This is a genomic window from Paraburkholderia solitsugae (assembly GCF_013177695.1).
Lineage (GTDB): Bacteria > Pseudomonadota > Gammaproteobacteria > Burkholderiales > Burkholderiaceae > Paraburkholderia > Paraburkholderia solitsugae.
Genome location: NZ_WOEY01000053.1, coordinates 57672 through 115108 on the forward strand (window position 1 = coordinate 57672; position 57437 = coordinate 115108).

Genomic DNA, 57437 nt, shown 5'->3' on the forward strand with positions numbered 1-57437 from the left:
ACAGGAGCGCGGCGGTGAGCAAGGCGACCATCCCGGCGAGCGCCGCATACTCGGCACTCGATGCCGGCGCCATGGTCGAGAGCCGGCTGGCGAAAATGGTGGCGGTGGCGGAATCGGCCGCTACGATGAGGTGCCGCGATGCGCCAAAGAATGCGAACGCGATAAGCGGCAGAAAGACGGTGTAAAGACCCGTAACGGCCGGCATGCCGGCGATGCGCGCGTAGCCGAGCACCTGCGGAATATCCATCGACGCCAGTTGCACGCCGGCCAGCGCATCGCGCGCCGCCGCGGCACGGCTCAAAGGAAGGACGCCCTTCAGTACGCCAAGGCGTGTGGTGATATTTGCCAGAAAATCTCGCATGCGCGATAGTGCCCCGAACTAAGGTTATCGCGCATCGTGCCGTGACTCGGCACACAAAGGCAAGGATTGCGGCTTTGATCGGCTAAAGAAAATGGTTAAAACCGGCCATGGCGCCGACCCCGCCACTGGAACCGCCCCACTTTGGCTTAACGCTTGAACTGCCCTGTCAGCGGATCCACATGCCGCGCGAAACCGAACAACGCGGCGATGCAGATCGGACAGGCGATGATGAACACGGCCAACATCTCGCACCCCGTAACAAATTGTTACTGCCAAGTTTAAGCGATTGCCGTGCGAATTGAATGAGGGAAAACGCAAAACACTGTTGCGGAGTATTACGACATCGTTACTGCCGCACGGTAAGCGGCTCGTGGAAATGCACCTGAAAACGCGGCAAATAGCGGAGAAAAAAGCGCGCGCAACTCAACGCGCTATGATGCGCAAACCTTTGCTTGCCTACAAACCGGTTACACCATGTACACGTCAACTTTCATCTTCGCGACCAAGCAATTAGACGAACGCTTCTACCGGCTCGACGAGACCATCGCCACCGCCGCCAAGGCCATTCCCGGCTATCTTGGCGAAGAGGCGTGGGAAAACGCGTCGACTGGACTGACGTCGAATGTGTACTACTGGGCGTCGCTCGACGCATTGCAAGCGTTGATGCAGCACCCCGCGCATCTGGAAGCGAAAGCGGCGCAGGCAAACTGGCTCGATGGTTATCAGGTGATCATCTCGGAGGTGCTGCGCACTTACGGCGATGCAGGCTTTGCCCATCCCGCAACGGCCCATCAAACGCAAGATGGACCGCCCGCGCGAGCCGCGTCGCCCGCACCATGAAAGTACAGCCCTATTTCGCTTCCTTGAACAGCACCACGCCGGCGAAACTCGCGAGCCCGCATGCCAGCACATACCACGCCGGCGCGTAAAAACTACCCGACATGCGCCACAACGCGCTGACGATCAACTGCGCAAAGCCGCCGAAAAGCGTCACGCCCAACGCGTAGATGATGCCGAGCGAGGTTGCCCGCACTTCCGGTTTGAACGCTTCGAGAATCAGCACGAACCCCGCAGGGCTCGAAAGCGTCATCAAGCCGCTCAACACGAATACGACCAGCACCACCGTGCAGATCGACGGCCAGGTTTTGATCGCGTGAAACGCCGGCAGCTCCACCACCAGCGACACTAACGACGCCGCGTACAGCAAAGTCTAGCGACGCGGCATGCGATCCGCGAGACGGCCGGCGGAATATTTCGTCCACTGCATCGAGCAGGCGATTGGGCCGCTGTTGAAGAGGCCAGTGGGGCAGGAAGGCGTTTAAGGAGCGTGCTCGCACGAAATGAGTCGCCTCTTTTGTCCAATACTTCAGGCAAAACAGACGTCTTTGCCTGAAGTATTGGACAACCCGCGACAGTTTGGACTCGTCTGTTCTGCCGCTGACACAGGCCGCTTCCCCGTCACCCCTTATAATCCGGCATGATCCGAATTTCGCACCCTATCCCCTCACGTCCGGCCGCACAGCGCCGTTCAGCCGCCCACCGCTCTCCGGCGGCCGCATGAAAACACCCAAACGCCTGCTCCCGCTGGTCGAAGAAGGCCTGATCGACGAAGTCATCTCGCAGTTGATGAGCGGCAAGGAAGCCACCGTCTACGTGGTCCGCAGCGGCGAGTCCACGCGCTGCGCGAAGGTCTATAAGGACGCCAAACAGCGCAGTTTCCGCCAGGCCGCGTCCTATCAGCAGGGTCGCAAGGTCAAGAACAGCCGCCAGCAGCGCGCCATGGAAAAAGGCAGCCGCTATGGCCGCGAAGTGCAGGAACAGGCGTGGCAGAACGCGGAAGTCGATGCGCTGTTCCAACTCGCCAACGCAGGCGTGCGCGTGCCGCAGCCCTTTATCTGCACGGACGGCGTCTTGCTGATGGAATTGGTGACTGATGCGGACGGCAACGTCGCGCCGCGTCTGAACGACGTCGAGATGACCGAAGCACGCGCGCTCGAATTGCACGCGCTGCTGCTCAACCAGGTGGTGCGCATGCTGTGCGCCGGCATGATTCACGGCGACCTGTCCGAATACAACATCCTGCTCGCTGCAGACGGCCCGGTGATCATCGACCTGCCGCAAGCCGTGGATGCCGCCGGCAATCTGGAAGCGCCGGCCATGCTGGAGCGCGACGTGAACAACCTCGCCACGTATTTCGGCCGCTTCGCGCCCGCTCTGCTCGATACGAGCTACGGCAAGGAGATCTGGTCACTGTACGAAGCGGGCGCGTTGCACGTGGATGCCAAGTTGACCGGCCGTGTCGAACTGGACACCACGCCGATCGATCTCGAAGGCGTGCTCCAGGAACTCGAAGACACACGGCTCGACGAAGAAGCGCGTCTGCGCTACGAACAGTCGCTGCGCAGCGGGACCTGAGTGGGAGATAAGCAGCGCCGCCCGCGCAATGCGTAAACGGTCAGTAAGCAAGACCTTGTGCACCCACGCGCCGCTTCGAGAAGAGGCTACGATGCGCTGCTGTAACTGACCGTCTTGACCTTGATCGACGAAGCCGCCACGCCCGGTGCCGGCCCCACCGACTCCCGCATCGTCACACTCACCGGAAACTCGCGAAAGATCTCCCACGAGGTCCGGTAGCACTGATTGACCAGCCAGCGCACCGCGTTCTGCGTCAACTCCGCCGTCGGGATATGCACCGAGGTGAGTCCAGGCGCGGCATAGGCGGCCGAATAGTCATCGTCATACCCGATCACGGAGACTTCGTCCGGTACGGCAATGCCCACCTGATGGAAGCGAGCCAGCGCGCTCACCGCCATCGTGTCGTTCGCGCAAAAGAGGCCTGTAAAGCGCTGTTTCGAATCGAGCAGCTTTTGCGTGGCCGCGTAGCCGCCTTCCGGCGAGAAGTCCGATTCGATCAGTGTGACGTCCTCGCGCGCGATGCCTTCGCGCAACAATTCGGCAAAGAACCCTTCGAGCCGGGCCTGATTGTCCGAAGCGCTGAATGGCCCAGAAATCACCGCGATGTCCCGATGCCCATGATCGAGCAGCGTGCGTGCCGCCAGCTCGCCCCCGCGCCGATGATCCGCGCAAAACGACGCCTCCGGCAACTGATCGAACGCACGATTCAGAAACACCATCTTCGGATGCATGCGATGCAGCATGTCCAGATCTTCGTCGTGCAGATCGTGGCTGATCACCACCACGCCGTCGCAATCGCGGCCAATCAGAAAGCGCACCGCCTCGATAGCCTGTTCGCGCGGCGACACTTCCCCACAGCCGGTCGCCACCACCACGTGGCGGCGCACCGCGCGCAGTTCGGTGTCGGTCTGCTTGAGAATCGTGCCGTAGTAGGAGCCGAAGAAGGTCGGCACGAAAATGCCGATCATGCCGAGCGATTGCGTCGCCATCGCCCGGCCGATGGACGACGGCCGGAAATTCAGCGCTTCGATAGCCGCTTTCACGCGCGCGGCGGCATCGGCTGAAATGGGTCCCTTACCGGAAATGGCTCGTGAGGCAGTCGACATGCCGACACCGGCCAATGCCGCGACATCTTTGAGTGTTGCCACGCGGTTCTCCGTCAAGCCTGTTGTACTCCATGACGCTGCATCCGATCACTATAGACGCGCGCCGCCTTCTTCCTCGAACAGCGAAATATGCGCGCCATCGAACGAGAACGCCGCGGCACCCCCTATCGCCACCGGCGTCTTCGTCTGGTCAATCGACGCGATTTGCACTCCATGATAGTCGAGCCAGATGACACGGTGGTTGCCCATCGGCTCGATCAGTGAAATGTTCGCGTGCTCGCTCATTTTTGTGCTTGAACGCTCACCCACGTGCACGTCTTCGGCCCGTACGCCGAGTACGCAAGGTAGACGATCCGCCGGCAGGTTTTTGAAAGGATAGTGCGACACATCGAGCCGCAAATGCGCTGTGCAAAAGTTTAGCGAGCCGTCGCGCACCACAAGTGTGCCCTTGAGCAGATTCATCGCGGGCGAGCCCAGAAACGTCGCGACGAACAGATTGTTCGGCCGCGCGTAGACTTCGGCGGGTGTGCCGAACTGCTGAATCACGCCGCCGCGCATCACCGCCATGCGCGTGGCGAGCGTCATGGCTTCGACCTGATCGTGGGTCACGTAGATCATCGTCGCGCCCAGACGCTGGTGCAGTTGCTTGAGTTCGCGGCGCAATTCGGTGCGCAACTTGGCGTCGAGATTCGACAGCGGCTCGTCGAACAGGAACACGTCGGCCTCGCGCACGATCGCTCGGCCGATCGCCACGCGTTGCCGTTGCCCGCCCGAGAGTTGCGCCGGCTTGCGCTTGAGCAACGGACCGAGTTGCAGCATGTCGGACGCCCGCGTGACGCGCCGCTCGATTTCCGCCTTCGGCGTGCCGTTGATGCGCAACGCGAACGACAGATTGCGCTCGACGCTCATGGTCGGATACAACGCGTACGACTGAAACACCAGTGCAATGCGGCGATCTTTCGGATCGGCCCATGTCATGTCAACGCCCGCGATCTCGATGCTGCCGTCGGTCACGTCGATCAAGCCCGCGATGCTGTGCAGCAAGGTGGATTTGCCGCAACCCGATGGACCGAGCAGCACGACGAACTCGCCCGCTCGCACGTCGAGATCGAGATTCTCGATCACCGTATTCGCGCCGAGCTGGATCGTCAGATTACGCACCGATACGTTGGCCGGATTCGAAAGCCCCGCCGTGTCCGCCACTTTGCCGAGGTCCGCCACGTCTGACGCGTCCGTCAACGCATTGGGTACCGCATTTGCCATCGCGTTTGCCACCTCATTAGCCAGGTTTGCCATGCCCTATTCCTAGACCTATCCCTTGACGGCGCCAGACGCAATGCCGCGCACAAACCAGCGGCCCGAAATGAAGTAGACCGCCAGCGGCACCATGGAGGTCAGAATGGTCGCCGCCATATTGACGTTATAGAGCCTCTCGCCGGTCGTCGTGTTGATGATGTTGTTCAATTGCACCGTCATTGGCAGGTTCTTCGTGCCGGCGAACACCAGGCCGAGAATGAAATCGTTCCAGATGCCCGTCACCTGCATGATGACCGCGACGACAATGATCGGTGTGGACATCGGCAGCATCAGTTGCAAAAAGATGCGCCAGAAGCCGCCGCCGTCAATACGAGCCGCGTTGAACAGTTCCTGCGGAATCGACGCGTAGTAGTTGCGAAACAGCAGCGTCATCACCGGCATGCCGAAGATGGTGTGAATCACCACGATACCCGGCAGCGAACTGAACAGATGCACGCTCGCGAGCACGTGCACGAGCGGATAGACCATCACCTGCACGGGAATGAAGGCGCCCATCAGCAATACGCCAAACAGCAGCCCGGCCCCGCGCGGCCGCCAGAACGACAGCGCATAGCCGTTCACCGCGCCAACCATGATCGACAACACCGTGCTGGGCACGACGATACGCACTGAATTCCAGAAACCGACCTGAATGCCGTTGCAATCGAGCCCCGTACAGGCGGACTGCCACGCGGCGCTCCATGCGTCGAGTGTGAAATGCGTGGGAAAAGCGAGCAGATTGCCGAGGCGGATCTCGCTCATCGGCTTAACCGATGTGACGAGCATCACGTACAACGGCAGCAGGAAGAACAACGCGGCGGTGAGCAGAAACGCATAGACACCGAGGCGTGCGGGTGTAAAAGCACGGCGGCGGCGGCGCGTACGGCTCGGCGTACCGCCCTTCAGTGGAGGACTGAGCGTGTTCATCACACCTCCTTGCGCAACGCAGCGCGGCTGCGTGCATAGAAGAACGGCGCGAGAATCGCCAACACCGTTGCCAGTAGCACGATCGATGCGGCTGACGCCAAGCCGATATTCGCGCGGCCGAACAGGTAATCCATGATGAATTTCGCCGGCACTTCGCTCGCTGTGCCGGGCCCGCCTTGCGTCATCGCAACCACGGCGTCGTAGAGCTTGACGACCATCACGAAGAGCAGCACGAAGGCGGTGGACATCGAAGGTCCGAGCATCGGCACAACAATGCTCGCATAGACGCGCCAACGCGGAATGCCGTCGATACACGCGGCCTTCCACAGTTCGTCGTCGATACCGCGCAAGCCGGCCAGCAGCAACGCCATCACGAGACCGGATGCCTGCCACACCGTCGCGATGACGATGGTGTAGATCACCCAGTCCTGATCGACAATCCAGTCGAAACGCGCATGCACGAAACCGAGCTTGTGCAATACGGCCTGCGCGCCCAGTTCCGGATTGAGAATCCACTGCCAGACCAAACCCGTTGCGACGAACGACATCGCATACGGATAGAGAAACACCGTGCGCAACGCGCCTTCGGCCACCACGCGCTGATCGATGAAAATCGCCAGCAGCAAGCCAATCACCATGCACGCGACGATAAAGCACGCACCGTAGATCACGATGTTTTGCAGCGACAGCAGCCAACGATCGTTGTTGAAAAGCCGCGTGTATTGCGTGAGGCCCGCGAAGTCGCCGGAAGGAAACGTGCGCGAGTTGCTGAGGGACACGCGCGCGGTCCAGACCATCGTGCCGAGATACGCGAACACGACGGTCAGGACCATCGGCAGCAACGCCACCCATGCCGCTATCGGCAAACGCTTCTTTAGCGGCTTTTTCAGCGGCCCTTTGCCATGCCTCGAATCAGTGGCTGGCAGCTTGAGCGCGTGCATGGTGAGCGCCTAGCCCTTCAACGCACTGGCAAACGCCTTCTGCGCATCGTCGACCGACTGGTTCTTGTTCCAGAAGTTCGTGATGACGTCGATCAATGCGCCCTGTGTGTCAGGCGAGAGCAGCATTTCCGGATTCGGCAACTGACGCGACTTGTCCTTCATGATCGCAATGCCCTCCTTCGCGCAGATGTCGAGACTGCTGGCGTCCACATCGGGACGAATCGGAATCGAGCCTTTCTTCGCGCTGAATGCGACTTGCGCGGCCGGCGAGGTCATCACCGTGGCAAGCAGGTTCTGCGCCTTGATCGCGTTGGCATTGTCGGTTTTCGGGAACACGAATACGTCGCCCGCGACCAGATACGGCGAGTGCGGACCGAAACCCGGGAAGCAGCCGAAATCCTTGCCCGCAATCTGGTTGGCCGCCGAGAATTCGCCCTTGGCCCAGTCGCCCATGATCTGCACACCGGCCTTGCCGGAAATCACCAGCGCGGTGGCATCGTTCCAGTTGCGGCCAGGCGAGCCCGGATCGACGAAATCATGCAAGCGCTTGAACTGCGCGAGCACCCTCTTGAACGCATCCGACTTGACCGCGTTCATGTCGCGGTCGCGGTACACCTTCAGATAAAGATCGGGACCGCCGACGTCGGCGAAGACCGCGTCGAACGTGATCTTTTCCTGCCACGGCTGACCACCAAGCGCGAGCGGGATCACGCCCACAGCCTTCAGCTTGCCGAGATCGGCGAGGAATTCGTCATAGCTCTTCGGCTCGGCTGCAATGCCGGCCTTCTGGAACACCGGCTTCGAGTAGAAAAACCAGGCCGGCATGTGAATATCGACCGGCGCGGCATAGTAGTGACCCTTGACCCGGATGCTGTCGATGATCGATTGCGGGAACACGCCGTTCCAGTTTTCTTTCGCGGCAACGTCGTCGACGTTGTTCAGCAGGCCCTGGTCAATCAGGTCGTGAAACTGTTTGGACGTATTGAACTGCGCGGCGGTGGGTGGATCGCCGCCGACGATCCGGTTGATCGCGGTGGAGCGCGCCTGATCAGCGCCGGCCACCGCGTTGTCGACCCACAGGCCACCTGCCTTGTTATACGCATCGGCGAACTGGCGGATCGCGGCCGATTCGCCGCCCGAGGTCCACCAGTGAATCACGTTGGCCTTCAAGGGTTCAGCGGCATGCGCGACGGCGCCAACCAACGCCAGTGCCGCAACCACGCCTCGTAAGGCCATTTTTCTGCTGTTCATTCCGTCTCCTGTCGATTGGAGTTAGTGCTTCAGCACTTACTCCAGTCCCATGCAACATAGTTGCACAAGGCTTTGCGCCTGTGTTTCAAGTCGACATACAAACCAGCTTCACCTGCCGTTAAACCCGTGCTTTACGCTCCTTCAAAAATTTCGCCACTAATTCCGCACTCCGTTTGACTGTGCGCTTCTGCGTACTGTAGTCGATGTGTACGACACCAAAGCGGCGCTCATACCCGAACGCCCACTCGAAGTTATCCATCAGCGACCACAGAAAATAGCCGCGAATATCCACGCCGGCCTTGATCGCCTGATCGACCGCCGCAAGATGGCGCTTGAGAAACGAGATGCGCTGCGTATCGTCGACGTGGCCGTCGATCACCTTATCGTCCGAGGCCATGCCGTTTTCGGTGATGTAGATCGGCGGCAGGTTGTGATACGTGCGCTTGAAACCGGTCAGCAGATCGCGCAAGCCGTCGGGATACACCTCCCAGCCCATCTGCGTGCGCTCGACGCCTTCGAGCTGCACGTCCCGGAATCCATGCGCGCCGTCGCTCGCGACGTTTGTGCGGAAATAATAGTTGATGCCAAGGAAATCGAGCGGCGCGGAAATGGTCTGCATGTCGCCGTCGAGCACCAGCGGCTCGGTGCCCGGCCACAACTCGAACAGGTCCTGCGGATACGCGCCCTTGAGCAAGGGATCGAGAATCCATGCGTTGTGCTGGACTTCGAACAGATGCGCCGCACGCTGATCCGCAGCGCTGTCGCTATTGGCCGTGCCGCGGCCGATGTTGGCGACGATACCTTTCTGCGAAGTCGGATCGTTGGCGCGCAATACCGGCATCGCGAGGCCGTGCGCGAGCAGCAGATGATGCATCGCCTGCGTCGCAAAGCGTCCATCGGCGAGGCCCGGCGCGTGGTGGCCGTTGCCGTAGCCGAGATACGCCGAGCACCACGGCTCGTTGAGCGTCGCCCATGCGTCGACCGTGCCGGCCAGTTCGCGACTCATCAGGTCGGCGTAGTCGGCGAAACGGTAAGCGGTGTCGCGATTGAGCCAGCCACCGCGATCTTCCAGATGCTGCGGCAAGTCCCAGTGATAGACCGTCACGGAGGTCGTGATGCCTTTCTCTTTCAGGCGGTTCAGGAGCCGCTTGTAGAAATCGAGCCCTTTGCGATTGGGCAGGCCTGCCGCGTCCATGACGCGTGGCCATGCGATCGAGAGCCGATAACCTTCGAGGCCGAGCGAGGCCAGCATCTCGACGTCCGCTTCCCAGCGATGATAGTGATCGCAGGCAACGGCGCCGGTGTCGCCGGCCAGCACCTTGCCGGGCGTTGCCGAGAATGTGTCCCAGATCGACGGCAGGCGGCCGTCTTCATCCACCGCGCCTTCAATCTGATACGAAGCTGTGGCGGCGCCAAGCAGGAAGTTCTTGCGCCATAGCGTAGAGTCCGCGGGCGGGGTGAAGGGGTCGGTGAGTGCGCCGAGGTTGCGGGATATTGCGTCGGATACAGCGGATGCGTCGTTTGCCACGGATTCTCCTGCGCTGAGGTCGTTGAACCGGGTACGGCGGAACGCGATGTGGATGCTGTCTGGAAGGCGCCAGAAAGTTAAAGTGGAAGCGCTTCCACACCTGCCAGCGAACGATAGCAGTGCGCGATTCACCGCAGCAATCAGGGTTTGTCTGGAGAGCTTGCTGGCATGCGCGGCGCCGCGATGCGCCGCGCATGGGGACATGCCTAACAGGCATGTTGAAGCTTGAAGTGCAGGTCGACGTATCTGCAGGACTTATACAGACCTTCCCTGATGGAGGTCATCAAACACCGAGGGTTGTCCATCGCGGAATCGATTCGTACGCCTGCATACACGCCGCCAAAGCGGACAAATTTGCATGGCGTCCGTGCAAAAATATCGCGCTTGAATCATCCGACCGTAGCGAATTCAACCCGCTTTCCTCATGTACGATTTCCCGAATATCCATCCTCTTACGAAATCTCAATGTTTGATCTGACTGGAAAGTCGCAGTTGTGACCGGAGGGAACAACGGCATCGGCTTTGACATTGCGAAAGCATTGATTTGCGTGACGGTCATGTATTGCTTGATGTCAGGCTGGCCCAGCGCAATCAAGTTCGGCCTCACCATCGCCCACCACCACCGCACTTAACCATTCCCCCAACACCACTTCCAACTCCGAAGAAACTGCTGTAAAGCATTGATCTCTTCGCAGTGTCCGTCAGGTCCGGCACGAGGACAGGATAAGGAACACTGCAACTGATCGCTCACCATCAACTCCGTCGTCTCACCCCACCTCGGAAGCCTATCGCTCAGCTCACTATCAAAGAGCTTTCCCGTTAATTTGGCTTTCCACGCCATATAGCATTCAACGCAGATTCCTGAAACCAAAACGTCGGCGTCAGACTGGAGACCTGTGAGGTTAGCGCGTGGCGAAACCGGATCATCACCCAACTCCCAGTTGGCGAGCCACACACCCAGTTCAGCATCGCGGATCGGCTGCGGAATACCGCCATTCGTTGCCACTGTCGCCGTATGCGTCGACACCCTGCCATTCGCAGCATAGCCATATCGGACCACGAGTTTGCGGGCGAGTCCGCCGTTGACCACACCGGCCTTCTCGTCGTACTGAAAAACAGATACGCGCCCGCGCTCGTCGTATGTGATGTCCGCCTGACCGCTATTGCCTGCTATAGCTGTTGCACGATTCGCGGCGTCGCGAGCGAGCGTTTGCAGCGACCAACCCGACACGGCGTCCCGCGTCATCGCGATGTTGCCTCTTGCATCGTACGTATAGGACCAGCCTTCAATCTTCGTGCCATTCTGGGCGATCTCGGCCGACAGAAGACGCCCCGCGTCATCGTAGCGAGCGCCGACTGTCAGTTGGCTGCCCGTGCCGACCGCCTGCAGCCCCTGTTCGCCGGTCAGGTCAGTCGTTTCCCGCTCTGCGTAACCCATGACGTTGCCGCGCGAGTCATAAACGAAGGCGCGGATCTTGCCCGCTGTAGCGACCAGATGCGGAAGCAACGAACTGGCATCGTTATACTCAATCGTTATTACCATCTTTTTTCCGGCGACTGTCGCAATCGCCTTCGTTGGCCGGTTGGCGCTGTCCCACGTGTACTCCGTCTCTCCTTCGGGAGTCGTTCTCTGCGTCAGATTCCCTGCTATATCCCACCTGCGCGATATCGTTCCTTCCGGTGTGCCAATTGAACCTGGGCGCCAGGCGTCTGCAAAACTAAAACTGTACGTGCTCGTGCCGTACATGTCGCTGAGTGTCGTCTTGCCGGAGTCATAGCTAAATGATGTATTACGCGTCGTGTCGGGATGGGCAACAGATATCACGCGTGCTTTGGCATCGTAAGTCCATGTCGCTATTCTCGATCCGGATTCGTCCTTTACTCCTGTCAACGCGTTGGGGAAGCGGGCATCCTCGTACAAATATTGACGCATGAAGCCGTCTGGATAGGTGACCGAAGCAAGATTCCCCTTCACGTCGTACGCATATCGTGTGACTTTACCCAAAGGATTTACCATACCAACGATGCGATTGCTATCGTCATACTCAAGATCGATCTTGAATCCGTTCGATCCTGTTTGATCGACCGGCCACTGGTTGATCTGCACCATCCGCTGTCTGGAGTTAAACATAAACTTGCGGAGCATACCCGTACGGGTTGTCTCGGAAAAAATATTGCCGGTGGTGCTCGTGTAGGCTTCCGTCGTACCGATCAGTTCGTCTTTCAGGTAGTAGTATCCGTCGCCAGCTTTCGTCAGGGAGAGCCCGCGATTTCCAAGCATGGCCCACACCTTGCCGTTCCACTTGAACGTTAGAGGCTGTTGGTTACCTCGATAAGCAACGATTTGCGGCGCGCTCGCATTAACCGCCGTCAGATCAATCCTTCGCTGCCAGTTATTGACCCAGTTGCGGCCCATCGCTGTCTGCGAGGTGTCATAAGGCCTCGAAAGATACGTGCGCCCAAAGACTAGTGGGAGTGCATCGCCGCTCGCAAAGTCAGATTCGAAAAGCGTGACGATGCCCTCTGCCGGCAATATTGGGTCCGCCGCAAGGCAGGAACCTTCTGGCGAAGGGGCGGCCGGTGCGCCACCACAATAGTCCTTTATCCAGTCTGAAACATTAGGACAGTTTCGGTAATCAATGCTGCTGTACGGATCGTCTGCGCCCCTCGACATAGGTGTCGTGCCTGCCACCTGGATAGCGCAGGTCGGGGTCCCGGGCGTCCCGAAAGACTTCTGATATGCCTGCATACATTGCATGTAATCAGCCGCGTTGGCGCCAAACGCGACTATGAGCAGCATGAATGCGGCCAGCAGGCGAGCCGCCATGCCCACTGCCTCGGCAAATCTATTATTTTTCATAGTCATCCTTATTGGTTTTACTTGGCTTAATCACAAGCACCTTATAAGGAGCATTCCATCCCCACTATCCAATAATTCCTAAAATTACAATTTCTAGAATTCCCGTACACGATTCTTTCAGACTTCCTACGTAATCCGTATGAAATTACGCAGGAGCCCGTCAGCCATCAACGCGTCGCAGTAAGAAAACCAGAATGTCAGACGTGAACCAGCTACACACTGTTCCGTTGGACGCGAGATATACCTGCATGAAGATGGACGGAGACCGAGGGTCCGAACTGAGACAGCTAGAAGGAAAAAGACGGGGTGCGGCGGCAGCCGCCCCAAAAGAGCGATACAAGGCGCTGAGCACCGCGTTAAGTGCCCAGCGCGACAAACCGTTAAGACTTACGCGCAGGCAGATCAAACGCCCCGCGATCATACGCCTCGCAATACGCCTTCCAATCAGCCCCCACCTGCGCCTCGCATTGCGTCGCAAGATCGATCAACGGCAATTGCCAATCCTTGCGATTGCCGAACGCGATCAGCTCGTCCGCAATCGACGACTTCTGCCGGCCGCCGCTGCGCAGTTGCCCCCACGCGCTCAGTTCGGCCATGCTGTTGATCACTGCTTCGAGCCGCGGCAGCTTGCCGTCCCAATCGCTCAACGCCACACGGTCTTCTGATGGCTGCAGGCTACGCAGCACATACGAGCGCTGATTGAATTCGATTGCATGCAGGAACGCCTGCGAAACCGCCTGATTGCGCCGCTGAATTTCGACCACCCGCTGCGCCTCGTTCTGCCACTTCGGCTGCGGTGTACGGACATGCGGCGTCACCGAAGAAGGCAGCGCCTCTTTCAGATCGAGCAGATAGTTGCCGTCCGGCGAGCCTTTGCCTTCGACGAGAATCGCATAGCGGTCCACACCCAGGCTGCCGGTGCCGGCAATCCGCCGCGCCACGTCGATGACGCGATAGAAGTCCGGATCGGGTTGACCAGCGGCGAACTGATCCATGAACGCGGTGACTGCGGCGCGCGCCTTGTCACTGACCGCCAGCGCTTTTTTGCCGTCCACTTTGAGCACGCGGGTCTTGCCCTTGAGCGTGGTGCGCCGGTCGAGATACGCGGCGCGCGTGCGGCTCGCCAGTGCGTCGAACAGATCGCGCACCATGCCGGTCGACGTCTCCGCTTCGATCCAGCGCGATTTGCCATAGGCGAGCGCCGCGCTATAAGCATCGACCGCGGTATGGCAGAGCGCGAGTGCCTCCGCGCGGCTCAGTTTGAGATCGCTCGCACCGACCAGCACGCTCGTGAGAAGCCGCACCAGTTCGTAAAGACTCGGCGCGAGGCAGGCTTCGTCGAAATCGTTGTTGTCGAAATAGATGAGATGGTTGTCGCCCCGGTAGCTGCCGAAATTTTCCAAATGCATATCGCCGCAAATCCACACCGGCGGCGCATCGTCGAGCACCTTGTCGCGCGGCAGACCTGCGTAAAACAGATGACAGGTGCCACGCAGAAACACGAACGGCGAGCTGCGCATGAGCTTGTATTTCATCGCGAGCCGTTCAGGATCGCGGCCGGCGTTGAAGCTGGCGATGGTCTGTGCGATATCGGACACGTGTTTCTCCTTCATTCGGTTCAATGCTGATGCAATGCGGGTTCCATACAGGTTCAATGCGGGTTCAGTGCGAACGGATGGAATCCGCGAGCGCATGGATATTGAGCGGCTTCACGCGAATCACGCCGCCGCGCGGGCTGTCGATATCGGCGACCAGCATGAACGAGAGCGACACGATCAGCGGAACGATAAGTAACAATCCGGCTCCCGCTTTCAAACCGCGCGCGCCGTAGCCGACCAGCAGGTTGGCGCACATCCCGATCAGCACCATCAGCGCCCATGCCGCGAAGGGGATGCGATTCCACCACGCCGCCTGAGTGTAACCCTGCGTATTGAGCACGTCGTTCATTCCGGAAACAGCGAGCGCGGCCACCGGCGTGGGCTGCGCGGCAACGGCATTCTTCACCGCAGACCACATTGCGTTCTGCAGCCGCGATGTCTCGGCGTTGACCTCGGCGAGCTCGTCGGCGTCGCGCGTCGTGTAGAACAGCACGCGTTGATCCAGATAGGTTTTGAGCAAGCTGCGTACGGTCGCCGCATCGGCGGCGGGCAACAGATCGGCGCGGACGTATTCCGTGCCAATCGCATTCGCCTCTTCTTCCTCGTAGTTCTTGCGCTGATCGTAGCGGCCTACCGCCATCGAAAAAGTGAAACCGATGATCAGCGCGAGCAGCGTCAGCGTGGCGGCCTGAATCACGCTGAAGTCGTCGCGTGCATCCTCGTCGATCTTTCTGAAGCGCCGCAGCAGCGACGCGCCGATGCGCGCCGACAGCCACATCACAACAAAGCAGATGATGAAGACGAGTGCCGGATAGTCGAGGAGGTTTTGCATGGGCGAGCGTTGTTCTTATCAGGGTTTTGTTAGCGGGAACGTTTTGGACGGCGGTTAAACGTGCACAGCCACTGCATCATAAGAGAGACAGCGCGGGTCGGGAAGCATGCGGGTGAGCGGTGAACAGGCGCGCGGCCTGTGGCAGGCCGACCGTCAGGAGCCTGTCATCAGGTAGTAACGTCCGTCCGCACTGACGTTGAAGCCGAAACCGCATTCCGTCGGTGAGCCATGCGTCTGTACGTCGAGCGTCTCCGGTGCGGAGAGTTTGAACTCGATCAGGCATCTGTCCGCGCGTTTGTCCGCCGGTTTGTCATAAGGCGCGAGGTTGGTGATCCTGGCGGTGGCGTCGAGCGGCGCATCACCGCCGTCTTCGGTCATCGGCACGCGCGCCACGCCGTCGTAAAAGCGCACGTACGCCGACAGGCTGCCCATGTTCGCGCTCGGCTGACCGTCGGCGCCAACGGTCGGATACATAAAGTCGCCATCGATCCGGTAGACGCCGTGACGCCCTTTCACCGGCTTCACTTCGATACTGTTCCAGGCGCCGAAGAACATATAGCTGGCAAAGTGCGCACCGTTCGGCGGCACACCGGCCACCACCGCCTTGCCGTCAATCGCTTCGAGACGCTGACGCGCGGCCGCCACGGCGCGGCCGAGCAGCGCGTCGTTGGGATAGTCGTTGCCACGGCTCACCGCAGTTCGGTAGTACGCGCGCGCATCCGGCAACGCACCCAGCTTCACTTGCACGTCGCCCTGATGGACCAGCGCCATCGCCACGCGGGCCCGCGCTGAACTGGTTGCTTTCGGCGAGTTCTGCTCGTCCGCCTGCATGGCGGTGGCCTCGGCGAGCGCGGCCTCCATCGCGACCAGCGTTTGCGCTTCCTTGATGCGCCCGGCTTCCAGCGCGGCGACGCCCAATGCCGCGCATGACGCGTTCGTGCGGCACGGCACGTCTTTGCCCGCCAGCAGGTTGCGGCGATAGAGATCGGCACGCGAATCGGCAGCTTCCGTTTGCGCCGCGACGAGCGCGGGCATGAACGCCGCAATAGCAGTAGTGACGACAACGGCAGCAGCAGTGACGGCGGTTTTGACGTTCATAAGAAAGAGAGCACGGTGGCAATGACGCGTTTCGACGACGCGCTTCAAGTAGCCGTATGCGCCGCACGTTTGACGTGAGTTGCCACGGACGCTGGCCGTGATGCTGACAGAAAATCCGCGCTTGCGCGAACCCTTGCAGGCCGCCAAAGCGAGCGGCCGATCGTGCGATCCAGCCGCAACGCCCGGCACGCGGTGCTCCGTGACTTTCGAGCAGGCATCGAGGTTTGCATCAAACACATTCGACACGTCATGCGGCACGCATTAAACCGCTTGTCATGCACGAGCCGCGCTGTGATTTTGCACATCGGCAAGCGTTCGTTTGAAACGGTCCACGCATGCGAGCACGGCAAGACGAAAAGCGACGCGCCTCTACCCGATCGTCCGCACCTCGGCCTGCACCCCGAACTTCTTACGATACGCGCCTGGGCTCGTCAATGCGATACGCCGGAAGTGCCGTCGCAGCGATTCTTCGGAACCGAAGCCCGCCAGCGCCGCCACGCGCGCCATCGGCAACGGGGTCGGCGCTTCAAGCAGTTCCCGCGCGATCGCCACGCGTTCGCGCACCAGCCATTCGTAGGGCGCCATGCCGGTGGCGTCGTGAAACTGCCGCTGCAGCGTACGCGGACTCATCGCCGCCCGTTCGGCCAGCGAGCGCAAGGTGTGCGGCAACGCGGGATGGCGGCGCACCCAGTCCATCAGTTTCGCCAGACGCCCGCCTTCGCCTTGCGGCATCGGCCGCGGCACGAACTGCGCCTGACCGCCCTCGCGATGCGGTGGCACCACGAGCCGCTGCGCGACCCGGTTGGCTATCGCGCTGCCGTGATCGCGCCGCACCAGATGCAGCAGCATGTCCAGCCCTGCCGCCGATCCCGCCGAGGTGATGATCTGTCCTTCGTCCACATAGAGCGCATCCGGCTGCACGCGCAATTGCGGATAACGCTGCTGCAATGTGTCGGCGTAGCGCCAATGCGTCGTGACGCTCTTGCCGTCGAGCACCCCCGCGGCGGCCAACACGAAAACGCCGGAGCAGATCGAACAGAGGCGCGTGCCGCGCTGGTAGGCGGCGCGAATCTTTTTCAGCAGCGGCTCGGGCGGCAATTCGCCGGCATCGCGCCAGCCAGGGATGACGATCGTGTCAGCCCGATCCAGCAGCCTGAGCGTATACGGCGCGGCGACGGTGATGCCGCCGGCTGCGCGAATCGGACCGGGTTCGCTCGCGCATACGGCGAAGCGATACCAGTCCACGCCGAGCTCGGGACGTTCGAGCGCGAACAGCTCGGTCACGCAGCCGAATTCGAACGTACAGAGCCGGTCGTAAGCCAGTGCAACGACAAGATGATTGTGCATGGCGTGATGTTACCGGAGATTGACGATTACGCCACTTACCCGACGCGTGCCGCGTCGCGACAATGACGGCTATAGCTGTCCCTGCACAATAGAAGAGAGAAAAAATGCAAAAGACTGGGAAACAATCTGCTGGCGGCTAACAATAAACTCAAAAAAATGAAATGAAAATGTATGCTTTGGCACCAACCCCGGATTGTCCTCCACTCAATCTCAGGTTTGCCATCGGATGTCTTTGCCGACATTTGCCAAGTCTCTACACTGTTCTTCTCCCTCCCCAGTTCGAGCCGCGTGACACTATGATGCCCACCTGCCGCTCAAAAGTCGACTAGACAGAGACACGGCCTTTGCTACTAGCAAGTTGCTTAAACGCAGATACACGATACCGCGTCACGACATGCTATTCGGAAGGTTCAAACCTGCTCGCCTCGCGAATCGTTTAGGAATCGCTACTCGTTGCCAACAGCTAGCTGGAAACCCTCGTCGATCCAACCCGTGATGCCGCCAATCATTACCTTGACCTGGCGGCCAAGCTGGGCAAGTTTCATTGCGGCGCGCGTTGCGCCGTTGCAGTGAGGACCCGCGCAGTAAGTGACGAAGAGCGTACCAGGCGGATACTCAGCGAGCTTAGACGCCACAATCTTGCCGTGCGGGAGGTTCACGGCCCTAGGCAAATGGCCGCGCGCGTAAAGTGCGGAGCTACGCACGTCGAGCAGTACAAAATCGAGGGGAATCGCGCCGTCGCTTGCAAGTGCAGCGTGTACGTCAGCGCAATCGGTTTCGAACGAAAGCAAAGTACCGAAGTGAGCGAGCGCTGCAGCACTGTCTGCAGACGGAACGGCTGAAACGGCGGACATATCAAGCTCCTCGTGCGTGTATCAATGACACATTTTCCCGTTCTACACACACAACTGGCTAGCGGCGCAATTGACAAATTCCGGCAACATCACGCCACGCCGATCGCCCTCGCGCTCTACCGTGTCGTTGGACACGCCAACCACAACTGACCTCGAGTGTTAAGCGTTGTTCGCCTGCTTGTCGTCTTGACCAATGACGATTCTCCACTGGCGTCCAGTTTCCCCAAGTAGGTCCGATCTTTGCCGTTCCTTTACCGGCGATGCGTCCCCACCTGTTGCAGTGCTGTACAAACGTCGCAAGGTCGGCCTTATGGAAAGCTTCACATAAGGCCGAACACGACACCGTCTTCGAGCTCGCCGAGCGGCATCAAATCTCGGGACATGACCTCTTTAAGCTCGCCGCAAAGGTGATGGGCCACTTACGGAACCTTACGGAGCCACAGGGTCTGCGGGCCTACGCAGCCGGTCTTTGACCTGCCCTGTTGGCAGCATTGCCAACGTGCGGAACTTCACCGATTTCGTGTTCGATATAACCGAAATAGACGGCATATCGAACAGCAAATCCGAGCATCGTTACTTCGCGAAAGTCTAAACGGGGGAGTCTCGATGTGAGTGTCCCCCTGATTTCACTGCGAGCCGCCTCGTCCGCCTTCCCCTATTTCTGGCTGGTAAGATGCGCCGAGGTACCTTGCGCAGGAGCGAACACGATGGATCTCGATGCGGCAAGTAGAAACCGCGGCGTCGCCGTACTCTTGACGCTGTCCGGAGGCTTTCTCGACGCGTATACGTACGTTGGCCACGGCGGTGTATTCGCGAACACGATGACGGGAAACGTGGCACTCCTCGGCATCCAGATAGCAGCTGGTGACTGGACCCAGGCGCGGCTGCACATTCCCCCGCTTGTCGCCTTTGTATTCGCGGTATTTATGGTTCACCTGCTGCGCCTCGACGCCGTCGCGAACTCGCTTCCGCGCCCCGCACTTGTCTGCCTTTTGCTTGAAATTCTTTTTCTGGCTGTAGCGGCTAGCGGTGTGTGTGGACGCTCAGAGTTTTGGCTAATCCCGGGTATCACATTCGTCGCTACGCTGCAGACCTTGTCCTTCACGCACATCGAGAATCTCACGTACACGTCTGTGATGACAACCGGAAACCTTCGCCGCGCAGCGAAGAAATTGCTCGAAGGACTGATCCCAAGATACGACAAGTCGGCTCTTCACGACGCGTCGCTGCTTGGAGCGGCAGGATTCAGCTTCTTCGCCGGTGCTGTGTTCGGGGGGCTCGCAACCAGACTGATGCACGATGTGGCGTTATGGTTCGCAGTAGGGCTCCTCTTGGGCGCCCTACTGCGGATGGGGCAACTGGTACGCAGCAGCGCCAGCGCCTGACACTACCCGCGCTCAGCAAGCATAGTCGCCGCAGCCATAGCGATCGAAGTCTCCGTGGACTCGCGGTGTTATATGTCCGACTAACCGTTGCAAGACATCTTTGGCCGAAGAGCGCTGGCCTCTAAGACACGTTCTAAACAAGCCATTCGACTCGAGACAATCTCCGATCAGGGCATACCTGACACCCTCCTAGGTTTGACGCTAGCAGTTGCCGGGTCGCACGTCTTCTAGATTTAATTTGGATTTCTACACATTGTTCATTCGGTGTGCGGTGTCATGGCCAGATTGGCGACCTGATCGCTCTCCTGCTGGAAGACGGGTCTCATCCTGGCCAGCGCCCCAATGTTGGCATCGGCCTTTACATCTCCTGGCACAGGCTCTGTTAGCGGAATTGGCGCACCCAGTAGAAAAATTAGCGAATCTCAACAGCTTCGTTGCGAAGCGCCATATACAAAGGCAGCGCGGGAGACGGTCTTGTCCGGCTGGCCCCCTCTGCAGGGTGCCGCCGCGACTATTTCCCGGACCGAGGGGACGATTAGCACAGCCAGGTTGTGGCCAGCTCCACGACTTCATTGCCCTTCGCATTGAGCACGGCCCGCAGCATATACAGGCTGAAGCCCCTCGCATGCGCCCACTCGATCTTGGGCGGCAAGGCAATTTCGTGCTTTGCAACCACAACGTCGACCAGCACCGGCCATGGCCGCGAAAGTGCATGCGCGAGTGCGCCTTCCAGCTCTTCCGAGTCCTCCACGCGTATCGCCTCGATGCCCGCGCCACGCGCGATCGCGGCGTAGTCGGTCGAAGCGAGCTGCGTATCGTCGTCGAGATAGCCGCCGGCCTTCATTTCCATCGACACGAAGCCAAGCGAGCTGTTGTTGAACACGACGACCGTCAACGGAAACGCCTCCTGGCGTGCCGTGAGCAGATCGCCCATCAGCATCGAAAGGCCGCCATCGCCGCAAAGGGCTACCACCTGACGATCCCGTGCAGCCGCCTGGGCGCCCAGCGCCTGCGGCAAGGCATTCGCCATCGAACCATGGTTGAAGGACCCCAGCAGCCTGCGCTTGCCGTTCATGCGCAGATAGCGCGCGGCCCACAGGGTCGGCGTGCCGACGTCGACGCTAAAGACCGCATCCTCTTCCGCCAGATCGCTTACGAGCTTCGTGAGATATTGCGGGTGGATCGGGCTGCCCGGCGGCGACGGCCTCGCGAATGCATCGAGACCGGCCCGCGCTTCGGCATAGTGCTTGCGCGCCGCTTCGAGGAAGCGCCGGTCTGGCTTGCGCTCGAGGCGGCCCTGGAGCGCGGCCACCGTGGCCTTGACGTCACCCACGAGCCCCAGCTCGAGGGGCACGCGGCGGCCGAGCGCGGCGCCGTTGCGGTCGATCTGGACAACCTTCGCTTCGGAGGGATAGAAGTTCCGGTACGGGAAGTCAGTGCCAAGCATCACGAGCGTATCGCACGCCTTCATCGCGTGATAGCCGGAACTGAAGCCGATCAACCCGGTCATGCCCACATCGAACGGATTGTCCCACTCCACATGTTCCTTGCCGCGCAAGGCGTGAACGATCGGCGCGCCCAGGGCGTCGGCCAGTGCCACCACTTCGTCGTGCGCGCCCTCGCAGCCGCTGCCGCACAGCAGCGTGACAGCCTCGGAGCGATTGAGCAGTTGCGCCAGCCTGTCGAGCTGACCCGCTTCGGGAATCGTTACCGAAGCGTCCAACGAGAGCACGCCGGGCTTGTCGTCAGGCGCGCTTTCGAGCGCAACGTCGCCCGGGAGCACGATGACCGCCACGCCGCGCGATTCCAGCGCCGTGCGGATGGCACGGTCTAGCACGCGCGGAAACTGCTGCGGATTGGTCACCAGTTCGACGAAGTGACTGCATTCGCGAAAGAGTTCCTGTGGATGCGTCTCCTGAAAGTAGCCAAGCCCGATTTCGGAGGTAGGAATATGCGCGGCGATGGCCAGCACGGGCACGTGGTTGCGCTGGCAATCGAACAGCCCGTTGATGAGGTGCAGATTGCCCGGTCCGCAGCTTCCCGCACACACGGCGAGCTTCCCGGTCAGCGCCGCCTCGGCGCCCGCGGCAAAGGCTGCCGACTCTTCGTGGCGCGTATGGGCCCACTCGATCTTGCCGAGCCTCCGCAAGCTGTCCGATAGTCCGTTGAGGCTGTCGCCCGTCACACCCCAGATACGCTCGACACCCGCGGCAGCAAGCGCGTTCGTGAGGTAATCGGCAATGGTTTGTCCTGTCATGATCGTGCTCCTGTGATTAGATCAGATGAAGGGCTTTGGCCTCGTCCGCGAGCGTCGCGCGGAAATCGGGGTGCGCGAGCCCGATCAGCGCCCGTGCCCGCTCCGTCGACGACAACCCCTTGAGATTCGCGACGCCGTACTCGGTCACGACGATGTGCGTGTCCGTGCGCGGCGTGGTCACCGGCCCCGAGAGCTTCGGCACGATCTTCGAAAGCGCGCCGCCCTTCGCCGTGGAATGGAACGCGATGATCGACTTGCCGCCTGCCGACCCGTAGGCACCGCGAACGAAGTCGAGCTGGCCGCCTGTCGCGCTGTACTGATGCCCGTTCACATGCTCGGAATTGCAGGCGCCGGTCAGGTCCATCTCCACAGTCGAATTCACCGAGATCATCTTCGGGTTCTGCGAGATGACCGCCGGATTGTTCACGTAGTCCACCGGGTAGCTCTCGATGGAGGGGTTGTCGTTCATGAAGTCGTACATCGCCTGATCGCCCATGGCGAAGGTAAAGACCGACTTGCCGCGATTCACGGCCTTGTTGCGGTTCGTCACCACGCCGCGCCGGATCAGGTCCACGAGCCCAGGCGTCAGCAGTTCGGTATGCACGCCCAGGTCGCGGTGGCCATACAGCGCGCCGCACACGGCATTGGGCAGCGCGCCAATACCCATCTGCAGGCAGGCGCCGTCGGGAATGAGGTTTGAGATCAGATCCGCGACCACATGATCCTTTTCGCTCGCCGGCTTCGGCAGCAGTTGCGGCAGCGGATGATCCGATTCGACAATGGCGTCGACCTCGGAAATGTGCAGCAGCGAATCGCCGAACACGCGCGGCATGTTCGGATTGACCTCGACCACAAGCCGGCGAGCGGAGCGCGCAACGGCGCTCGTGTAATCGTTGTTGGTACCGAACGTGAAATAGCCGTTGCTATCCATGGGCGACACCATCACCAGCATCGTATCGACCGGTATATGGTCGCTGAAAAGACGCGGCGACTGGCTGAAGGTGTTCGGCACGAAGAATACGACCTTGCGGTCGCCGTCTTCGGCGCCCTGGCGGATCAGCTTGCGCTCAGGCTCGCCGAGGAACATGCAGTGCGGCTGGATGCGCCCCATCAGTTCGTATTGCAGCAGCGTCTTGCTGAGAAACGATTCGGCGTGGAAGTAATAGACCTTCAGCGCATCGACATCGCCCGCGCTCGCTCGCGCCGCCAGCGCAGCCAGCAGCGAAGGCGGCTGGGACATCGCCATGCCCAGCGCCACAGTCGAACCGCTTGCAATCGACGATACTGCTTCCTCAGGTGTACGAAATTTTGAGGAATAGACGGATTCGTTATTCATAGCCATGCTCCTTAGTAGTTGGCTTCCGCTTCCGGCGAATGTCCGCGCCGGTAGATCAGCATCGTGCGCTCGAACGACATCACCAGCTTCCCGTCCTGATTGATGCCGCGCGTGAGAACCGTCACGATGCCTTGCGTGGGACGGCTTTTCGATTCGCGCTTTTCCAGCACCGTCGATTCCGCATAAAGCGTGTCGCCCGCAAAGACCGGATGCGTCGCGCGCACGTTGTTCCAGCCGAGATTGGCCACCACCTTGGCGCTCACGGTGCGAACGCTCATGCCCGTCAGCAGCGCGAGCGTGAAGGTGCTGTCCACCAGCATCTTCTTCCACTCGGTGTGACTCGCGTAGGCCTGATCGAAGTGCACTTGCTGCGTGTTCATGGTGAGCAGGGTCATCCAGATGTTGTCGACGTCCGTGATCGTCCGGCCCGGGCGATGCTCGTAGGTGTTTCCGATCTCGAAGTCTTCGTAGTAAAGGCCGGAGACCTCGCGAAAGCGGTTCTCCGCGATCTTGCGGTAGGCAGCGATGGATTCGCTCATGACATACTCCTGGTTGAAATTGAAAAAAAGCGCTTAGGCACGCGACAGAACGCGCAGCGCCTCACGGGCGATCGCCTCGTCGACCATACGGCCGTCGACCACCGCCGCACCTTCTCGTGCGGCCTCGATCACGCGGTGCGCCCAGTCGATCTTTGCGGCGTCCGGTGTCATGGCCGCGTTGATGGGCCCGATGTGGGAAGGATGGATGGCCGCCTTGCCGTCGAACCCGTTCGCGGCGGCAAACCCGATTTCGTGCTCGAGTGCGGCGCTATTGCCGATCTCGAAGCATGGCGCGTCGATGGCGCGTATGCCGCTCGCCACGCAGGCGGCCGAAATCTGCACGCGTGCGACGGAAAGTGCGAACGACGCAGGCTGCACGCCAACGTCCCCGGCATAGTCCCCCGCGCCGAACATGACCGCCGCGACACGCGAGGCGGTGGCAAGCAGCTCCGGCAACACCACGACGCCCTGGCGCGATTCCACCAGCGGTACCACGCGTGCGTCGCTCGCGACTTCGCGCAGCAGCGCTTCGACCTGCAGGACCGTTTGCGCGGCCTCCACCTTGGGGATCACAATGAAAGCCGGTTGAAATTTCGCGTCGAGCAACGCGGCCAGGTCATCCAGACCGTTGCGCGAGTTCGGCGTATTGATGCGCACCGCGAGCGCGGCGGTAGAACTGAACGGCTGGCTGAGCAGGTTGCCCAGCTGGCGGCGGGCGATGGTCTTTTCTTCGGGACGCACGGCGTCCTCCAGATCCACGATCAGCACATCGGCCCCCGCCGGGCCGGCTTTGGCGAAACGCTCGGGGCGCGTCGCAGGAGTGAACAGCCAGGACCGGGTTTTCGTCTCGACGTCGCGAGCATTCATTGCTTCACCTCCAGAAGTTCGATTGCCAACGGGGTTCATTCTCTGTCCCCATCGGCTCCTGAACAATCGCTGATTGGCGAAGCCAGACTCAACCCGAACCGAAACCGGCGCTTCTTGTGCTTTTTTATCAGCCGGTGGCGGCGCCAAGGCGCACGAGATGTTCGACGAGCCGCCGGGTGGAGGAAGGCAGCCGCTCGAGGTCGTTTACGCAGATCAGGATCTTGCGCACGGCCCACGCGTCGGTGATGCGCAGCAGACGCACCCGCATCGAGCGTCGAAACCGCCGCGCCGCCGACTCAGGGAGTATCGCGACGCCCACACCGTTTTCGACCAGGCGGCAAATCGACGCGAAGTTGCCAAGCTGGATGCGGTGCCGCAAGGTGCGATGCAGCCGCTTCGCCTGACTTTCGAGGAACACCTGAATCGACGAGCCGCGTTCGTGACCAACGAAATCGGCTTCGATAAGATCGGCAAAGGCGATCTCCCGCTGCAGCGCGAAACGTTCGTCGACTGCGGGCACAACCGCGCACAGGCGGTCGGTGGCAAAGGGAAACGTCGTGAGCGCCACGCCCTCGGGCGGCGAAGCGATGATGCCGATATCGGCCACTCCTTCCGCAATGGCCGCGATGATCTCATCGCTCGGACGCTGCTCGATTTCGATGTTGATGTTGGGGTTGTCGTAGAGAAAGCGGCTAAGCGGGCCAGGCAGCGTCTCGACAAGTGCATTCGTGTTCGAGAGGATGCGGATGGTCCCCCGCATCCCTTGGGAGAACTGTGCGAGGTCGTCCGTCATGCGTTGTAGCGCGCCGAGGGTGGCCCGCGCGTGGCGCAGGAAGGTCTGCCCCGCCTCCGTGACGCGTATGCCGTGAGGCCGACGCTCCAGCAGCGGCACACCTACCGCCTCCTCCATCTGCCGGATACGCGCACTGACCGCCGCGAGCGAGAGGTTGACGCGGGTTGCGCCGTGCGTAAGGCTGCCAGCTTCGGCGACGGCAACGAAGGTTTGAAGGTCGACAAGGCCAAAATGCATGGGATAACACACCGGGAAGTGAGTCTGGACTCGAATGGACGGGCCACGAGGCTCGCCTGCGAGAAGCATACCTGGCTTTACGAACGCATGTCCATTGTGTGCCGCGTGCCTCGACGCGACACGCAGATAGCCTTTCCCTCCCTTCACCCATTCTTCTTTTTTGTTCAATTGACCGTAGCTTACAAGCGGCCCGGCACTGCGCCGCCTGGAGGGCACCGGTGCACGCGAAGTTGATCCACACGAGCTGCACGTTGGTGATCTCCAAGTGCTGGAACGTCGTCTCGCGCTAAGTCTTGTGGTGCGCAGCGCCCTCAGGCGGCAACGCCTCCGTGTCCGTCAGCACTTCGCGCAAGCGGTCCCGAAACGGATTCAATACCGCAGTGTTGCGCAATACGCATACGCACAGGTCGCGGCGAGCCCAGGGTTCCGCGAGCTTGAGCACCACGACGTTGCTGCCTGAGTCGCTCTCGATGGCCGAGCGCGCGACGATGCCAATTCCGGCACCAGATGCAACTAGTTTCACGATCGCACCATAGCTCGACACCTGCACGCGCACGTCCAGGCGCCATCATGTCGACTGCGAGATAACGGTGGTCCGACGTAAAGAGGCCGTAGTAGTTGGTGTGCATGCGCTCGCGTTCGACCCGTATGCGTACGACCGCGCTTAAGTCGCTGTCCGCCACGGAGTCGAAGTAGACCAATTGCCAGTACATGATGGCGTCCGTCTCGCGCTCCATGTTGCCTGTGACGGCCCAGCCGATAAGCCCGAGCAACACCATGACCGACAGCGAAAAGATAGCCGCATGGAGAAGCAGCAGCCGGACGGACGTCGAGTGCCAGTGTCGAGCAAACGCGAGGGTTTGCGTGAGCGAAGTGGCCTTTCTCAATTCACGCTCAGGACGTAGCCGACACCGCGAAAAGTCTTGATCAGCGGCGTCGCGTCGTGCGGATCGATCTTTTTGCGCAGATGTCCGATATGAACATCGATGAGCTTCGAACCCGGATCGAAGTGGTAACCCCGATCTGCCTCGAACAACATTGTGCGGGTGATCGTCCTGCCCGCATGCCGCATCATGAACTCCAGCACGCGGTACTCTGTTTGCGACAGCGCAATTTCCTCGTTGCCACGCCTCACCTTGCGGGCGATGAGGTCGAGCTCGAGAGCGCCAACGCGCAGCGTCGTCTCTGTTTGAGCTACCGACGCCTGCTGGCGACGCAGCAGCACCTCCGGACGAGCCGCCATCTCGGCGAGGTTGAACGGCTTCGTCAGGTAATCGTCCCCGCCCGCACGCAAGCCGCGAATGCGTTCATCAACGTCGCCTGGCGCGCTGACCATCAGCGCAGGTGTGTGCACGCCCACGCTGCGAATGGCAGTCACAATGCTCAAGCCGTCCACGCCGGGCAACATGCGGTCGAGCGTGATGATGTCGTACTCATCGCTCATTGCCCGCGCAATTCCTTCGCGTCCGTTGTCGACCCAATCGACGCTGAAACCGCCTTTCCGCAACTCCACTGCGATATCGTTAGCGGTAGTTTCATCGTCTTCGATCGTAAGCACTCTTGACATGCCGCTCTTCCTCAGCCAGCGAAATTCGCCGATACAAATGTCTAAAACACCGAATCTGCCCGCACGCTCGTGCGCCCTTAATCAGAGGCGACTGCGCAGTCCCGCTCAGTCCTGCCGGGGTCTTGGGGAGTCACACGTGGAGTGGCACGTGTCTTTCATGTGCGCCGCAATGGCGGATGCCGTGAGCGCACAAAGCAGCCCAATGGCGCTGCCGACAGCCACGTTCAGCAGGCGTTCGCCTCCAAAAATCCACGGCTTTCCCGCCAATACAAAAGCTATTGCCGCACAGGCGCACCGGACGCCGAATGCGAGCGTGTACGGACGAATGCAGATGAGCGTCAGCATTGCGGCGAACACAACGAGCACACGCATAAATAACGCATGAGGGATCATCAACCCGACGACCACTCCGAAGGAAACGCCGACAACGGCCCCGGTGAGCCGGCTGCGAAACTTCTGCCGGGCGCTTGCTGCATTTCCGGTAACGACGCTGGCGGCCGACCAGATCATCCACTGACCATGATCGACGTGCCGCCATTCGACAAGTGCGGCAGCGCAAGCGACCGCGAGCGCGACGGTGATCACCAACTCGATATATGCGTTGCGCTTGCTGTTTGGGGAGAGGCGAGTCCACTTTGCGAAATGCGCAAGAGTCGGCTGGCCGGTTTCACGCGAGCGGAAGTGCTCGACTGACGCAACGAGCAGGATCGGCAACGCCGCTATCAACAGGAACGGCAGGACCTCAACGCTGCGGGTGATAAGCGCCTGCCGCGTGACCGCTTCCCCACTTTCGCAAGCAAGATACAGCGAAGGAATGAACGTGAAGTTGCCGAGCGAGCGCAAGGCACTGCCGCCCGCGGTCACCAGCACGGATCCCATGCCCAGCAGGACGGTGGCTACGACAAAGAGCAGCGGGTGCGCGAGCGACGCCATCAGGATCAGGAAGCCCGCGCTGATCGCCAAAGCGTGCGCGAAGACGCCGAGCGGCGCAAGCTGCGAGTGGTCGAGCGCGATGAGCATCGCGACCGGCACGATTGCCGCGGTAAGCCACTCGGATTTGCCTGATATGACTGCAAGCAGGAGCAGCGGGACGAGCGCAAACATGGCGCGACCCAACGCCCGCCTGTCGAACACGGTTTCGACGCGGCGCAAGAGCGACGAAGCTCCGGTGTGACGTTCGCTGCTCATCGCCTCTCTCCGGCCACGCTGTGCTTGTCCATCGGGCGTCATCAGCCGGCGAGCGCCTCGAGTACGTCGGCGGATCGCCGCACGAGACCGAGCCTTGGGAAGATGTAATTCAGCGACGCATGATGATGCTCGGGCGCGCCGCAGCTCATTGCGTCCTCGACGAGCACCAGCGAGTACCCGTGCTCGTGCGCGGTGCGAGCCGTCGACTCGACGCCGATGTTCGTCGAAATCCCGCCGAGCACAATGGTTTCGATGCCGCGACGCCGCAATTGCAGGTCGAGCTCGGTGCCGTAGAAAGCGCTCCATTGGCGTTTCGTGATCTTGATGTCGCGCTCCTCCACCGCCAGTTCGGTGGGAAAGTCCCACCAGTTCGAGGGCAGTCCGCCGGGGGGAAGCGCGACGGGCTGATCGACGGGCTGCTTCAGTGCATCGCCGAAGTCGGCGCTCCAGCCCACCCGGACCAGGACGACCGGCGCGTTCACTTCCCGGAAGCGCTTTGCGAGCGTTGCCGAGGTAGCCAGCACGGCTGCGGCTGGGCGGGGCGCTTTCCCGAATCCGAGAATGCCCTCCTGAAGATCGATCAGAACGAGAGCGGTAGTCTTGGGGTCAAGTTTTTGCAACATGATGGTCTTCCGTTGAAAGCGGCGAGCCGCTGGTGTATTGTGAGGGGGTGCTCACAAACAGTATATGAGAATGGCCTCACAAAAGTCAACGCCGAATACGGGCGAAGCGAAGGCGCCGCGCCGCGCCCGCGGACATGCGCGGGTGGCGTCGTTACTGGAAGCCGCAAGTGCGGAATTTGCCGAAAAAGGGTACGAAGCAACGACGATGACAGCGATCGCCGCGCGCGCGGGAGCGTCGATCGGTTCGCTTTATCAGTTCTTTCCGACGAAAGACCAGGTCGCAGGTACGCTGATCGAGCAATACGTGACCGAGCTTGAAGCAGCGTTAGTCCGGCTGAGCGAGGAGGTGCCGCTGCTTGATGTATCGGTCGTTGCGAGCCGGCTGACGACGTTTTTCGTGGCGTTTCGCACGACGCACCCCGCTTTCGTGGTGCTGGTCGACGCGCAAGATGTCGCACTGCCCGGCGCCACCGGAGTGCGCGAAAGATTGCGCAAAGGAATCGCATCCGTGCTGGCCGCCCTCGCGCCGCGACTGTCCGTGGACGAAGCTTTGTTCCGGGCCGTGGTCGTGCAGCATCTTATGAAGGCAGCCGTCACGCTGAGCCACGATGCCAGCGTGGTTGACCGTCACGCGGCGATCCTGGAGTTCCAGCGCGTGGTAGAGCGCTACCTTGAGGACGTGATGGAAGCCGGGCGTGGTGGACGAACCGGCGCAGCGAAACGAGGGGTTTTGTCGCGATAACGATTCCAGCGCGAGCGAAACCCGATATGGATAGGAATGCTTATGCAGCCAAGGAATAGGACTGCTCGGCGGGAGTCTGTCGGGCGCAGTTGTTTTTCATCTGCCCCTTGGCGATCATGTGCATCACCTCGATTCCGCCAAGCAGGATGCGGGCGCAACGAAAATTCTTGAGCCCGAGCATGGGTCTGATACGCCGCTTGATCGCGCGGTGGTCCTGCTCAATGATATTGTTCAAGTACTTCGTCTGGCGTATCTTGATGGGTGTATCTCGCTCGGCGTTGATGGCTTCCAGCGCCGCCAGATTGGCGCCACTTTTGTCGATAGTCACTGTCTCGGGTTCGCCATTCTGGGCGATCGATTCTTCGAAATACCGACGCGCCGCGGTCTTGTCCCGATGGGCCCGTAACAGAAAATCGATGGTGTTACCGGCCTTGTCGACGGCGCGGTACAGGTATTTCCATTGGCCCTTGACCTTAATATAGGTCTCGTCGACACGCCAGCTCTTGCCAACGGGGCGCTTGCGGCCGCGAAACGCTTTCTCCAGCACCGGCAACAGCTTGATGGCCCAGCGATGCACGGTTGAATGATCGACCGCGATGCCTCGTTCAGCCATTGTCTCTTGCGACACAACCCTGCAACGGCGCCGCACGCGGCGCACTGCGTCTCGCGCAATTGGGACGGCCCGTCAAATTGATGGTGGGCGGCGTCACGGGCTGGCTGGATGAAGGGTTCACCCTGGCATAAGCCACAGCCAATCGCGCGATGCTCGACCCCCATGGCTAACATATTGAAAATCAACTCAATAAACGCCACCAACTGTCGATAACAAGTTCAGCCGCTTCCCTTTTGCGGTTGGACTTAACATGCAGAGCTCATACAATTTTTGGCTGGTCGCAATCTCGTTCGCCGTCGCGGTGCTGGCGTCCTACACCGCGCTCGATTTGACCGGCCGCATCTTCCTGCTGGCTTCGGCACGTCTGCGGCACGCGTGGCGCCTGGGCGGCGCCACGGCGCTCGGTGTCGGGATCTGGTCGATGCACTTCGTCGCGATGCTCGCCTTCTCGTTGTCGATTCCGCTCGGCTACGACTTCGCGACGACCGCGTACTCGCTCGGACTCGGGATCGGCGCGTCGTATCTGGCGCTGGTCGCGACAACCCATGCACGACTCACGCCGGCCCGGCTGGTGGCCGGCGGCGTGCTGATGGGCCTCGGCATCGCCGGCATGCACTACACCGGCATGGCAGCGATGCAAATGGACCCGGCCATCCACTATCAGCCGGCCTGGTTCGCCGGCTCGCTCACGATCGCAATTGGCGCGTCGACCGCCGCGCTGTGGATGGCGCGTGCACTCAGCAACGACGATGAACGCCACGTGGTGCGCAAGCGTTTCGGCGCGGCGCTGGTAATGGGCGTCGCGATCAGCGGCATGCATTACGCCGGCATGGCGGCCGCCGAGTTTCCGCTGGGCGCCGTGTGCGGCGCGGCCAAAGGCGTGAACGCCGAGTGGCTCGCCACCTCGGTGATCCTGTTTACGTTTGCCATTCTGATCGTCACGCTGTTGCTGTCGCGGTTCGATGCGCGCACCAGCTTTCTGACCGGCGCGGTGTCGAACCTGAACGGTCAGATCGTGCGGCTCGCCACACTCGACACGCTGACGGGCCTGCCCAACCGCAGCACGCTGACCGAACGCATCGAACGCGCGATCCATAACGCGCGCCGGCAACGCTCACTGTTCGCCATCCTGTTCATGGATCTCGACGGCTTCAAGACCATCAACGATTCGCTCGGCCACTCGGTCGGCGACGAGGTGCTGACCGCGTTCGCCCAGCGCCTTCTGCTGTGCGTGCGTGCGAGCGACACCGTCGCGCGTCTCGGCGGCGACGAATTCGTCGTGCTGTCCGAGAACCTGGCTTCACGCGAAAACGCCGGCGCGATGGCCGAGAACGTACTCGAGCGGATGCGTCAGGGCGTATGGACCGATTCGCAACCGCTGCAGGTGATGCCGAGCATCGGCATCGCGCTCTACCCCTACGACGGCGATACCGTCGACACGCTGTTGAAACATGCCGATGCGGCCATGTATGAAGCCAAGCGCGCGGGCCGCAGCACCTATCGCTTCTTCGAACAAAGCATGAATGAAGCCGCGACGCGCACGCTGCACATTCAAAGTGCGCTGCACGAAGCACTCACCGCCGGCCATTTCTCACTGCACTTCCAACCCAAGTTCCGCGGCCGCGGCGACTCGCTGGCGGGTGCCGAAGCGCTGATCCGTTTGAATCATCCGCTGCTCGGCTCGCTGGCGCCGCTCGAGTTCATTCCGATTGCCGAACGCTCAGGCCAGATTGTAGAGATCGGCTACTGGGTCCTGCGCGAAACATGCCGGCAGATTCGCCGCTGGATCGAGCAAGGCCTGCCGTCGATGAAAGTGGCGATCAATCTGTCGCCGCGCCAATTGTCGCAACCGAACCTTGTCACGGCGATGCTCAAGATCGTGACCGACGAAGGCGTGCAATGCGAGCAGATCATGTTCGAAATCACCGAGGCCGTCGCGATGCAGGACGCCCCGCGAACCATCGAAATGATTCGCGCCTTCCACGCCAGTGGTTTTGAAATCGCCATCGACGATTTCGGCACCGGCTATTCCAGCCTCGCCTACCTGCAACGCTTTCGCGTCAAGCAGTTGAAGATCGACCGCTTCTTCACCAACGGGCTCGACGAGCACGGACCGGAAGGCAGCGCGATCGTTGCCGCGATCATCGCGCTCGCGCACTCGCTGGACATGGACGTGGTGGCGGAAGGCGTCGAAACCGAGTCGCAACGCGATATGCTCAAGTCGATGATGTGCGACGAGATGCAAGGCTTCCTGCTAGGCCAGCCGCTCACCGCCGACGGCTTCGGCGCGATGCTCCGCGGAAGAATGGTGGCCGCATGAGCATCAGGATCTGTTTGAAACGCGTGTTTCTATGCGGCTCAGTGCGTCCATTGATGGCCCGCCCCGCTGCGTGGCCTCGTTTTACCGATAAGCAGGAACAGGCAGATTGGCTGCTGGAGACTTCATGAAGATTGATGTAGCAACGTTCCAAACGGTGTGGCTGATCACGTTTCTGTGCAGCGCCCTGATCACGACAGCACTCTCGCGCATGTTTGCGCAGGTCGCCGCCTTCCGTTTCTGGGCCGTCGGCTTTTACCTGCTTGCAACCGCCACGGCATGCTTCACGTTGCATAAGATCTGGCCCAACGATCTGCTGCTGGTGGCCACCGCGACCCTGGCGTTGCAAAGCCGCATTCTGATCTGGTCGGGTACGCGCGATCTGTTCGGTGCATCGGCGCGCTGGCGCGCCGGCCTCGTCGTCACTGCCGTGTTCTGCCTGCTGTATGGGAGCGCGCTGGCATGGCATGCTCCACTGGCGGTGCGGGCCGGCTTGCTGGCGCTGTTTTTCGCGCCGTGCCGCGCGGCGACGCTCTATGAAGTGTACCGCCGGCGCAGTCCGCAACTCGGACCGGCACGGATGCTGGTAGCGGTGGGGAGTGGTATCGCGACGCTCAACGCCATCGTGCCGCTCGTGCTCGTGCTGCTCGACCGCGCCAACACGACACTGCTGTACGGCAATCCTCGCACTACCTCGGTGGTTTATGCAGTGGTGTTTGCTGGTGATCTGCTGCTGACCATCGGCCTGATCGTGCTGGCCTTGCACCATCTGATCGTCGAACGCGACATGCTCGCCACGCTCGACCGCGGCGCGCTGGAGCGTCTCGCCGAAGCACGGGAAATGCGCGCACTGAGCGAATCGCGGCCGCCGCGCAGCGATGCGCTCGGCCACGACGCGGCCGCACGATGCCAGTCGCTGCCGGGGGCCGGTTTGACGCAGAACGCGGCCGGTTAACCGGCCTTGCGCGCCTCGTGTGCGGGATCGGCCACCGACACGAGAATCGGCGTCGCCGCCTGAGCGGTGTCACGCTTGGTGAGCTTGCCGTCTACCGAGGCGCCGCAATCCATCCGCAATTGCTGGTAGTAGATGTTGCCGGTCACGTGCGCGTTGCTCTGCAACTCGACGAAATGATCGGCGATCACGTCTCCGACGATCCGGCCGTTGACCACCACGTCATAGCCATGCACGTTGCCTTCGATCGAGCCGCGGTCGCTCAATACCAGCAGCGTCTGGGTGCCCGGCTCGCCGCTGACGTTGCCCTTCACGTGGCCGTCCATGCGCAGGCCATCGCTGAACAGAAGGTCGCCTGTGATCCGCACGTCGTGTGCGATGAGGGTGGCGAGCTTGGTCTGCTGGATGCCCGCGTGTTTTTTTTGCTGAACATAAGTATCTCTTTGAAATGAAAATGTTCGCCGCGTGATGCTATCCCGGCGGCTTCGTCTTGCTCTGACCGCGCAGAAACTGCAATTCGGCGTTCAATCGCGCGACGTCGGTGGCGGCGCTGTCCGCGGTTTTCTGCACCGCGGCGCGCGCCGCCGATTCCTGCGCGAGCGCAAGCCGTGTACGGGCGAGTTCAGCCTGATCGGCGGTTTCATCGGCCGGCGCCGCGCTGCATTGATCAGCCGGTGTGCCGGCGCGCTGCGCATGCCAGGCCGCAACGGCCGCCGCGCCGCCTGCCGCGCCGAGCGCGCACACCAGCACCCACATCGTCACGCGAAGGACGAGCGGCCGCGCGGGCTGCAACGTATAGGCGCGGTGCGCCAGACTGCCCGCATCGCGGGAAAACCGTCGCTCAACCATGGGGCGTGGGTGCGAATAGTGCGAGGTAGGCAGCCGGATCGACCGGCGCGCCGTTGACCAGCACTTCGAAATGCAGATGCGGGCCGGTGGAGCGGCCGGTCGAGCCGACATCGGCGACATACTGGCGCGGCAGCACCAGATCCCCGACATGCACGACGATGCGCGACGCGTGGCCGTAGCGGGTCACGAGTCCGTTGCCGTGATCGATTCCACCGCGTTGCCATAGCCCGATTTCTCGCCGGCGAAGATCACCCGGCCGCCCGCCGCCGCAAGAATCGGCGTACCGGTTTTGGCGACCAGGTCGAGACCCGGATGAAAACTCAAATGATGTGTGAACGGATCGGTGCGATTGCCGAACGGCGAGCCAGAACGCGCGCCGTCGACGGGCATGCGGCCGGGAAAAGCGGCGTACGCGATCGCGTGGTCGGCGGTTTGTTGCTCGAGCGCGGATAACGTCGCGGCGATGCAATCCAGCTGTTGCCGGGTGCGCGCGGCATCGGCAAGATTGGCGGGGGGCGGCATGACATCCGTACAGCGGCGCGGCGGTAAGGAAGGGCCGCCCTCGCCTTCGCTGTCGGTGGCGGACATGTCGGGCTCCGAGGCGGCGCCCGGCGTGGCTGGGATGGCCGGTGCGCGCGGCGCCGGCCGCGGTGTATTCAGACGTGCTTCGAAATCGCGCAATGCGCCGACCTGCATCGTCAGGCGCGCGATGCGCGGTTCGATCTGCGCCACGGACGCGTTCAGCTTGCCGAGTTGATCGATCGCATAGTCGTGCTCGACACGATTCGCAGCCTGATCGCCGGCACCGCCGTGCGCCGGCCAATGCATACCGATCGCGATGCCCGCGGCAAGCGCCAGCGCCGCTGCGCCGAACGCCGAGGCAACCGCGATGGTCAGCGCGGTGCGGCGCGTGACGAAGCTGACCGAGCCGCTGGACAGTTGACTGCCGACGCGAAATACGGAGGACATCAGCGGCGCCCGGCGCGTGCCATGCGGCACGTGCAAGGCCACGCACGGGCGGCACAACACACGGTCGACAGGTTCGGCGTGTTGAATGCACCCAGCGCGCTGGGCATGCTGAAGAAGCACAGGAGATCGGCGGACAAGACTAACTGGATGCGGCATCAACCGGACACAAAGCCGGTGGCGATAATGGACAAAGGGCGCCGATTATCGCCTAGCATCACGAACCATCATCTCAAATACCAATGGCGGTGCAAGATGCCGTGTGCCGTGTGCCGTGTGCCGTGTGCCGTGTGCCGTGTGCCGTGTGCCAGACGTCGCCTACCCGATGCGGTTCCGAACGCCGCGCGCTTGCCGTGTGCGTCATGCGACGATGCGCACGGCAAGCGAATCCGTACTCACGCCGACAATGCCGCCGCGTGGGGTTCCATCCGATCAAGCCCTTCCAGTTCCCTGAGCCGCGCGGCCAGCGCATCGCCGGCACACGTCATCGGCATACGCAACTCGTTGCGTATCAGCCCTTGCGCGGCCAACAACGCCTTCACGGGCGCCGGATTCGGTTCGACGAACAGCGCCTGGATCAGCGGCGCGAGCTCATGAAAAATACGCCGCCCTTCATCGAGCCGGCCCGTCGACAGCGCGTGATACAGCGCGACGAACCGTTCCGGCCGCAGATGCGCCGAGGCCGCGATCGCGCCGCTGCCGCCCAGACACAAGGTGTTGAAAATATTGATGTCTTCGCCGGTCAGCACCTGCAAGCGTCCGTCGCGAATCAGCGCGAGCGTGGTGTCGAGCGAACCGGCGCAATCCTTCACCGCCTGAATTCGCGGATGCGCGGCCAGCGTCACGAGCGTATCGAGTTCGAGCCGCACGCCGGTTCGATACGGAATGTCGTACAGCACGACGGGCTTGTCGCTCGCATCGGCAAGCGCCATGAAATGCCCGACGATGCCCGCTTGCGAAGGCCGGATGTAGTACGGCGCGGCCATCAGCACGCCGGCGATCGGCAGTGCGTTCAGTTGCTCGATGCGCGCCTCCATGCTCGCCGTGCGATTGCCCGACACGCCGACCAGCACCGGCAGCGCGGGTGTATGGCGGGCGGCGGCTTGCGCCTCGTCGAGAATCGTCGCCAGCACGGCGTCCTGCTCGGCGTCGTCGAGCGCGGACGGCTCGCCGGTCGTGCCGAGCGCAACCAGCCCGGCAATGCCCGCGTCGGCATAGCGGCGCACCAGCGCGCGCAACGCGGCATGATCGACCTCGCCGTCGGCGAATGGAGTGATGAGCGGAACCCAGATACCCGAAAAAATAGACATGTTTTTACCTCGATGACGACCGTATCGATTCCGATCAGCGGTGCGAGGGAGGAAAAACAGGAAATGCCGCAGAGGGCGTTGACCGGCTGTTCCGTCGCAACATCTGACGGAACAGCGGCTCCGGTCAGATGAGCGGCTGTTTTTTGGCTTTAGCGCTAACGTTCGCGAGATTCGCGCGTGCGGCCACGACGCTCGCAAAAGCGAGACGTGCAGTGGTTGACGGGCGGAGTCGGAGCGTTTGGCCGGAATGCATGCAACGCAGTGTAACCGCGTCCGGCCAAGGTTTGCAAAGCGGGTTGGCCAAACGGTTGGCCAAACGCGCAAAATTGCTTGACTTCTACGACAGGGAAACTAATATACGCACCGCGTACATAGCCGGTACGCAACCCACTCCGACAAGGTGACCGCATGAGCGTTCCACAACAAGCCTTCCTGCGCGATGCGATGCGTCGCATGAACATGACCCGCGAGACGTTCGCGAGCCGCATTGGCGTATCACGCCGCGCGCTCGACACGTGGTTGTTGCCGGACGATTCGCAGGAATCGCGGGCCATGCCGGAGATCGTCGAGCGTTTCGTGTCGGAAATCGTGGTGCACGGCGAACCGGGCGAAAAGTATACGCAAAGCGTAGATTCGCAGTCGCTTGCTAGCCAGATGCTGTTCGAAGGCAAGCCACAGTTGCTGTCGGTCGATCAGTTCTCGCGCGACTCGGTCGAGGCGCTGTTTCGCGTGGCCGACATCATGCAGCCGATCGCGCGGCGCCGGAAAATCTCCCGCGTGCTCGAAGGCGCGGTGCTCGGCAACCTGTTTTTCGAGGCCAGCACGCGGACTCGCGTGAGCTTCGGCGCGGCATTCTGCCGGCTCGGCGGCTCGGTGTGCGATACCACCGGCTTCACGTTCTCGTCGATGGCCAAGGGCGAGTCGATTTACGACACCAGTCGCGTGATGAGCGGCTATGTGGATGCACTGGTGATCCGCCATCCGGAACAAGGCTCGGTGGCCGAATTCGCGCGCGCCACCAACGTGCCGGTGATCAACGGCGGCGACGGCCCGGGCGAGCATCCGAGCCAGGCGCTGCTCGACCTGTACACGATCCAGCGCGAGTTCTCGCGGCTGGGCAAGATCGTCGACGGTGCGCATATCGCGCTGGTCGGCGACCTGAAATATGGCCGCACGGTGCATTCGCTGGTCAAGCTGCTGGCGCTGTATCGCGGCATCAAGTTCACGCTGATCTCGCCGCCCATGCTCGAAATGCCGAGCTACATCATCGAGCAGATTTCGCGCAACGACCACGTGATCGAGCAGACCCACGATCTGACCGCCGGGCTGCGCGGCGCCGATGTGGTGTACGCCACGCGGATCCAGAAAGAGCGCTTCACCGACGAATCGTTCGAAGGCTATACCCCGGATTTCCAGATCAACCAGGCGCTGATGGACAGCGTATGCGGCGCCGATACGCTGATCATGCACCCGCTGCCGCGCGACAGCCGGCCGGGCGCGAACGATCTGAGCGTCGATCTGAATCACGATCCGCGCCTCGCGATTTTCCGGCAAACCGATAACGGCATCCCGGTGCGGATGGCGATTTTCGCGGTGCTGCTGGGGGTGGAAAAGCTGGTCCAGCATTCGATGCGCGATGCCGCGTGGCGCCCGCCTGCTTATCTTGGGCCGGACGATGCGGTGTTTCACGGCATCGATTGATCAGGATTCGACGATCATAAAAAGACGGCCTTGCGGCTCGCCCGCAAGGCCGTTTTGGTCAGCGCAGCACCGAACTTCAGCCCACACCCGATTAAATCCAGACTAGACTGAATTCGTCAGTTCCCTCCTCTACCGCAACACCAACAGTGTCAGTCGCCGTTAAAGCAGTCGCCTTAAACGCAGTCGCTTATTGCAGTGCGTCACGAATCGATGCGATTCCGGATTCACCAACATACGAACTGGACGACTTATCATGGCCGACACGAGTTATATGGCGCGCAAGTCCGTCGCGGATATTGTCGCAAGCGCTGAGGGCGGTGAACGCCATCTGTCGAAGTCGCTGGGCGCGCTCAGCATTACGGCGATGGGTATCGGCGCGATCATCGGCGCCGGCATCTTTGTTCTGACGGGCACGGCCGCAGCCCAATTTGCGGGGCCGGGCATCATTCTTTCGTTTGTCCTCGGCGGGATTGCCTGCGCCTTTGTCGGACTTTGCTACTCCGAACTGGCTGCCATGCTGCCGGTCTGCGGCAGCAGTTATACCTACACCTATGCCACGCTCGGCGAATTATTCGCATGGATCATCGGCTGGGATTTGATCCTCGAGTATGCGATGGGTGCGGCGACCGTTGCGGTCGGCTGGTCGGGCTACATCGTGAGCCTGTTGCACAACGTCGGGATCAGCATTCCGCCCACCCTGGCGGCTGCACCCGGCACCACGGTCACGCGCGCCGATGGCAGCACGGTGGCCGGTATCGTCAATTTGCCGGCGGTCTTCATTATCGCCGTGCTGACCACCATGCTCGTGCTCGGCACCAAGGAGTCGGCGCGGCTCAATAACATCATGGTGGCCATCAAACTGACCGTGGTGGTGGCGTTCATTGCGATCGGCGCCTTCTTTATCCATCCGGCTAACTGGCATCCGTTCATTCCGCAGAATACCGGCCAATTCGGCAATTTCGGCGCGAGCGGCATTCTGCGCGGATCGGCCGTCGTGTTCTTCGCTTTCATTGGCTTCGATGCGGTGTCCACCGCGGCCCAGGAGGCACGCAAGCCGCAAATCGATATGCCGATCGGCATTCTTGGCTCGCTGGTGATCTGCACGGTGCTCTACATTGCGGTCGCGGGCGTGCTGACCGGACTCGTTCCGTATGCCGAGCTCAACGTCCCGGATCCGATCGCGAAAGGCGTCGATGTGATCGGCGTCACCTGGTTTTCCGTGCTCATCAAGATCGGCGCGCTGACCGGCTTGACGACCGTGATACTCGTGCTCCTGTATGGCCAGAGCCGCATCTTCTTCACGATGTCACAGGATGGCCTCCTGCCGCACCTGTTCGCGCAAGTTCATCCGCGTCTGCAAACGCCCCATCTGAGCCAGATGATGATCGGCGCCATCGTCGCGGTTGTGGCGGCGTTCACGCCGATCAACGTGTTAGGCGAGATGGTCAGCATTGGCACCCTGTTCGCGTTCGTGCTCGTCTGCGGTGCCGTGATCTATCTACGCCGCAGCGACGCGGACGCCGCGAGGCCGTTCCGCGCGCCGGGCGTGCCGGTCATCCCGATCCTCGGGATTCTGTTTTGCCTGCTGCTGATGGTCGGGCTGCCACTCATCACGTGGTTACGGCTCTTCGTCTGGCTCGTGATCGGGCTCGCCATCTATGGGATCTACGGTCGCAATCATTCGCGACTTCGACATCCGGAGCGCGCGCCCGACTTATAGCGCAGCGCGTCGCACTCAACCCCACGCCTCGCGGGACTTGCCTTCCACGACCGTGCATTGCAGACCCGACATACGGCCGGCCGCGTCGATTGCCGTCTCCAGTTCAGCAAACGGATACGACTTCAATTCGACGGCCTCGAGAGGAATCTGCCCCGACGCCACCAGAGAAACCAGCGCGAGATAGTCAGCGCGCGTGTACATGAAGTGGCCGATCAATTCCCAGTTGTTCAACAACATCTCCTGGTACGTAATCGGCAAGTCCACTTGCATGCTGCCCATCAGCACGAGCCGCCCGCCGCGGCGCAGGCTGCGCAATGCGGCCAGCGTCGCGTTCGCGTCGGTGGCGTGGCCGACCATGTCGAACCCGAGGTCCACGCCGCCACCGCTTGCGGCACGAATCGCCGCTGTATCTTGCGCGACGTCGCCAGTCAACACGACAGGCACCACCCGCCCACGGCCTTGCTCGACCAGCGCTTGCAGCGGTTCCGGGCGTCGGCCGAGCGCGACGACCTTGCTCGCGCCGAGCGCCAGCGCTGCGATCACAGCCGCCGATCCGAAGTAACCGCTCGCGCCGTTGACCACCACCGTTTCGCCTGCTGACAGACGACCGCGTCGCAAACCACCGAACGGCACCGAGAATTTGCCCAGCACTGCGAGCCGGGCGGCATCGACGTCCTCCAGACCGTCCAGCGCGATTAGCGTCGACGCCGGGAATTCGGCCATTTCGCGCAATGTGCCGTGCGGAAACTCAGCCAGCAGCGCAGCGCTGTCGGCGCTGATGGCGGTGAGCCCTAACAGCCCTTGCGCCGGCTCGCGCACCGTTTCGTCGGCAATCCAGTACGGATTCACGGCGACCCGCTGACCGGCACGAAACGCCACCACGCCCTCGCCGACCGCGACGATCCGGCCAACGCCATTGGTACCAGGCGAAAACGGTCCCGGCGGGCACGCATACCCCAACTTCCCTTCGACATAGTCGCGCGTGTAACTCAACAGCGGCACCGCCTCCATCCGCACCAGCACCGCATTCCGGCGCGGCTGCGGTTGGGTTACGTCGCGCAAGGCCAGCGGCTTGCCGGGTTCATCGAGCATCCAGGCTTTCATGTTGATGTTCCTCAGTTCGTTTCGGTGGTTGAACTATAGAAGCGTGGTACGTATTCTAGAAATCAATTACTCATATGCGACCCATCAACATGATTGATTTACGCGGCATCGATTTGAATCTGCTGGTTTCGCTCGACGCGCTACTCGCCGAGTCGAACGTCACGCGTGCGGCCGAGCGGTTGCATCTGACACAACCGGCCGTCTCCACGCAACTCTCGCGCTTGCGACAGATCTTCGGCGATCCGCTATTGCTGCCCGCCGAAACCGGGCGCGGCATGACGCGCACGGCCCGGGCGCTGGAGTTGATGGCGCCGCTGCATGCAGCGTTGAAGAATCTCGAAGCGGTGGTGCGCCACCAGCCCGCCTTCGATCCTCTGACCGACCTTCGGCGCTTTGTGATCGCCGCGCACGACAACGCCACCGTGGTGCTCGGCATGCGCCTGATGGAGCGCCTGCCGAGTTCTGCGGGGCCGGGTGTGCGCGTCGCGTTCGTGATCGGCGATCAGCCCACCGCCGCGTCGCGGCTCGAAAGCGGTGAGATCGACCTGCTGCTGGGTTCCGACCGGATGATTCCGCCGTCGATGAAAGCCCGCAAGCTCTATGACGAGCACTTCGTGTTCGTCCAGCGCAAGGGCCATCCGCGCGGCACGGCCCCGCTCGACCTCGACAGCTACTGCGCGCTCGATCACGTCCTGGTGTCGACCAGCGGCGGCAGCTTTCACGGCTTCATGGACGAGCATCTCGACGAACTCGGCCGCGAGCGGCGCGTCGCGCTGTCGGTCCAGCACTTCACGCTGGTGCCGGAGTTGCTGTCGAAAACCGACTATGTTTCGACCCTGCCGTCGCGCTTCGCGGCACGCTACATCGATCAACTCGATATCTTTGCGCTGCCGTTCGACGCGCGCGGCTTCACGTTGTACGCGGGATGGCATCCGCGCAACCAGGCCGATCCGGCACTCGTGTGGCTGCGGGAAACGCTGACCGAGTTGGCGGCACAGTAAGAAGTGGGGGCGGACTCAGTCCGCCCTTCGCTCAGCAAAGGCGCATCACGCGCCGCAAGAACCAATCGAGCGACAGGCGCACAGCCCCCCGCGCACCCAGAAGTCGCCAACCCCACCCTTTCGCCGCCCATTTTCGTCGATTCAGACGCTAACCCACCCAATTGACACATTCATCTCAGCGTCACATTTTAAGATTTTTGATGAGAACGCTTCTCAATTACAACTGGATTGCATAGAATGCACGCCGAAAACACTTTGTAATAAACATGGAATACCTGGGTAAGGAACGCGTTGCGCGCCCGGTCACCAGCACTCAAGAACGGGGATAGAAATGAAGTTGCGGTCCGACGAACCGAAGCTCGGCAAAATCAGCACGACGTTGTGCAGCATGTTGGCGGCCGGCCCCGCCCTCGCACAGGGCACGCCCGGCACGCCACCGCCCGACAAGGAAAGCCAGCTCGCGCCAATCGCCGTGCAAGGCCAGGCGGACGACGGCTTCAAGACCGACCACTCAGCCTCGGTCAAATTCACCGCGCCGCTGGTCGATACGCCGAAATCCGTGACCGTGATTCCGCAGGAGTTGATCAGGAGCACGGGCGCCTCAACGCTGACGGAAGCGCTGCGCACGGTGCCGGGCATCACCTTCGGTGCCGGCGAAGGCGGCAATCCCCTCGGCGACCGGCCGTTCATTCGCGGCTACGACGCCCAGGGCAGCACCTTCGTCGACGGCATGCGCGACATCGGTGCGACCACCCGTGAAGTGTTCAATGTCGAAAGCGTCGAAGTGACCAAGGGTTCGGACGGCGCCTACGGCGGCCGCGGCGGCGCGGGCGGCAGCATCAACCTGATCACCAAGACGCCGCATCTGGGCAATTCCGCCGACGGCAGCGCAGGGCTCGGCACCGACCGTTATCGCCGCTTCACCGCGGACGGCAACTGGCAAATGGCCGATCACGCCGCATTCCGGCTGAACGTGATGAGCCACAACAACGACGTGGCCGGCCGCGACGCGGTCAACAACGAGCGCTGGGGCATCGCGCCGTCGTTCACCTACGGTCTCGGCACGCCAACCCGCGTCACGGCGAGCTACTACCACCTCACGACCGACGACCTGCCGGATGGCGGTATTCCATACTTCTACACAACCACCAACAAGCCGGCCAATGTCGACACGATCTATCCGGCGAACGTGGACCGTCACAACTTTTACGGCCTGATCGACCGCGATTTCCGCAAGACGACCTCGGACGTCGGCACGGTGCGCATCGAACACGACATCAACAGCAACCTGACGATCCGCAACACCACGCGTTATACGAAGTCCACTCAGGACTACATCTGGACGCAGCCGGACGACAGCCAGGGCAACGTCGTCAACGGCATGGTATGGCGCCGCGCGAATACGCGCGCCAGCGACGTCTACAGCCTCGCGAACCAGACCGAACTGTTCGGCGAGTTCAAGACCGGCGTCCTGAAGCACAGCTTCACCACAGGCCTCGAACTATCGCGCGAATCCAGCGTGAACGATTCGTACACCGTGGCCGCTGCCACCGGCGCAATCTGCAAAACCAAGGGTATCGGTGCGGCGTCCGGCTATAACTGCACGAGCCTGTGGTCGCCGAATCCGAACGATCCGCGGGCCGGCTCGGTCAAGCAGACAAACGATCCGACCCAGCAGCGCACCACCACCAAATCACTGTATGCGTTCGATACGATCGAACTTACCAGGCGCTGGCAGGCCAACGTCGGCTTGCGCGTCGACGATTACTCGACCGATCTCCGCAACACGGTGGCCAACGGCGGCAAGCGCACCTCGCGCGACGACACGCTGTTCAACTACCAGTTCGGCCTCGTCTTCAAGCCGGCTTCGAACGGCAGCGTGTATGCGTCGATCGCGACCTCGTCGACGCCGGCCGGTGCCCTGCTCGGCCAGGGCAGCGAAACACAATCGCTGACGCCGGGCCGTGGCGGTGTCGGTGCGAACGCGGATCAACTCGCCCCGGAAAAGAACCGCAGCATCGAGCTCGGTACCAAGTGGAATGTGCTGAACAACCACCTCTCGCTGACGGGCGCGCTGTTCCAGATCGACACGACCAACGCACGTGTCACGCTGCCGAACAACGAATACGCGATGGTTGGCAACAAGCGCGTGCAAGGTTTCGAATTCGGCGTGGCCGGGCAACTAACGAACAAGTGGCAAGTGTTCGGCGGCTACACGTACATGAAGAGCCAGTTGCGCGACAACGGCAAGACCACGTCGGATAACGGCCACCAGTTCCCGAACACGCCGAAGAACAGCATCAGCCTGTGGACCAACTACGACGTCCTGCCGAAGTTCACGATCGGCGGCGGCGCGTTCTACATGTCGCAAGTGTACGGCGACACGGCGAATCTGCGCGCAGTGCCGTCGTACTGGCGCTTCGACGGCATGGCGATGTACCGGATCAACAAGAAGGTCGACCTGCAACTGAACGTGCAGAACATCTTCAACCGGACGTATTACGACCAGGCGTATCCGGCGCACTATGCGTCGATCGCAGCCGGGCGCTCCGCCTTCCTGACGCTCAACGCGCATTACTAAGCACGGCATGATGGAACAGGTGACGCTGAAGGCGCTGGCGAGCGTCTCGCATGACGAACTGGCCGCGATTCTCTCCGGGCCGCCCGCCCAAGCCGCCGCATGGGTGGCGGCCACCGCGCACAACGGCATCGTCGAAGCGCAGGCGGTGTACGGCCAGTATCTGCTCGACGGTCACGGTGTGGAACGCAATGCCGAAGAAGCGTTGACCTGGTTCAAGCATGCGGCCCGGCAGGATCATCCGATGGCGATGAACATGTTGGGCCGCTGCTACGAACACGGTTGGGGAATCACCGCGTGCGCGCCGGTGGCGGTCTACTGGTACCGGCTCGCGGCGCAGGCGGGACTCGATTGGGGCATGTATAACTACGCGTCGGCGTTGGCGCTCGGCAATGGTGTGGCGTGCGATCGTGCGCAGGCGCTGCAGTGGTTCCGGCGCGCCGCCGACATGGGTCACGTGAAATCGCTCAACTATATCGGCAGCTTTTACGAAGACGGCTGGGCAGTCGATGCCGACGCAAGCATCGCGCTCGACTATTACCGGCGCGCAGCGGTAGGCGGCGATTTTCGCGGTCAGTTCAACTATGCACGGCTACTGGCCGGGCGTGGCGAGATCGAAGCCGCGCTGCCATGGTTGCGGCGTGTGCCCCACACGGCGACGGCGGCGTTTATCGCGAAGATGCAGGCGTGGCTGGCCGCTTCGTCGATTGATGCATTTCGTGTGTTGGCTGAAGAAATCAATGAAGAGGTGCGCGCATGATGCTGCATCTGCAAGGCGTACTCAGCAAACAACAGGTCGCGCAATGCCGCGAAGTCCTCGACGCGGCGTCATGGATCGACGGCAATGCGACTTCCGGCGAACAGTCGGCGCAGGCCAAGCGCAACCAGCAATTGCCCGAAGGGTCCCCCGCCGCGCGCGCGATGGGCGATGCAATTCAGGACGCGCTCGGCCGCAATCCGCACTTCTTTTCCGCGGCATTGCCGCTGAAAGTCTTTCCGCCGCTCTTTAACCGCTACGCAGGCGGCGACGGTTTCGGCACGCATGTGGACAACGCGATCCGCCAGTTGCGCGGCACCGACTTCCGCATCCGCAGCGATCTGTCGGCCACGCTATTTCTCGCTGAGCCGGAGTCCTACGACGGCGGCGAACTCTGCATCGAAGACACCTATGGCGTGCATCGCTCGAAGCTGCCGGCCGGCGATATGGTGCTCTACCCTGCTTCGAGCCTGCATCACGTGAGCCCGGTGACGCGTGGCGTGCGAGTCGCGTCGTTTTTCTGGATTCAGAGCATGGTGCGCGACGACGGCGAACGCGCCATGCTGTTTCAACTCGACAACGACGTGCAACGTTTGGCCGCCGAAAAAGGTTCGAACGATGCAACCGTGGTCAGTCTCACCGGCATTTATCACAATCTGCTGCGCCGCTGGGCCGACGTCTGATTGGGCGGACTCATCGTCCCACGCAAAACAGTCTTTCTTTTTTCGCCTGGAAAGAAGACGCCTCCGCATCTTTACTTTCTCGTTCGTTAAGTGCAACGTCGGTAATTGACACGCGCTGCTGCGTTTTCAGTTGCGCTCTCCCCGATTCGATCCGATACGCCGTGACTCACTGGCGGGTCTCGGCGGCCCCGTTGCGCTGTGTCGACAACCTGTTGCATTCGCAACGGCATCGAAATTGCTGAGTGTGATGAGCTAGACGGCGACGCTTCGGATACCGACGCATCAGGGATCCGCACGTTGGTTACCCGCGTGTCGGTTACCCGCATGTCGCCATGCCTGCATTGACCTTTCAATGGAGCCAGCAAACCGTCATGTCCACGAAGAACGATCGTCAGGATTCGGCCGACGAGCCCGACGCCGCCCCACCCCAACCCTCGCGCCGCCGCTTCCTGCAATCGGCTGCCGCTGCTGCTGCCGCCGTCGGCGCGGCGCCGCATCTGCGCGCACAAACCCAAACGCCGGCCGCGCCGCCGCCCGCCGAGGTGCATGCACCGGTGCCGGCGCGCCCGGTCACACTAACCGTCAACGGCCGCGCTTACACGCTGCAACTCGAACCGCGCGTGACCTTGCTCGATGCGTTGCGTGAATACGCGGGCCTGATGGGTACGAAGAAAGGCTGCGACCGCGGACAATGCGGCGCCTGCACGGTGATCGCCGACGGCCGCCGCATCAATTCCTGCCTGACACTTGCCGTGATGCATGAAGGCGAGGCCATCACGACGGTTGAAGGACTCGCCAGCAACGGCGCGCTAAGTTCATTGCAGCAAGCCTTCATCGAACACGATGCCTTCCAGTGCGGCTACTGTACGCCCGGGCAGTTGTGTTCCGCGACTGCCCTGCTGAACGAATTCCGCAACGGCACGGCCAGCACCGTGACCGCCGATGTCCGCCGCCGTCCGGCGCAACTTTCCGACGACGAAATCCGCGAACGCATGAGCGGCAATATCTGCCGCTGCGGCGCGTACGCGAATATCGTCGCAGCGGTGCGCGCCGTGCATGAGGGCGGTGGGCAGAATAGCGCCAGCGGCAGCAGCGCCATTAGCAACGGCAGCAGCAATAACCGCGTCAACGCCTGACGGAGCGACCAGCATGGATGCGATCTCTTACGAACGCGCCGGCGATGTCGCCGGCGCCGTGCGCGCAGTGCAGCAACCGGGTGCGATGTTCATCGGCGGCGGCACCAATCTGCTCGACTTGATGAAAGGCGGCGTGGCGCGGCCGATGCGGCTCATCGATATCACGCACATCAGCGGACTCGATACGGTCACCACGCTGCCGAACGGCGGCCTCCGCATCGGCGCCCTGGTACGCAACAGCGACGCCGCCAATCACTCGCTGGTGCGCGAACAATATCCGCTGCTGTCGCAAGCCTTGTTGGCCGGCGCCTCGCCGCAACTGCGCAATATGGCCACCGTGGGCGGCAATCTGATGCAGCGCACCCGCTGCGGCTACTTCTACGACACCGCCTTCACGCAGTGCAACAAGCGCATGCCAGGCAGCGGCTGCGCGGCGCTCGAAGGCCACAACCGCATGCAGGCGATTTTCGGTGCGAGTCCGCAATGCATCGCCGTAAACCCGTCGGACATGAGCGTGGCGCTCGCCGCGCTCGACGCCGTCGTGCGCGTCACTGGTCCCGCGGGCGAGCGGACGATTCCGTTTGCGGAGTTTCATCGGCTTCCCGGTGACCGGCCCGATGTCGATACAAGCTTGCAGCCGGGCGAGTTGATTACCGCCGTCGATTTGCCGCCCCCTTTGTTCAGCGCGAACTCGCACTATCTGAAAGTGCGTGACCGCGCCAGTTACGCATTTGCGCTGGTTTCAGTGGCCGCTGCATTGCAGATGGACGGCAACCACGTGAGAGTTGCGCGCATCGCGTTGGGCTGCGTCGCGCACAAACCGTGGCGGGCAAGCACCGCCGAGCAGATGCTCAACGGCCAGCCGCTCACGCAGACGAGGCTGCACAACGCCGCGGCCGCCGCGTTACGCGATGCGAGGCCACAGCGTGACAATCGTTTCAAGGTGCAGCTCGCGCAACGCGCGATCGTGCGCGCAGTGAACCAGGCCGCAGGCCGCACTGGAGGTGTCGCGTGAACCTGATCGGTCAACCCATGGACCGCATCGACGGTCTGCTTAAAGTCACCGGTGAAGCGCGCTACGCCGCCGAGTTCCCCGAGGCGCGGCTCGCGCATGCGGTGCTCGTCACCAGCACGATTGCGCGCGGCACGATTACGTCGATCGATGCGAGCCGCGCGCAGGCGTTGCCAGGCGTGCTGCTGGTGATGACGTATCAGAACGCGCCGCGCCTGCCGAATGGCGGCAAGCCCGGCTTGGCGCCGCCGGGCGGCAGGCACCTGTCGCTGTTGCAGGATAACCAGATTCAATACAACAACGAACCGGTCGCGGTGGTAGTCGCCGATACGCTCGAACATGCCACCGATGCCGCGCATCAGTTGCGCATCACCTACCAGAGCAGCGCCGCGACACTCGATTTCGCGCAGGCGAAGCCGAACGGACATGCGCCCGATAGACCGCAAGGCCGCATCACCGACACGCAACGCGGCAGCTTCGAGGACGGCATGCGCAGCGGCACGGTCCACGTCGACGCCGTTTACACGACGCCGATCGAGCATCACAACCCGATGGAGCCGCACGCCACCATGGCGCGCTGGGACGGCCCGCAACTCACGCTCTACGACTCGACGCAAGGTGTGAGCAATGCGGCGCAGGCGGTCGCCCGAACCTTCGGCATGTCACCCGGCGACGTGCGCGTGATTTCGCCATTTATCGGCGGTGGCTTCGGTTGTAAGGGATCGTCGTGGTCGCACGTGTCGCTGTGCGCGATGGCGGCGAAACAGACCGGGCGTCCGGTGCGCCTCGTACTCGAACGGCCGCAGATGTTCGGGCCCGTCGGCGCGCGTCCGCATACCGAGCAGCATCTCACGCTTGCCGCGCGGCACGACGGCACGTTGACCGCGATACGCCACGACAGCATTTCGAACACGTCGATGTTCGAAGACTGGACCGAGACCTGCTGCATGGTCACGCGCATGTTGTACACCGTGCCTAACCAGGTCACGACGCACCGGATCGTGCCGATGAATCTCGGCACGCCAACCTTCATGCGCGCGCCCGGCGAGACAACCGGCTCGTTCGCGCTCGAATCGGCAATGGACGAACTCGCTGCGGCATTAAAGATGGACCCGCTCGCGCTGCGCATCAAGAATTACGCCGAGTCCGATCCGCAGGAAAACAAGCCGTGGTCGGGCAAGTCCTTGCGCGAGTGCTATCAGATCGGCGCGGAGAAATTCGGCTGGTCGCGGCGAACCGGCGCGCCGCGTTCGATGCGCAACGGCACCACGCTGATCGGCATGGGCATGGCCACTGCCACCTATCCGGCCAACCGCAGCGAAGCCGCGGCCATCGCGCGGATTCTGCCGGACGGCAGCGCCATGGTCGCCTCCGGCACCCAGGATCTTGGCACCGGCACCTATACGGTGATGACCCAGGTTGCCGCCGATGCACTCGGCTTCGCGCCGGAAAACATCCACTTCGCGCTCGGCGATTCGTCGTTGCCGAGAGCCCCGGGCTCGGGCGGCTCGCAATCGGCGGCGAGCGTCTCGCCGGCCGTGCGCGATGCCTCGACCCAGGTGCGCAGCCAGTTGATCGCGTTGGCACTCGCCGACGAGGCCTCGCCGGTGCACGGCATCGCGCTCGACGACATCACGGTGGAAAACGGCTGGGTCATCAGCCGCTCACAACCGGCGAAGCGCGACCCGGCGGCGGCGATCATCGCGCGCTCAGGCGGCAAGCCGATCGAAGCCACCTCGACGGTCAAACCCGGCGACGAGAGGCAGAAGTACTCGCTTCACTCGTTTGGTGCCGTGTTCGCCGAAGTCCATGTCGATGCCGACCTCGGCACGATTCGCGTGCCACGCGTAGTCGGTGTGTATGACGTGGGGCGCGTGCTGAACGAGAAAACAGCGCGCAGCCAGTTGATGGGCGGCATCGTGTGGGGCGTGGGGGCGGCGTTACAGGAAGAGACCTCGCTCGATACACGCTATGGGCGCTTCACCAACGCGAATCTCGCCGAGTATCACGTGCCGGTGAATGCCGACATCGGTTCGCTCGACATCACGTTCATCGATCGGCCCGATCCCTACATCAACTCGCTCGGCGTGCGCGGCATCGGCGAGATCGGCATTACCGGCGTGCCGGCGGCGATCGCGAATGCGGTGTATCACGCGACCGGCGTGCGCGTGCGCGATCTGCCGGTGACGCTCGATAAGGTGATGGGGACGATGCAGGTGTGATGGGGCACGTGGATAAGCGCCGCCGCGCATGCGGTGCGGTTGCGCTGCCTGCGTGGACCGAATCGCTGCTTACGCGCTAAGCGCGTGACGCGCGGCCGACGATCTCGGCGGTGGTAGCGATCTCCGCATAATCCATCGCGAGGTTTGCGAGCGACAGGGCGTGAATATCCTCGGCGGCCCACATGCGGCCGTTCAGATCGCGCATGTCGAACGTGAAGGCTGCGTCGCCCGCCACCAGCGTGGTGAAGCCGAGGTTACCGGCCGTACGCGCGGTGGCTTCGACCGAGTTGTTCGTGATCACGCCCGCGATCACCACCTGATCGATCTGCCGGGCGCGCAACCAGCGTTCGAGTCCGCTCGCGACAAACGCATCGGGCACGTTCTTTTCGACGACATGCTCGTGACCGTTCGGCTCGAACGCCGCTTGAAACTCGACGCCGCTCTGCCCCGGCCAGAATACCGAGTCCGGCTCACGGGAAATGTGGCGCACGTGCACGACAGGCCGAGCGGTGTCGCGCCAGTGGGCGAGCAAGGCCGCGAGATGGTGTTCGGCGTCGGGATTGTTGCGGCGGCCGAGCTTCGGAAACTGAATGCCCTTTTGCAGGTCGATCAGGATCAACGCGGCATTTTCGTCGAGGCGCTTCATGGCGATGAAAATCCCCTTTGATATGAGGTAAGCGGCTCATTGTACGGGCACTGCCGCGCATGACGGCACGCCTCGGCCGATACATTGCCGCTTGCCTGCCAGTGCGTTGCATCGCACAATCGGTTTCATTCTTTCTACCGGTGCCCGCCCATGGCCTACGCCTCGCTTGCCACTGGCGTGTTGCTCGCCGCCGGCTTCGGCTCGCGCTTCGACCCGGACGGCCGGCACAACAAGCTGCTCGCGCTCATGCCCGACGGCACGCCAGTCGCGCACGAAGCCGCGCACCGGCTACTGCGGGTCGTCTCGCATGTGCTGGCGGTGGTGCGGCCGGGCTCGGACGCCCTCGCCCGCCTCCTGAACGACGCCGGTTGTGACGTCATGTTCGCCTCGGACGCCGAGCGCGGCATGGGCGCGAGCCTCGCCGCCGGCATCGAAGCCAGCGAAGACGCTGAAGGCTGGATCGTCGCGCTCGCCGACATGCCGCGCATCGCCACCACGACGATTGAAGCGGTGGCGCGTGCGCTCGACGGCGGCGCTTCAATCGTCGCGCCGTTTTATCAGGGACAGCGCGGCCATCCGGTGGGCTTCGGCATCGAGCATCGGGACGCACTGATGACGCTCGACGGCGACACCGGCGCGCGCGCGTTGTTGATGTCGCAGCGTGTGATGCGGCTGGACGTCGACGACCCCGGGATTCTGCGCGACGTGGATACGCCGGAAGATCTACGCAATGTGTAGCTTGAGCGGGACGGCGCCGTCTGCGAACCGGCGGGCTTGATCCAGGCCGGCGTTTGGGCGCATACTGTATATCCATACAGTATTTTTGAACGCGTGGATTGGCGCATGACGGCATGACGCTGCGCGCATCCACGGCGCGTCAGCATGAAACGCATTCCAATCGAACCGTCTTTCGCCGTATGGCGGCGCGCCGCGCGGGCGCTGCTGCGGCAAGGTGTCGAGCCGTCGCAGATCGAGTGGGTTGAGTCCGAGGGGCAAGGCGAAGCGTCAGTCTGCAATGGCAACGCCGACAATGGCAACGACAACGATTCGGCCGTCGGGCAAGATGCGCGGTTTTCGACAACATCAGGTACTGCAGGCATGTCTAGCGTGGCTGCGCGAGGCGCGCCCGAGAGCGAGTCCGAACCCGCGACGGCAAGTGCCTCCGACATAGGCACCCCTGCCGCCCTCGCCGCGCCCGCCATTCCCCGTGAACTCCTCTTCCGGCTGAAGACGGCTGCCTGCTTCCGCGCGCCGGACCGCTGGGCGCTGCTATACCGCATCCTGTGGCGCTGGACCCACGGCGAACGCCACGTTCTCGCCCTGAACGACCCCGACGGCGCGTTGCTCGATCAACGCATCCAGGCGGTCGAACACGAAACCGACGACCTGGTGATACTCACGCTGTTCAGGCGGCGCGATCCGTCGATGGGTCTGCCGGAATTCGTCGGCTGGTACGAGCCGCATCATGACCTGCTGGAGCGCGCCGCCGCGCGGTTCGCCGAGCGCATGGGCGATTCCACGTGGATGCTGGCCACGCCGCACGGCGCGGCGTTCTGGAACGGCATGCTGCTGCGCATCGGCCGGCCGGCAGCGGAGGAACACGAGCAAGCCGCGCACGCTTTATCGGAAAGCGCCATGACCGGCGAAGCGATCACCAGCACGCCCACCGAAGCGCTCTGGCTCGCGTATTACGCCAGCGCCTTCAATGGCGCGCCGTCGCCCGTGCCGCTGCGCTACTGGAGAATGCCGCCTGCGGGTCCACCGTTGCCCGCGCGGCTCGCACGCGAGCGCAGTCGTCTCGGCGCGCAAAGCGCTCCCGTCACCGTCCCACCCACGCCGCCAGTCGAGTATTCGGCGATGACACCGCCCTTGCAGGAACCCACTGGCCCGCTCGCCACCTGTCGGCGCTGCGCGTTATGGCGCAACGCGAAACAGGCGGTTGCGGGCGCCGGGTCCGCCCATGCGGCGATCATGGTGGTCGGCGAACAGCCGGGCGAGTACGAGAACCAGCATGGCGAACCCTTCACCGGCCCTGCCGGCCAACTGTTGGACACCGTGCTTGCGCGCGCCGGCCTGAAGCGGAAGGCGCTGTATCTGACTTATGCCGTCAAGCATTACAAATGGGAAACGTTCGACCAGCAGCGCGTCCATCGCACCCCCGTGCGGCGCGAAGTCGAGGCTTGCCAATACTGGCTGGATAAAGAACTGGCGCGGATTGCGCCACGCGTGGTCGTCACACTAGGCGCAACCGCGCTGAAAGCGCTGGCCGGCGCGCACGTCAATCTGTCGGAATACCTCGGTCAAACCATCGCCCTCGACGGGCGCCTGATCGTACCGACCTGGCATCCGTCGTATGCGCTAAGAACGGCCGACGCGAGGTTGCGCGACGACATCGTAGCGACCATTGCGACGGCGTTCAGCCGCGCGGCGGTGCTGGCGGCCGGCGGCGCGTAGCCAGCATGAGCAAAAACGTAACGCTCACAGGCGAGCGATTAATCAGGCTAACCGCTCGTATCTGAGCGGTGACGAGTGCGCGATGCACGCCCGACAGCACGCCGGCCAAAGGTGAGCAAGTTCGGGATAGGCCAAATGCATAGCGGTGAGCTTCTGCGGGAAGCCACGGCAGAATCAGCCCACCCAGGCATGTGGTTTGCGTCGATCAAAACGGTTACACAAGCCGCGCCAATTCCACCTAAGCTGATGTGACGCCGCCAATCCAGCAAGATTGTCTCGCGCAATATCGAAGCTTCGAGGGCGGCCCCGAGCGTTTCGAAACCACCCCACGCCCTATGAGCGAAACCAGCCCACGCCTTTTCATCGTCTCGCCCCATTTCGACGACGCCGTCTTCAGTTGCGGCGCATTACTCGCCGCCCATCCTGACGCCGCAGTCTGCACGGTATTTGCCGCACCGCCCGAGCAGGAGATGCAGACCGAATGGGATGAAAAGTCGGGTTTCACGAGCGCCCATCAGGCCATCCACGCCCGCACGGTCGAAGACAACCTCGCGCTAGAGGTGCTCGACGCGATTCCGCTGCGCATGCCATTTCGCGACGGCCAATATATGGACTCGCCGTCGATCGCCAGATTGGCGGCGGCGCTTGAAGAGACCATCTACCGCACGACCGCGAACACGCTGCTGATGCCGCTCGGGCTGGAACACGAAGATCACGTACGCGTGTTCGAAGCCTGCTGCGAAATCCTGCCGCGCCTGTCGCATCTCACGTGGTTCGCTTATGAGGACGCGATTCACCGCCGCACGGCGGGTGTCGTCGAGGCGCGGCTCGCCGACCTCGCGCAACGCGGCATCGTCGCGACGCCGGCCTATCCGAGCGCAGGCCATACGATTGACCTCCCGCGCCGCACGCAGCTCAAACGCGAAGCGGTCAACGCCTACGAAAGCCAACTGCGCGCGTTCGGCGCGGGCGATTACGACGATGTTTTCGCTGCCGAACGTTACTGGCAATTGAGCGTGGGCCACCGCAGGAAAAAGTAAGGGACGCACAGCGTGCTGGATCGCCTACGCTAGAAGGAAACGGTCGGCGTTTATGCGCATTCGACCGGGCGTACCGCCCGCGCCTCGACCCACTTTTCAGGCCCGCTTTTCGGTCCGTTTTTGAGCCCGTTTTTGAGCCCGCTTTTGAGCCCGCTTTTGAGCCCTATTCCTGACTCAAAGAGGTAACGCAATGAGCTACGACATGCATACCAGCCCGATTCCCGACCCGAATGCCGATCCGAACCGGGACCCGGAAGCCGATCCGCTTGTGCCGCCGTCGCCCGGTCATCACACCGAGGAGCCGCAGCGGCCCGATGGGCCGCCGGACAAAGACCCGGTGTGACGCCGCCGCGGTTGTCACCGGACGCGTGAATGAGCGTGTGAGTGAGCGCGTGCTTTAGCGTGTCAGCTCGGTACAGCCTTGCAGGAGACGGTCAATGTCGGCGGCGTGGATGTTGCCCATCGTCGAGATACGGAACAATTCGGCCGACAACCCGCCCTGACCCGCATAAATGACGAAACCGCGCGCCTTCAGCGAGTCGTGCAGTTGCGGATACGACACGCCGTCCGGCAAGCGATACGCGCGCAGCACCACCGACGACTGCTCCGGCGGCAACACACTACCGATGCCTCGCTCAGCCAGACCCGCGCGAGCCTGTTCGGCAAGCGCTGCGTAACGCGCGTGTCGTGCCCGCCAGCCGCCTTCGTCAGCGAGTTCGCGCAGCGCTTCGACCAGCGCGTAGTACGCATGGACCGACGGCGTGAACGGCGTATTGCGCTGGTCCTGCAAACGCGCGAGGCGCCCGAGGTCCAGGTAATACGTGCGGCTCGCCGCCTGCGCGAGCGCCGCGCGCCGCACCAGTACGAAGGACGCACCCGGTACGCCATGCAGACACTTGTTCGCGGTCGCCGCGACAGCGTCGAGACTGGTGTCGGCGAAATCGATCGCTTCCGCGCCGAAGCTGCTGACGCCATCCACCAGCAGACGCAGGCCGCGTTCGCGGCACAGCGCGCCGAGCGCCTGCAGATCGTTCAGGCGTCCCGTCGTCGTTTCGTGATGAATCACGGCGACGTGAGTGAACGCTTTGTCCGCGTCGAGGCGTTCGGTGATCTTCGCGAGATCCGGCGCCTGCATCCAGTCGTGCTTAAGCGACTCGTGCGCGATACCGTATTGCGTGGCGATCTGCGAAATACGCTCACCGTACACACCGTTTTCCACGACCAGCAGCTTGCCGTTTTGCGGCACCAGCGCGGCGGTCATGCTTTCAACCGCAGCCGTGCCCGAGCCGGTCATCAAGACCGCTTGCCATTCGCTGGCGTCGAGGCCGTAAAGATCGACCAGACGCCTACGCGCCTCTTCCTGCAGGTCGAAAAACTCGCTTTCGCGGTGGCACAGATCCATTTGCAACAGGCTGTTGCGGACGCGTTCGGTGAGCGTCACCGGGCCGGGATTGAGCAGCAGCATGAGTACACTCCTTAAGCGGCGCCGATGTGGCGCATCAGGCGCGTCTTCACATCGGGCGGGGTGATAGTGGGACGCGGCAGGCCATCGGGCGTACCGCGGCGAATCGCCAGTCGCGCGAAGCGCGGACCATGGGGCGACGGCGCTGTTTCGAACAGCTCGTCGATCACTTTGACGTCGTCGCTTTCAACCGCCGACGCGTAACCGCAAGCCGCGGCGACCCCCGCAAACGACACTTGCGACGACACCGTCGCCTGACCACCGGTCGAATCGTGCGCGCCGTTGTCGAGCAGCACATGCGTGAGATTCGACGGACCGTACGCGCCGAGCGTCGCGAATGCGCCCATGCGCATCAGCGCGGCGCCGTCGCCGTCGAGCGCGACGACGTGCAGGTCAGGACGCGCGAGCGCAAGCCCTAACGCGAACGGCGTCACGCACCCCATCGAGCCCACCATGTACAACTGGTTGGGACGGTCATCGATTGCATAGAGTTCGCGGCCGCAAAATCCGGTCGACGCGAGCACCACCGTCGATTCGAGCGGTGTGTGCGCGATGACTTTCTGCAACGCGTCGTGACGTGAAGCCAGCTCATTCGCTGCGACGTTCCTGAATTGCGAACGCGGCGCCACCGGCACACGACGCGGGCCTGCGTGGCCCTCTTTCAACTCGTACGGCGTCACGCTGCCCTTTTGCATCACGAGCGCGTAAGGGCGGCCGGTTTCATCCATGTGAGCGATGGCGCGATCCAGCGCCGGGCCGATCGCGTCGGCTTCGGTCGGGAAGGTCTCCCAGGGAATTTCCATCGTATCGAGCATCGCGGGCGTGACCGGGCCCATCAGCGCGTGCTGCGGTTCGTCCGCGACGCCGGGTTGCCCGCGCCACGTCACGATCAGCAATTGCGGCAGACGGAAGGTCCACGTGAGCGAGGTCAACGGGCTCACCGCGTTGCCGAGGCCGGAGTTCTGC

General features: G+C 62.2%; 48 protein-coding genes and 4 pseudogenes (2 of these 52 cut by a window edge). 20 read left to right on the plus strand and 32 right to left on the minus strand.

Going from position 1 to position 57437, the window contains the following annotated elements:
* Positions 1-361 carry the 5' portion of a SulP family inorganic anion transporter gene (locus tag GNZ12_RS13060; RefSeq protein WP_172310717.1) on the minus strand. It extends 1349 nt beyond the left edge of the window, so the window shows 361 of its 1710 coding nt (coding positions 1-361); the start codon lies at positions 359-361; its stop codon lies off the left edge, out of view.
* A gap of 474 nt (positions 362-835) precedes the next feature.
* On the opposite strand from GNZ12_RS13060, the gene GNZ12_RS13065 reads away from it, so the two are divergent.
* The gene (locus GNZ12_RS13065; protein ID WP_172310718.1) at positions 836-1201 is read left to right on the plus strand and encodes an antibiotic biosynthesis monooxygenase family protein; all 366 of its coding nucleotides are present in this window, start codon (positions 836-838) and stop codon (positions 1199-1201) included.
* A gap of 10 nt (positions 1202-1211) precedes the next feature.
* Here the strand turns inward: GNZ12_RS13065 and GNZ12_RS13070 are convergent, their stop codons facing one another.
* A complete protein-coding gene (locus GNZ12_RS13070) occupies positions 1212-1547 on the minus strand; it encodes an MFS transporter (RefSeq protein WP_172310719.1) in 336 nt (111 codons plus the stop codon).
* A 371-nt stretch (positions 1548-1918) separates the two neighbouring features.
* Here GNZ12_RS13070 and GNZ12_RS13075 point away from each other — a divergent pair, with 371 nt between their 5' ends.
* Positions 1919-2776 (plus strand): PA4780 family RIO1-like protein kinase, encoded by an 858-nt coding sequence (locus GNZ12_RS13075; protein ID WP_172310720.1) that lies wholly within the window; start codon positions 1919-1921, stop codon positions 2774-2776.
* Positions 2777-2862: 86 nt separating this feature from the next.
* Here GNZ12_RS13075 and GNZ12_RS13080 read toward each other — a convergent pair whose 3' ends face one another.
* From GNZ12_RS13080 to GNZ12_RS13135, 12 genes are all read right to left on the minus strand, one after another.
* Entirely contained in the window at positions 2863-3924 is a 1062-nt protein-coding gene (locus GNZ12_RS13080; protein ID WP_172310721.1) for a LacI family DNA-binding transcriptional regulator, read from the minus strand.
* Positions 3925-3972: 48 nt separating this feature from the next.
* Positions 3973-5178 carry an ABC transporter ATP-binding protein gene (locus tag GNZ12_RS13085; RefSeq protein WP_172310722.1) on the minus strand — a complete coding sequence of 402 codons (1206 nt, stop codon included), beginning with the start codon at positions 5176-5178 and terminating at the stop codon, positions 3973-3975.
* Positions 5179-5193: 15 nt separating this feature from the next.
* On the minus strand, positions 5194-6105 hold the full coding sequence (locus GNZ12_RS13090; RefSeq protein ID WP_172310723.1) for a carbohydrate ABC transporter permease: 912 nt from the start codon (positions 6103-6105) through the stop codon (positions 5194-5196).
* Entirely contained in the window at positions 6105-7046 is a 942-nt protein-coding gene (locus tag GNZ12_RS13095) for a carbohydrate ABC transporter permease (protein WP_172310724.1), read from the minus strand. The genes GNZ12_RS13090 and GNZ12_RS13095 overlap by 1 nt, the downstream gene beginning before the upstream one ends.
* Before the next feature lie 9 nt (positions 7047-7055).
* Complete coding sequence (locus GNZ12_RS13100) at positions 7056-8297, minus strand: ABC transporter substrate-binding protein (protein WP_172310725.1); 1242 nt, start codon at positions 8295-8297, stop codon at positions 7056-7058.
* Positions 8298-8415: 118 nt separating this feature from the next.
* Positions 8416-9825 carry a GH1 family beta-glucosidase gene (locus tag GNZ12_RS13105; RefSeq protein ID WP_172310726.1) on the minus strand — a complete coding sequence of 470 codons (1410 nt, stop codon included), beginning with the start codon at positions 9823-9825 and terminating at the stop codon, positions 8416-8418.
* A gap of 628 nt (positions 9826-10453) precedes the next feature.
* On the minus strand, positions 10454-12685 hold the full coding sequence (locus GNZ12_RS13110) for a DUF6531 domain-containing protein (RefSeq protein WP_235993713.1): 2232 nt from the start codon (positions 12683-12685) through the stop codon (positions 10454-10456).
* 380 nt (positions 12686-13065) lie between these two features.
* A complete protein-coding gene (locus tag GNZ12_RS13115; protein ID WP_172310727.1) occupies positions 13066-14283 on the minus strand; it encodes a DUF2252 domain-containing protein in 1218 nt (405 codons plus the stop codon).
* 64 nt (positions 14284-14347) lie between these two features.
* Positions 14348-15115, minus strand: coding sequence for a bestrophin-like domain (locus GNZ12_RS13120; RefSeq protein ID WP_172310728.1), 768 nt, complete (start codon positions 15113-15115; stop codon positions 14348-14350).
* A gap of 153 nt (positions 15116-15268) precedes the next feature.
* Entirely contained in the window at positions 15269-16213 is a 945-nt protein-coding gene (locus GNZ12_RS13125; RefSeq protein ID WP_172310729.1) for a hypothetical protein, read from the minus strand.
* Positions 16214-16582: 369 nt separating this feature from the next.
* Positions 16583-17560 (minus strand): transcriptional regulator FtrA, encoded by a 978-nt coding sequence (gene ftrA / locus GNZ12_RS13130; RefSeq protein ID WP_172310730.1) that lies wholly within the window; start codon positions 17558-17560, stop codon positions 16583-16585.
* A gap of 446 nt (positions 17561-18006) precedes the next feature.
* On the minus strand, positions 18007-18414 hold the full coding sequence (locus GNZ12_RS13135) for a rhodanese-like domain-containing protein (RefSeq protein WP_172310731.1): 408 nt from the start codon (positions 18412-18414) through the stop codon (positions 18007-18009).
* Between the two features lie 707 nt (positions 18415-19121).
* On the opposite strand from GNZ12_RS13135, the gene GNZ12_RS13140 reads away from it, so the two are divergent.
* Complete coding sequence (locus GNZ12_RS13140) at positions 19122-19799, plus strand: YoaK family protein (RefSeq protein ID WP_172310732.1); 678 nt, start codon at positions 19122-19124, stop codon at positions 19797-19799.
* 535 nt (positions 19800-20334) lie between these two features.
* On the opposite strand, the gene poxB is transcribed toward GNZ12_RS13140, so the two are convergent.
* The 9 genes from poxB to GNZ12_RS13185 all read right to left on the minus strand — a co-directional run bounded on the left by poxB (position 20335) and on the right by GNZ12_RS13185 (position 29206).
* Positions 20335-22056: a ubiquinone-dependent pyruvate dehydrogenase gene (gene poxB / locus GNZ12_RS13145; RefSeq protein ID WP_172310733.1), complete on the minus strand. Its 1722-nt coding sequence runs from the start codon at positions 22054-22056 to the stop codon at positions 20335-20337.
* Positions 22057-22072: 16 nt separating this feature from the next.
* Positions 22073-23398: an acetyl-CoA hydrolase/transferase family protein gene (locus GNZ12_RS13150; protein WP_216673200.1), complete on the minus strand. Its 1326-nt coding sequence runs from the start codon at positions 23396-23398 to the stop codon at positions 22073-22075.
* A 5-nt stretch (positions 23399-23403) separates the two neighbouring features.
* Positions 23404-23931, minus strand: coding sequence for a (R)-specific enoyl-CoA hydratase RipB/Ich (gene ripB / locus GNZ12_RS13155; RefSeq protein WP_172310735.1), 528 nt, complete (start codon positions 23929-23931; stop codon positions 23404-23406).
* Between the two features lie 33 nt (positions 23932-23964).
* Entirely contained in the window at positions 23965-24798 is an 834-nt protein-coding gene (locus tag GNZ12_RS13160; protein WP_172310736.1) for an aldolase/citrate lyase family protein, read from the minus strand.
* A gap of 127 nt (positions 24799-24925) precedes the next feature.
* Entirely contained in the window at positions 24926-25828 is a 903-nt protein-coding gene (locus tag GNZ12_RS13165) for a LysR family transcriptional regulator (protein ID WP_172310737.1), read from the minus strand.
* A gap of 286 nt (positions 25829-26114) precedes the next feature.
* A complete protein-coding gene (locus GNZ12_RS13170; protein ID WP_328805991.1) occupies positions 26115-26384 on the minus strand; it encodes a LysR substrate-binding domain-containing protein in 270 nt (89 codons plus the stop codon).
* Between the two features lie 327 nt (positions 26385-26711).
* Positions 26712-27395 (minus strand): response regulator transcription factor, encoded by a 684-nt coding sequence (locus tag GNZ12_RS13175; RefSeq protein ID WP_172310738.1) that lies wholly within the window; start codon positions 27393-27395, stop codon positions 26712-26714.
* A gap of 105 nt (positions 27396-27500) precedes the next feature.
* Entirely contained in the window at positions 27501-28583 is a 1083-nt protein-coding gene (locus tag GNZ12_RS13180; RefSeq protein ID WP_172310739.1) for an FUSC family protein, read from the minus strand.
* A gap of 41 nt (positions 28584-28624) precedes the next feature.
* Positions 28625-29206 (minus strand): hydrolase, encoded by a 582-nt coding sequence (locus GNZ12_RS13185; protein WP_172310740.1) that lies wholly within the window; start codon positions 29204-29206, stop codon positions 28625-28627.
* Between the two features lie 70 nt (positions 29207-29276).
* Between GNZ12_RS13185 and GNZ12_RS13190 the strand changes: the two genes are divergently transcribed.
* Complete coding sequence (locus GNZ12_RS13190; RefSeq protein ID WP_172310741.1) at positions 29277-29948, plus strand: TetR/AcrR family transcriptional regulator; 672 nt, start codon at positions 29277-29279, stop codon at positions 29946-29948.
* Positions 29949-29988: 40 nt separating this feature from the next.
* Here the strand turns inward: GNZ12_RS13190 and GNZ12_RS13195 are convergent.
* Positions 29989-30570: pseudogene (locus GNZ12_RS13195) on the minus strand (IS6 family transposase); the annotation flags it as partial.
* Between the two features lie 5 nt (positions 30571-30575).
* Here GNZ12_RS13195 and GNZ12_RS44310 point away from each other — a divergent pair.
* The 3 genes and pseudogenes from GNZ12_RS44310 to GNZ12_RS13205 form a co-directional block, all read left to right on the plus strand.
* Positions 30576-30692, plus strand: a pseudogene (locus GNZ12_RS44310) (rhodanese-like domain-containing protein); the annotation flags it as partial.
* Positions 30693-30808: 116 nt separating this feature from the next.
* Positions 30809-32881 (plus strand): annotated as a pseudogene (locus GNZ12_RS13200) (putative bifunctional diguanylate cyclase/phosphodiesterase); the annotation flags it as partial.
* A 124-nt stretch (positions 32882-33005) separates the two neighbouring features.
* Complete coding sequence (locus tag GNZ12_RS13205; protein WP_172310743.1) at positions 33006-33833, plus strand: hypothetical protein; 828 nt, start codon at positions 33006-33008, stop codon at positions 33831-33833.
* Here GNZ12_RS13205 and GNZ12_RS13210 read toward each other — a convergent pair.
* The 4 genes and pseudogenes from GNZ12_RS13210 to dapA all read right to left on the minus strand — a co-directional run bounded on the left by GNZ12_RS13210 (position 33830) and on the right by dapA (position 36955).
* Positions 33830-34237 (minus strand): bactofilin family protein, encoded by a 408-nt coding sequence (locus tag GNZ12_RS13210; protein WP_407947698.1) that lies wholly within the window; start codon positions 34235-34237, stop codon positions 33830-33832. The two genes, GNZ12_RS13205 and GNZ12_RS13210, sit on opposite strands and share 4 nt — an antisense overlap.
* A gap of 64 nt (positions 34238-34301) precedes the next feature.
* Positions 34302-34679: a hypothetical protein gene (locus tag GNZ12_RS13215; protein WP_172310744.1), complete on the minus strand. Its 378-nt coding sequence runs from the start codon at positions 34677-34679 to the stop codon at positions 34302-34304.
* Positions 34672-35648, minus strand: a pseudogene (locus GNZ12_RS13220) (M23 family metallopeptidase). The gene GNZ12_RS13215 and the pseudogene GNZ12_RS13220 overlap by 8 nt, the downstream one beginning before the upstream one ends.
* Positions 35649-36040: 392 nt before the next feature.
* Positions 36041-36955, minus strand: a complete 915-nt coding sequence (gene dapA, locus GNZ12_RS13225) for a 4-hydroxy-tetrahydrodipicolinate synthase (protein WP_172310745.1) — start codon at positions 36953-36955, stop codon at positions 36041-36043.
* A 408-nt stretch (positions 36956-37363) separates the two neighbouring features.
* Between dapA and GNZ12_RS13230 the strand changes: the two genes are divergently transcribed.
* Together GNZ12_RS13230 and GNZ12_RS13235 are read left to right on the plus strand one after the other, a co-directional pair.
* Complete coding sequence (locus GNZ12_RS13230; protein WP_172310746.1) at positions 37364-38656, plus strand: aspartate carbamoyltransferase; 1293 nt, start codon at positions 37364-37366, stop codon at positions 38654-38656.
* Positions 38657-38909: 253 nt separating this feature from the next.
* Entirely contained in the window at positions 38910-40376 is a 1467-nt protein-coding gene (locus tag GNZ12_RS13235; RefSeq protein WP_172310747.1) for an amino acid permease, read from the plus strand.
* A 15-nt stretch (positions 40377-40391) separates the two neighbouring features.
* On the opposite strand, the gene GNZ12_RS13240 is transcribed toward GNZ12_RS13235, so the two are convergent.
* Positions 40392-41480 carry a zinc-binding dehydrogenase gene (locus GNZ12_RS13240; RefSeq protein WP_172310748.1) on the minus strand — a complete coding sequence of 363 codons (1089 nt, stop codon included), beginning with the start codon at positions 41478-41480 and terminating at the stop codon, positions 40392-40394.
* A gap of 89 nt (positions 41481-41569) precedes the next feature.
* On the opposite strand from GNZ12_RS13240, the gene GNZ12_RS13245 reads away from it, so the two are divergent.
* From GNZ12_RS13245 to GNZ12_RS13275, 7 genes are all read left to right on the plus strand, one after another.
* Positions 41570-42481 carry a LysR family transcriptional regulator gene (locus GNZ12_RS13245; RefSeq protein ID WP_172310749.1) on the plus strand — a complete coding sequence of 304 codons (912 nt, stop codon included), beginning with the start codon at positions 41570-41572 and terminating at the stop codon, positions 42479-42481.
* Between the two features lie 331 nt (positions 42482-42812).
* Entirely contained in the window at positions 42813-45062 is a 2250-nt protein-coding gene (locus GNZ12_RS13250) for a TonB-dependent receptor (RefSeq protein ID WP_172310750.1), read from the plus strand.
* 10 nt (positions 45063-45072) lie between these two features.
* Positions 45073-45819 (plus strand): tetratricopeptide repeat protein, encoded by a 747-nt coding sequence (locus tag GNZ12_RS13255; RefSeq protein ID WP_172310773.1) that lies wholly within the window; start codon positions 45073-45075, stop codon positions 45817-45819.
* A complete protein-coding gene (locus tag GNZ12_RS13260) occupies positions 45816-46499 on the plus strand; it encodes a Fe2+-dependent dioxygenase (protein ID WP_172310751.1) in 684 nt (227 codons plus the stop codon). Before GNZ12_RS13255 ends, GNZ12_RS13260 begins: the two co-directional genes overlap by 4 nt.
* Positions 46500-46870: 371 nt before the next feature.
* Positions 46871-47635, plus strand: a complete 765-nt coding sequence (locus tag GNZ12_RS13265; RefSeq protein WP_172310752.1) for a 2Fe-2S iron-sulfur cluster-binding protein — start codon at positions 46871-46873, stop codon at positions 47633-47635.
* A 13-nt stretch (positions 47636-47648) separates the two neighbouring features.
* On the plus strand, positions 47649-48650 hold the full coding sequence (locus tag GNZ12_RS13270) for an FAD binding domain-containing protein (RefSeq protein WP_172310753.1): 1002 nt from the start codon (positions 47649-47651) through the stop codon (positions 48648-48650).
* The gene (locus GNZ12_RS13275) at positions 48647-50869 is read left to right on the plus strand and encodes a xanthine dehydrogenase family protein molybdopterin-binding subunit (protein WP_172310754.1); all 2223 of its coding nucleotides are present in this window, start codon (positions 48647-48649) and stop codon (positions 50867-50869) included. The genes GNZ12_RS13270 and GNZ12_RS13275 overlap by 4 nt, the downstream gene beginning before the upstream one ends.
* 76 nt (positions 50870-50945) lie before the next feature.
* On the opposite strand, the gene GNZ12_RS13280 is transcribed toward GNZ12_RS13275, so the two are convergent.
* Entirely contained in the window at positions 50946-51515 is a 570-nt protein-coding gene (locus GNZ12_RS13280; RefSeq protein WP_172310755.1) for a cysteine hydrolase family protein, read from the minus strand.
* A 150-nt stretch (positions 51516-51665) separates the two neighbouring features.
* Here GNZ12_RS13280 and GNZ12_RS13285 point away from each other — a divergent pair, with 150 nt between their 5' ends.
* The 4 genes from GNZ12_RS13285 (at position 51666) to GNZ12_RS13300 (ending at position 55352) form a co-directional block, all read left to right on the plus strand.
* Complete coding sequence (locus tag GNZ12_RS13285) at positions 51666-52253, plus strand: nucleotidyltransferase family protein (RefSeq protein WP_172310756.1); 588 nt, start codon at positions 51666-51668, stop codon at positions 52251-52253.
* 144 nt (positions 52254-52397) lie between these two features.
* Positions 52398-53969: a UdgX family uracil-DNA binding protein gene (locus tag GNZ12_RS13290; RefSeq protein WP_172310757.1), complete on the plus strand. Its 1572-nt coding sequence runs from the start codon at positions 52398-52400 to the stop codon at positions 53967-53969.
* A 335-nt stretch (positions 53970-54304) separates the two neighbouring features.
* Entirely contained in the window at positions 54305-55009 is a 705-nt protein-coding gene (locus GNZ12_RS13295) for a PIG-L family deacetylase (protein ID WP_172310758.1), read from the plus strand.
* A 202-nt stretch (positions 55010-55211) separates the two neighbouring features.
* Positions 55212-55352 carry a hypothetical protein gene (locus GNZ12_RS13300; RefSeq protein WP_165924003.1) on the plus strand — a complete coding sequence of 47 codons (141 nt, stop codon included), beginning with the start codon at positions 55212-55214 and terminating at the stop codon, positions 55350-55352.
* A 54-nt stretch (positions 55353-55406) separates the two neighbouring features.
* On the opposite strand, the gene GNZ12_RS13305 is transcribed toward GNZ12_RS13300, so the two are convergent.
* Together GNZ12_RS13305 and aepY are read right to left on the minus strand one after the other, a co-directional pair.
* Positions 55407-56474, minus strand: coding sequence for a 2-aminoethylphosphonate aminotransferase (locus tag GNZ12_RS13305; protein WP_172310759.1), 1068 nt, complete (start codon positions 56472-56474; stop codon positions 55407-55409).
* An 11-nt stretch (positions 56475-56485) separates the two neighbouring features.
* On the minus strand, positions 56486-57437 hold the 3' portion of the coding sequence (gene aepY / locus GNZ12_RS13310) for a phosphonopyruvate decarboxylase (RefSeq protein ID WP_172310760.1). It continues 215 nt past the right edge of the window; only the last 952 of its 1167 coding nucleotides appear in the window; its start codon lies beyond the right edge, outside the window; the stop codon is at positions 56486-56488.

What these genes read in the sequence shown, in the direction of transcription:
- GNZ12_RS13065 (WP_172310718.1), top strand. Translation starts at nt 836, where the DNA reads ATGTACACGTCAACTTTCATCTTCGCGACCAAGCAATTAGACGAACGC.
- GNZ12_RS13075 (WP_172310720.1), top strand. Translation starts at nt 1,919, where the DNA reads ATGAAAACACCCAAACGCCTGCTCCCGCTGGTCGAAGAAGGCCTGATC.
- GNZ12_RS13085 (WP_172310722.1), bottom strand. Translation starts at nt 5,178, where the DNA reads ATGGCAAACCTGGCTAATGAGGTGGCAAACGCGATGGCAAATGCGGTA.
- GNZ12_RS13090 (WP_172310723.1), bottom strand. Translation starts at nt 6,105, where the DNA reads ATGAACACGCTCAGTCCTCCACTGAAGGGCGGTACGCCGAGCCGTACG.
- GNZ12_RS13095 (WP_172310724.1), bottom strand. Translation starts at nt 7,046, where the DNA reads ATGCACGCGCTCAAGCTGCCAGCCACTGATTCGAGGCATGGCAAAGGG.
- GNZ12_RS13100 (WP_172310725.1), bottom strand. Translation starts at nt 8,297, where the DNA reads ATGAACAGCAGAAAAATGGCCTTACGAGGCGTGGTTGCGGCACTGGCG.
- GNZ12_RS13110 (WP_235993713.1), bottom strand. Translation starts at nt 12,685, where the DNA reads ATGAAAAATAATAGATTTGCCGAGGCAGTGGGCATGGCGGCTCGCCTG.
- GNZ12_RS13120 (WP_172310728.1), bottom strand. Translation starts at nt 15,115, where the DNA reads ATGCAAAACCTCCTCGACTATCCGGCACTCGTCTTCATCATCTGCTTT.
- GNZ12_RS13125 (WP_172310729.1), bottom strand. Translation starts at nt 16,213, where the DNA reads ATGAACGTCAAAACCGCCGTCACTGCTGCTGCCGTTGTCGTCACTACT.
- ftrA (WP_172310730.1), bottom strand. Translation starts at nt 17,560, where the DNA reads ATGCACAATCATCTTGTCGTTGCACTGGCTTACGACCGGCTCTGTACG.
- GNZ12_RS13135 (WP_172310731.1), bottom strand. Translation starts at nt 18,414, where the DNA reads ATGTCCGCCGTTTCAGCCGTTCCGTCTGCAGACAGTGCTGCAGCGCTC.
- GNZ12_RS13140 (WP_172310732.1), top strand. Translation starts at nt 19,122, where the DNA reads ATGGATCTCGATGCGGCAAGTAGAAACCGCGGCGTCGCCGTACTCTTG.
- poxB (WP_172310733.1), bottom strand. Translation starts at nt 22,056, where the DNA reads ATGACAGGACAAACCATTGCCGATTACCTCACGAACGCGCTTGCTGCC.
- GNZ12_RS13150 (WP_216673200.1), bottom strand. Translation starts at nt 23,398, where the DNA reads ATGGCTATGAATAACGAATCCGTCTATTCCTCAAAATTTCGTACACCT.
- ripB (WP_172310735.1), bottom strand. Translation starts at nt 23,931, where the DNA reads ATGAGCGAATCCATCGCTGCCTACCGCAAGATCGCGGAGAACCGCTTT.
- GNZ12_RS13160 (WP_172310736.1), bottom strand. Translation starts at nt 24,798, where the DNA reads ATGAATGCTCGCGACGTCGAGACGAAAACCCGGTCCTGGCTGTTCACT.
- GNZ12_RS13165 (WP_172310737.1), bottom strand. Translation starts at nt 25,828, where the DNA reads ATGCATTTTGGCCTTGTCGACCTTCAAACCTTCGTTGCCGTCGCCGAA.
- GNZ12_RS13175 (WP_172310738.1), bottom strand. Translation starts at nt 27,395, where the DNA reads ATGTCAAGAGTGCTTACGATCGAAGACGATGAAACTACCGCTAACGAT.
- GNZ12_RS13180 (WP_172310739.1), bottom strand. Translation starts at nt 28,583, where the DNA reads ATGAGCAGCGAACGTCACACCGGAGCTTCGTCGCTCTTGCGCCGCGTC.
- GNZ12_RS13185 (WP_172310740.1), bottom strand. Translation starts at nt 29,206, where the DNA reads ATGTTGCAAAAACTTGACCCCAAGACTACCGCTCTCGTTCTGATCGAT.
- GNZ12_RS13190 (WP_172310741.1), top strand. Translation starts at nt 29,277, where the DNA reads ATGGCCTCACAAAAGTCAACGCCGAATACGGGCGAAGCGAAGGCGCCG.
- GNZ12_RS13205 (WP_172310743.1), top strand. Translation starts at nt 33,006, where the DNA reads ATGAAGATTGATGTAGCAACGTTCCAAACGGTGTGGCTGATCACGTTT.
- GNZ12_RS13215 (WP_172310744.1), bottom strand. Translation starts at nt 34,679, where the DNA reads ATGGTTGAGCGACGGTTTTCCCGCGATGCGGGCAGTCTGGCGCACCGC.
- dapA (WP_172310745.1), bottom strand. Translation starts at nt 36,955, where the DNA reads ATGTCTATTTTTTCGGGTATCTGGGTTCCGCTCATCACTCCATTCGCC.
- GNZ12_RS13230 (WP_172310746.1), top strand. Translation starts at nt 37,364, where the DNA reads ATGAGCGTTCCACAACAAGCCTTCCTGCGCGATGCGATGCGTCGCATG.
- GNZ12_RS13235 (WP_172310747.1), top strand. Translation starts at nt 38,910, where the DNA reads ATGGCCGACACGAGTTATATGGCGCGCAAGTCCGTCGCGGATATTGTC.
- GNZ12_RS13240 (WP_172310748.1), bottom strand. Translation starts at nt 41,480, where the DNA reads ATGAAAGCCTGGATGCTCGATGAACCCGGCAAGCCGCTGGCCTTGCGC.
- GNZ12_RS13245 (WP_172310749.1), top strand. Translation starts at nt 41,570, where the DNA reads ATGATTGATTTACGCGGCATCGATTTGAATCTGCTGGTTTCGCTCGAC.
- GNZ12_RS13250 (WP_172310750.1), top strand. Translation starts at nt 42,813, where the DNA reads ATGAAGTTGCGGTCCGACGAACCGAAGCTCGGCAAAATCAGCACGACG.
- GNZ12_RS13255 (WP_172310773.1), top strand. Translation starts at nt 45,073, where the DNA reads ATGGAACAGGTGACGCTGAAGGCGCTGGCGAGCGTCTCGCATGACGAA.
- GNZ12_RS13260 (WP_172310751.1), top strand. Translation starts at nt 45,816, where the DNA reads ATGATGCTGCATCTGCAAGGCGTACTCAGCAAACAACAGGTCGCGCAA.
- GNZ12_RS13265 (WP_172310752.1), top strand. Translation starts at nt 46,871, where the DNA reads ATGTCCACGAAGAACGATCGTCAGGATTCGGCCGACGAGCCCGACGCC.
- GNZ12_RS13270 (WP_172310753.1), top strand. Translation starts at nt 47,649, where the DNA reads ATGGATGCGATCTCTTACGAACGCGCCGGCGATGTCGCCGGCGCCGTG.
- GNZ12_RS13280 (WP_172310755.1), bottom strand. Translation starts at nt 51,515, where the DNA reads ATGAAGCGCCTCGACGAAAATGCCGCGTTGATCCTGATCGACCTGCAA.
- GNZ12_RS13285 (WP_172310756.1), top strand. Translation starts at nt 51,666, where the DNA reads ATGGCCTACGCCTCGCTTGCCACTGGCGTGTTGCTCGCCGCCGGCTTC.
- GNZ12_RS13290 (WP_172310757.1), top strand. Translation starts at nt 52,398, where the DNA reads ATGAAACGCATTCCAATCGAACCGTCTTTCGCCGTATGGCGGCGCGCC.
- GNZ12_RS13295 (WP_172310758.1), top strand. Translation starts at nt 54,305, where the DNA reads ATGAGCGAAACCAGCCCACGCCTTTTCATCGTCTCGCCCCATTTCGAC.
- GNZ12_RS13300 (WP_165924003.1), top strand. Translation starts at nt 55,212, where the DNA reads ATGCATACCAGCCCGATTCCCGACCCGAATGCCGATCCGAACCGGGAC.
- GNZ12_RS13305 (WP_172310759.1), bottom strand. Translation starts at nt 56,474, where the DNA reads ATGCTGCTGCTCAATCCCGGCCCGGTGACGCTCACCGAACGCGTCCGC.